General features: G+C 57.8%; 49 protein-coding genes and 1 riboswitch. Of the genes, 27 read left to right on the top strand and 22 right to left on the bottom strand.

The window, feature by feature from the left end:
- The first annotated feature begins 189 nt into the window (after window positions 1–189).
- Window positions 190–1,476 carry an efflux RND transporter periplasmic adaptor subunit gene (locus N434_RS21940; protein WP_110760295.1) on the top strand — a complete coding sequence of 429 codons (1,287 nt, stop codon included), beginning with the start codon at window positions 190–192 and terminating at the stop codon, window positions 1,474–1,476.
- Window positions 1,473–4,613 carry an efflux RND transporter permease subunit gene (locus tag N434_RS21935; protein ID WP_110760294.1) on the top strand — a complete coding sequence of 1,047 codons (3,141 nt, stop codon included), beginning with the start codon at window positions 1,473–1,475 and terminating at the stop codon, window positions 4,611–4,613. The genes N434_RS21940 and N434_RS21935 overlap by 4 nt, the downstream gene beginning before the upstream one ends.
- Before the next feature lie 211 nt (window positions 4,614–4,824).
- Here the strand turns inward: N434_RS21935 and smoA are convergent, their stop codons facing one another.
- From smoA to N434_RS21920, 3 genes are read right to left on the bottom strand one after another with little or no spacing between them, the layout of a single operon-like run.
- Window positions 4,825–5,349, bottom strand: coding sequence for an NADH-dependent FMN reductase SmoA (gene smoA / locus N434_RS21930; protein WP_110760293.1), 525 nt, complete (start codon window positions 5,347–5,349; stop codon window positions 4,825–4,827).
- Window positions 5,349–6,242, bottom strand: coding sequence for an aldo/keto reductase (locus N434_RS21925; protein ID WP_110760292.1), 894 nt, complete (start codon window positions 6,240–6,242; stop codon window positions 5,349–5,351). The genes smoA and N434_RS21925 overlap by 1 nt, the downstream gene beginning before the upstream one ends.
- A complete protein-coding gene (locus tag N434_RS21920) occupies window positions 6,242–7,399 on the bottom strand; it encodes an LLM class flavin-dependent oxidoreductase (RefSeq protein ID WP_110760291.1) in 1,158 nt (385 codons plus the stop codon). The genes N434_RS21925 and N434_RS21920 overlap by 1 nt, the downstream gene beginning before the upstream one ends.
- 100 nt (window positions 7,400–7,499) lie before the next feature.
- On the opposite strand from N434_RS21920, the gene N434_RS21915 reads away from it, so the two are divergent.
- The 6 genes from N434_RS21915 (at window position 7,500) to N434_RS21890 (ending at window position 14,856) form a co-directional block, all read left to right on the top strand.
- A complete protein-coding gene (locus N434_RS21915; protein WP_110760290.1) occupies window positions 7,500–8,204 on the top strand; it encodes a GntR family transcriptional regulator in 705 nt (234 codons plus the stop codon).
- Window positions 8,205–8,539: 335 nt separating this feature from the next.
- Window positions 8,540–9,616 carry an ABC transporter ATP-binding protein gene (locus tag N434_RS21910; RefSeq protein ID WP_110760289.1) on the top strand — a complete coding sequence of 359 codons (1,077 nt, stop codon included), beginning with the start codon at window positions 8,540–8,542 and terminating at the stop codon, window positions 9,614–9,616.
- Window positions 9,617–9,668: 52 nt separating this feature from the next.
- Complete coding sequence (locus N434_RS21905) at window positions 9,669–10,904, top strand: ABC transporter substrate-binding protein (RefSeq protein ID WP_065117631.1); 1,236 nt, start codon at window positions 9,669–9,671, stop codon at window positions 10,902–10,904.
- 174 nt (window positions 10,905–11,078) lie between these two features.
- Window positions 11,079–11,990, top strand: coding sequence for a carbohydrate ABC transporter permease (locus N434_RS21900; protein ID WP_003519885.1), 912 nt, complete (start codon window positions 11,079–11,081; stop codon window positions 11,988–11,990).
- A 4-nt stretch (window positions 11,991–11,994) separates the two neighbouring features.
- Window positions 11,995–12,849: a carbohydrate ABC transporter permease gene (locus N434_RS21895; protein WP_035220846.1), complete on the top strand. Its 855-nt coding sequence runs from the start codon at window positions 11,995–11,997 to the stop codon at window positions 12,847–12,849.
- 12 nt (window positions 12,850–12,861) lie between these two features.
- Window positions 12,862–14,856, top strand: coding sequence for an alpha-glucosidase (locus N434_RS21890; RefSeq protein ID WP_110760288.1), 1,995 nt, complete (start codon window positions 12,862–12,864; stop codon window positions 14,854–14,856).
- Window positions 14,857–14,889: 33 nt separating this feature from the next.
- Here N434_RS21890 and N434_RS21885 read toward each other — a convergent pair whose 3' ends face one another.
- Window positions 14,890–16,179 carry a pilus assembly protein TadG-related protein gene (locus N434_RS21885; protein ID WP_110760287.1) on the bottom strand — a complete coding sequence of 430 codons (1,290 nt, stop codon included), beginning with the start codon at window positions 16,177–16,179 and terminating at the stop codon, window positions 14,890–14,892.
- Window positions 16,180–16,609: 430 nt separating this feature from the next.
- On the opposite strand from N434_RS21885, the gene N434_RS21880 reads away from it, so the two are divergent.
- Complete coding sequence (locus N434_RS21880; RefSeq protein ID WP_110760286.1) at window positions 16,610–17,035, top strand: hypothetical protein; 426 nt, start codon at window positions 16,610–16,612, stop codon at window positions 17,033–17,035.
- 222 nt (window positions 17,036–17,257) lie between these two features.
- The gene (locus N434_RS21875; RefSeq protein ID WP_110760285.1) at window positions 17,258–18,079 is read left to right on the top strand and encodes an RES family NAD+ phosphorylase; all 822 of its coding nucleotides are present in this window, start codon (window positions 17,258–17,260) and stop codon (window positions 18,077–18,079) included.
- A 115-nt stretch (window positions 18,080–18,194) separates the two neighbouring features.
- Here the strand turns inward: N434_RS21875 and N434_RS21870 are convergent, their stop codons facing one another.
- On the bottom strand, window positions 18,195–18,443 hold the full coding sequence (locus tag N434_RS21870) for a helix-turn-helix domain-containing protein (RefSeq protein ID WP_110760284.1): 249 nt from the start codon (window positions 18,441–18,443) through the stop codon (window positions 18,195–18,197).
- A gap of 149 nt (window positions 18,444–18,592) precedes the next feature.
- On the opposite strand from N434_RS21870, the gene N434_RS21865 reads away from it, so the two are divergent.
- From N434_RS21865 to N434_RS21850, 3 genes are all read left to right on the top strand, one after another.
- Window positions 18,593–19,306, top strand: a complete 714-nt coding sequence (locus tag N434_RS21865) for an FmdB family zinc ribbon protein (RefSeq protein ID WP_146227688.1) — start codon at window positions 18,593–18,595, stop codon at window positions 19,304–19,306.
- 11 nt (window positions 19,307–19,317) lie between these two features.
- Window positions 19,318–19,650 (top strand): zinc ribbon domain-containing protein, encoded by a 333-nt coding sequence (locus tag N434_RS21860; protein WP_110760282.1) that lies wholly within the window; start codon window positions 19,318–19,320, stop codon window positions 19,648–19,650.
- 345 nt (window positions 19,651–19,995) lie between these two features.
- Window positions 19,996–20,520: a hypothetical protein gene (locus tag N434_RS21850; protein ID WP_146227686.1), complete on the top strand. Its 525-nt coding sequence runs from the start codon at window positions 19,996–19,998 to the stop codon at window positions 20,518–20,520.
- Window positions 20,521–20,854: 334 nt separating this feature from the next.
- On the opposite strand, the gene N434_RS25510 is transcribed toward N434_RS21850, so the two are convergent.
- On the bottom strand, window positions 20,855–21,592 hold the full coding sequence (locus N434_RS25510; protein WP_146227684.1) for a hypothetical protein: 738 nt from the start codon (window positions 21,590–21,592) through the stop codon (window positions 20,855–20,857).
- Window positions 21,593–22,163: 571 nt separating this feature from the next.
- Between N434_RS25510 and N434_RS21845 the strand changes: the two genes are divergently transcribed.
- Complete coding sequence (locus tag N434_RS21845) at window positions 22,164–22,715, top strand: recombinase family protein (RefSeq protein WP_110760345.1); 552 nt, start codon at window positions 22,164–22,166, stop codon at window positions 22,713–22,715.
- Window positions 22,716–22,811: 96 nt separating this feature from the next.
- Here N434_RS21845 and N434_RS21840 read toward each other — a convergent pair whose 3' ends face one another.
- The 6 genes from N434_RS21840 to N434_RS21815 form a co-directional block, all read right to left on the bottom strand.
- Entirely contained in the window at window positions 22,812–23,597 is a 786-nt protein-coding gene (locus N434_RS21840; RefSeq protein WP_110760279.1) for an RNA helicase, read from the bottom strand.
- A 26-nt stretch (window positions 23,598–23,623) separates the two neighbouring features.
- Complete coding sequence (locus N434_RS21835; protein WP_146227682.1) at window positions 23,624–24,403, bottom strand: hypothetical protein; 780 nt, start codon at window positions 24,401–24,403, stop codon at window positions 23,624–23,626.
- Window positions 24,358–25,314 carry an SIR2 family protein gene (locus N434_RS21830; RefSeq protein WP_146227680.1) on the bottom strand — a complete coding sequence of 319 codons (957 nt, stop codon included), beginning with the start codon at window positions 25,312–25,314 and terminating at the stop codon, window positions 24,358–24,360. The genes N434_RS21835 and N434_RS21830 overlap by 46 nt, the downstream gene beginning before the upstream one ends.
- 245 nt (window positions 25,315–25,559) lie before the next feature.
- Window positions 25,560–26,582, bottom strand: a complete 1,023-nt coding sequence (locus N434_RS25850) for an AbiJ-NTD4 domain-containing protein (protein ID WP_181424044.1) — start codon at window positions 26,580–26,582, stop codon at window positions 25,560–25,562.
- Window positions 26,583–26,927: 345 nt separating this feature from the next.
- Window positions 26,928–27,107 carry a hypothetical protein gene (locus N434_RS21820; RefSeq protein ID WP_110760276.1) on the bottom strand — a complete coding sequence of 60 codons (180 nt, stop codon included), beginning with the start codon at window positions 27,105–27,107 and terminating at the stop codon, window positions 26,928–26,930.
- Window positions 27,108–27,193: 86 nt separating this feature from the next.
- Window positions 27,194–28,519 carry a DUF6538 domain-containing protein gene (locus N434_RS21815; RefSeq protein WP_110760275.1) on the bottom strand — a complete coding sequence of 442 codons (1,326 nt, stop codon included), beginning with the start codon at window positions 28,517–28,519 and terminating at the stop codon, window positions 27,194–27,196.
- 313 nt (window positions 28,520–28,832) lie between these two features.
- Window positions 28,833–28,935, top strand: a riboswitch (TPP riboswitch).
- A gap of 126 nt (window positions 28,936–29,061) precedes the next feature.
- Between N434_RS21815 and N434_RS21810 the strand changes: the two genes are divergently transcribed.
- From N434_RS21810 to thiD, 5 genes are read left to right on the top strand one after another with little or no spacing between them, the layout of a single operon-like run.
- Window positions 29,062–29,847, top strand: coding sequence for an ABC transporter permease (locus N434_RS21810; RefSeq protein ID WP_110760274.1), 786 nt, complete (start codon window positions 29,062–29,064; stop codon window positions 29,845–29,847).
- Window positions 29,844–30,794, top strand: a complete 951-nt coding sequence (locus N434_RS21805) for an ABC transporter substrate-binding protein (protein ID WP_181424043.1) — start codon at window positions 29,844–29,846, stop codon at window positions 30,792–30,794. Before N434_RS21810 ends, N434_RS21805 begins: the two co-directional genes overlap by 4 nt.
- Complete coding sequence (locus N434_RS21800; RefSeq protein ID WP_110760273.1) at window positions 30,791–31,531, top strand: hydroxyethylthiazole kinase; 741 nt, start codon at window positions 30,791–30,793, stop codon at window positions 31,529–31,531. The genes N434_RS21805 and N434_RS21800 overlap by 4 nt, the downstream gene beginning before the upstream one ends.
- On the top strand, window positions 31,518–32,180 hold the full coding sequence (gene thiE, locus N434_RS21795) for a thiamine phosphate synthase (protein WP_110760272.1): 663 nt from the start codon (window positions 31,518–31,520) through the stop codon (window positions 32,178–32,180). The genes N434_RS21800 and thiE overlap by 14 nt, the downstream gene beginning before the upstream one ends.
- A complete protein-coding gene (gene thiD, locus N434_RS21790; RefSeq protein WP_110760271.1) occupies window positions 32,177–32,971 on the top strand; it encodes a bifunctional hydroxymethylpyrimidine kinase/phosphomethylpyrimidine kinase in 795 nt (264 codons plus the stop codon). Before thiE ends, thiD begins: the two co-directional genes overlap by 4 nt.
- Before the next feature lie 228 nt (window positions 32,972–33,199).
- Here the strand turns inward: thiD and N434_RS21780 are convergent, their stop codons facing one another.
- The gene (locus tag N434_RS21780; protein WP_003500727.1) at window positions 33,200–33,658 is read right to left on the bottom strand and encodes an Lrp/AsnC family transcriptional regulator; all 459 of its coding nucleotides are present in this window, start codon (window positions 33,656–33,658) and stop codon (window positions 33,200–33,202) included.
- A gap of 127 nt (window positions 33,659–33,785) precedes the next feature.
- On the opposite strand from N434_RS21780, the gene alr reads away from it, so the two are divergent.
- From alr to N434_RS21765, 3 genes are all read left to right on the top strand, one after another.
- On the top strand, window positions 33,786–34,952 hold the full coding sequence (alr, locus tag N434_RS21775) for an alanine racemase (RefSeq protein WP_110760270.1): 1,167 nt from the start codon (window positions 33,786–33,788) through the stop codon (window positions 34,950–34,952).
- Window positions 34,942–36,216 (top strand): D-amino acid dehydrogenase, encoded by a 1,275-nt coding sequence (locus tag N434_RS21770; RefSeq protein WP_286172376.1) that lies wholly within the window; start codon window positions 34,942–34,944, stop codon window positions 36,214–36,216. Before alr ends, N434_RS21770 begins: the two co-directional genes overlap by 11 nt.
- A 179-nt stretch (window positions 36,217–36,395) precedes the next feature.
- Window positions 36,396–36,905, top strand: coding sequence for a BA14K family protein (locus tag N434_RS21765; protein WP_110760268.1), 510 nt, complete (start codon window positions 36,396–36,398; stop codon window positions 36,903–36,905).
- A gap of 189 nt (window positions 36,906–37,094) precedes the next feature.
- Here N434_RS21765 and N434_RS21755 read toward each other — a convergent pair whose 3' ends face one another.
- Entirely contained in the window at window positions 37,095–38,459 is a 1,365-nt protein-coding gene (locus N434_RS21755) for a sigma-54-dependent transcriptional regulator (protein WP_110760266.1), read from the bottom strand.
- Window position 38,460: 1 nt separating this feature from the next.
- Window positions 38,461–40,302, bottom strand: coding sequence for a sensor histidine kinase (locus N434_RS21750; protein WP_110760265.1), 1,842 nt, complete (start codon window positions 40,300–40,302; stop codon window positions 38,461–38,463).
- Between the two features lie 236 nt (window positions 40,303–40,538).
- Between N434_RS21750 and N434_RS21745 the strand changes: the two genes are divergently transcribed.
- Window positions 40,539–41,888 (top strand): dicarboxylate/amino acid:cation symporter, encoded by a 1,350-nt coding sequence (locus N434_RS21745; protein WP_110760264.1) that lies wholly within the window; start codon window positions 40,539–40,541, stop codon window positions 41,886–41,888.
- Between the two features lie 183 nt (window positions 41,889–42,071).
- Window positions 42,072–42,509 carry an EamA family transporter gene (locus N434_RS21740; RefSeq protein WP_110760263.1) on the top strand — a complete coding sequence of 146 codons (438 nt, stop codon included), beginning with the start codon at window positions 42,072–42,074 and terminating at the stop codon, window positions 42,507–42,509.
- A 44-nt stretch (window positions 42,510–42,553) separates the two neighbouring features.
- Here the strand turns inward: N434_RS21740 and N434_RS21735 are convergent, their stop codons facing one another.
- A complete protein-coding gene (locus N434_RS21735; protein ID WP_110760262.1) occupies window positions 42,554–43,906 on the bottom strand; it encodes an aspartate aminotransferase family protein in 1,353 nt (450 codons plus the stop codon).
- 37 nt (window positions 43,907–43,943) lie between these two features.
- Window positions 43,944–44,678, bottom strand: coding sequence for an SDR family NAD(P)-dependent oxidoreductase (locus tag N434_RS21730; RefSeq protein WP_065117615.1), 735 nt, complete (start codon window positions 44,676–44,678; stop codon window positions 43,944–43,946).
- A 232-nt stretch (window positions 44,679–44,910) separates the two neighbouring features.
- On the opposite strand from N434_RS21730, the gene N434_RS21725 reads away from it, so the two are divergent.
- Both N434_RS21725 and N434_RS21720 read left to right on the top strand, forming a co-directional pair.
- Complete coding sequence (locus N434_RS21725) at window positions 44,911–46,557, top strand: GNAT family N-acetyltransferase (protein ID WP_110760261.1); 1,647 nt, start codon at window positions 44,911–44,913, stop codon at window positions 46,555–46,557.
- A 60-nt stretch (window positions 46,558–46,617) separates the two neighbouring features.
- Window positions 46,618–47,772 (top strand): amidohydrolase, encoded by a 1,155-nt coding sequence (locus tag N434_RS21720; protein ID WP_110760260.1) that lies wholly within the window; start codon window positions 46,618–46,620, stop codon window positions 47,770–47,772.
- Window positions 47,773–47,799: 27 nt separating this feature from the next.
- On the opposite strand, the gene N434_RS21715 is transcribed toward N434_RS21720, so the two are convergent.
- The 5 genes from N434_RS21715 to bcsN all read right to left on the bottom strand — a co-directional run bounded on the left by N434_RS21715 (window position 47,800) and on the right by bcsN (window position 56,824).
- Entirely contained in the window at window positions 47,800–50,142 is a 2,343-nt protein-coding gene (locus tag N434_RS21715; RefSeq protein ID WP_181424042.1) for a cellulose synthase, read from the bottom strand.
- Window positions 50,133–51,188 (bottom strand): family 8 glycosyl hydrolase, encoded by a 1,056-nt coding sequence (locus N434_RS21710; protein WP_110760259.1) that lies wholly within the window; start codon window positions 51,186–51,188, stop codon window positions 50,133–50,135. The genes N434_RS21715 and N434_RS21710 overlap by 10 nt, the downstream gene beginning before the upstream one ends.
- Window positions 51,185–53,671, bottom strand: coding sequence for a cellulose biosynthesis cyclic di-GMP-binding regulatory protein BcsB (locus tag N434_RS21705; protein WP_110760258.1), 2,487 nt, complete (start codon window positions 53,669–53,671; stop codon window positions 51,185–51,187). The genes N434_RS21710 and N434_RS21705 overlap by 4 nt, the downstream gene beginning before the upstream one ends.
- A complete protein-coding gene (bcsA, locus tag N434_RS21700; RefSeq protein ID WP_110760341.1) occupies window positions 53,668–55,857 on the bottom strand; it encodes a UDP-forming cellulose synthase catalytic subunit in 2,190 nt (729 codons plus the stop codon). The genes N434_RS21705 and bcsA overlap by 4 nt, the downstream gene beginning before the upstream one ends.
- Window positions 55,858–55,924: 67 nt before the next feature.
- Window positions 55,925–56,824 carry a cellulose biosynthesis protein BcsN gene (bcsN, locus tag N434_RS21695; RefSeq protein WP_110760340.1) on the bottom strand — a complete coding sequence of 300 codons (900 nt, stop codon included), beginning with the start codon at window positions 56,822–56,824 and terminating at the stop codon, window positions 55,925–55,927.
- 431 nt (window positions 56,825–57,255) lie between these two features.
- Between bcsN and N434_RS21690 the strand changes: the two genes are divergently transcribed.
- The coding region (locus N434_RS21690; RefSeq protein WP_181424040.1) for an AGE family epimerase/isomerase at window positions 57,256–57,671 on the top strand (416 nt) is incomplete at its 3' end.

Below are 57,671 nucleotides of genomic sequence, written 5' to 3'. Positions count from 1 at the left end.
CCTACACCGGCAAAAAACGCCGAATCCCTTGTGGCGCAAGGCGACACCGCCGCAAACATTGTCACCGCCATTACAAAAGTTTAAGGTGATTTCGCAGCGCATTGGGTGTCTTGTGGGGGAAAGCTGCTCCCACGGCTTGCCGCACATGTTCGGGAAACATGTATCGCTCTCATTATGCGGAACCGTCAGATGAAACGTTTCTGGACCGCCCTCAGCGTTCTTGCCATCGCAGCCGTCGGCGCATGGTATTTCAAGGATCGCCTGCCGCTCGATCAAATTCCCTATCTCAAGCAATTCGCCAGCGTTTCCCCCAAGGCGGAAACCGGCACGGCGGACACCAGAACACAGCATGCGCAAAACGGCCAGTCGACCCCGCAACAGGGCCAGAGACAGGGCAGCGGACGGCGCAATGGCGGACCGCCGACCGTCAGCACCATAGCGGTAGACAAGGCGACCCTGCCGATGGACGCAACGGCGACGGGCTGGGCGGTTGCAGCCGATATCACCAACATAGCTCCGCTTCAGGCCGGCCTCGTCACCGAAATCGCGGCAAAGGACGGTCAGCATGTCAAGGCCGGCGACCTGATACTGAAAATGGATGACCGCATCGCCCGCGCGGCCGTTGACAAGGACAACGCCAATATTGCCGCCGATCAGGCGACGCTGGATCAGGCCGAGGCTGCCCTTCAGCGTGCCGCCAATCTGGTCAAGCAAAATGCCGAGGCCCAACAGGTGCTGGATCAGGCCAAGGCAGCCCGGGATTCCGCGAGCGCCAAAATCGACGCGGACCGCGCGACACTGGCCTCCGATCAGGTGACGCTTGAGAACATGGAAATCCGCGCACCCTTCGATGGGCGGCTGGGTGATATCAGCGTCAGCCCCGGCGCTTATCTCAGCGCCGGCGTCAATATCGTGACGATCACGAAATACGACCCCATCGACGTCAGTTTCCGCCTGTCGCAGCGTTACCTGCCGCAATTGCGCGAAGGTCTTGAGAACGACACGATGGTGGATGTCGATCCGGCGGCGACGGGTGGCGAGGCCATGCAGGGCGTGCTGCGGTTTTACGACAATACGGTGGACCAGACCTCCGGCACCGTGCTGGTCAAAGCGGAATTCAAGAATGATCGCGGCCTTTTGTGGCCCGGCCAGTCCGTCAATGTCACGACCCATTTCGTCTCGGACAAGGAGATGATCGTCGTGCCGACAGTCGCGGTTCGGCCGGGACCGAAGGGCAGTTTCGTCTATACCGTCGACGAGAATCATCGGGTCCATATGACAAGCGTGGACGTCGCCCGCTCGAACGGCGATCTCACCGCCATCGCAAGCGGCCTGTCCGGCGGAGAACATGTGATCATCGAGGGTCAGTCGGAACTCGCCGATGGCCAGCAGGTCGTCGAGCAGTTTTCCGACAAAGGTAGCGCGGCCAGCAATCTCGCCGCCAATGTGCCACAGGAACAGGGTGCCGGCCAATGATCCCGAATTTCTGCATCAACCGGCCCGTCGCAACCACACTTCTCGCCATCGGCCTTGTGCTGGCCGGCTTGGCCGGTTTCCGGCTGCTGCCCGTCGCTGCACTGCCGAAGGTCGATTTTCCGACAATCAGCGTCTCCTCGTCGCTATCAGGCGCTTCGCCGCAAACCATGGCCACATCAGTCACCACACCATTGGTCAAGCAGTTCGAGACCATACCGGGCGTCAGTGAAATCAGCGCCACAAATACGCTCGGCAACAGTTCGATCGTGCTGCAATTCGACCTCAACCGCGATATCGATGCGGCGGCCGCCGATGTGCAGGCTGCGATTTCGCGGGCGCAGCGGCAATTGCCGAGCAACATGACGACGACGCCGAGCTACCGCAAGACCAACCCGGCCGATGCCCCCATATTGCTGCTGGCCGTCAACAGCAAGGAATTGCCGACCAGCAAGGTGGACGAGATCGCCGAGGATATCATCTCGCCGCTCCTCTCCACCATTTCGGGTGTCGCCCAGGTCAGCGTCTACGGTGCGCAGACCTATGCCGTCCGCATCGGCCTTGACCCCGCGCAGCTTCAGGCACGCGGGCTCGGCGTCGATACCGTCACCAATGCTATCGCCCAGGCCAATAATCAGGTGCCCGTTGGCGCCCTGCAGAATGACAACCAGCGCCTGACGATCGAGGCCGACACCCAGCGCACCGATGCTGCGGCCTTCCGCTCACTGGTCGTGGCGACGAATAATGGCGCACCCATTCATCTCGGCGACATAGCCAATGTCACCGACAGTATCGACAACACCAATGCCGGCAGCTGGTTTGATGGTGAACAGGCCATCATCCTCGCCGTGCAGCGTCAGCCGGACGCCAACACCGTCGACGTGGTGGATGCCATCAAGGCCAAGCTGCCGGCGCTTCGCCAGCAATTGCCGCCCTCGGTCAACATCAACGTCATGAACGACGCCTCGACCGCCATCACGGACGCGATTTCGGATGTGCAGTTCACGCTGTTTCTCACCATCGGGCTGGTGGTCGCGGTCATCTATCTTTTCACCGGCCACCTGACGGCGACCATCATTCCGGGTCTTGCCGTGCCGCTGTCGCTGATCACCGCCTTTGGCGCGATGTATGTGCTGGGCTACAGTATCGACAATATCTCGCTGCTCGGACTCACATTGTCCGTCGGGCTTGTGGTGGACGACGCCATCGTCATGCTGGAAAACATATTGCGCCTGCATGAAAAGGGCCTGACCATGCGCGAGGCCGCGCTTCAGGGGGCGGCGGAAGTCAGCAACACCATCCTGTCGATGTCCATTTCGCTCGTTGCCGTTTTCATTCCCATCCTGCTGATGGGCGGGGTGGTCGGCCGGCTCTTCAACGAATTCGGCATGGTCGTCACACTGGCGATCATGGCGTCAGCGCTGGTCTCGCTGACGGTGACGCCGATGCTCGCCTCCCGTCTTTCCGGCCATTCCTCCCGCCCGCCCGCCATCATCCGCTGGTTCGATGCGGGTTTCGAGCGTACGCTCCGTGCTTATGGCCGTGCGGTGAGCTGGTGTCTTTCCCATCGCCGCGTGGTTCTTGCGTCGTTTCTGGCATCGATTGCCGCCTCGCTCTACCTGTTCGAAACCCTGCCCTCCAGCTTCTTTCCCCAGGAGGATATTGGCCGTCTTTCCGTGTCGACGCAGGCACGCGAAGACATTTCCTATACTGCGATGCGTGACCTTCAGGCCCAGGTTGCCGACCAGATCCGCAAGAACCCCGCCGTTGTGCACGTGACCTCCATCGTCGGTGGCAATTCCCGCAATCCGCTCAACAACGGTTCGATGTTCGTTGAACTGAAACCCAAGGAAGAGCGCGCACCGCTCAGCCAGGTGCTGGCGGAACTGGGGCAGGCCACATCGAAAGTGGCCGGCATCCGCACCTATATCAACCCGCAGCAGAGCCTGCGTTTTGGCGGACGCAGCTCCGCCAGCCAGTACCAGCTCGTCGTTCAGGGCCTGAATGCCGACACGACAAATGACTGGTCGAACAAGCTGATGGAGGCGATGCGCCGCGACCATACCTTCACTGCCGTCACCTCCGACGCCCAGAACGGCGCCATTGCTGCAACGATCTCCGTCGACCCGGAAAAGGCGGCGGCCTTCGGCATCACCAATGACCAATTGCGCAAGACGCTGGAAATGTCATTCGGCGGTTATACGGCCGCGCAAATCCAGTCGACCGGCGACAGCTATGATGTGATTGTGGAATTCGACAGCTCCAAACAGTGGAATGACGATTTCCTGAGCGATATCAATATTCTATCGGCGAAATCGGGTGTTCTTGTTCCGCTTTCCAACTTCGCCACCCTCACCCGCACGCAGGCACCCGTCACCATCAACCAGACGGGCCAGCTCGTCTCCACCACCATCTCCTTCAACCTGCCCGACGGCGTGGCGCTTTCCGATGCCACAAGCCGGATCAACGAGATCAAGAGCGCGATCGGCCTGCCGCAGGACGTGTTCACCAGCTATGGCGGCACGGCGGCGATTTTCCAGCAGAGCCAGGGCAATACCGGCATCCTTATTCTGGCGGCAGTGCTGACCATCTATGTGGTCCTCGGCGTGCTCTACGAAAGCTTCATCCACCCGTTGACCATTCTTTCCGGCCTGCCGGCGGCAGCTTTCGGCGCATTGGTGGCGCTGAAGGTAATGGGCATGGATTTCTCGATCATCGCGCTGATCGGTCTGCTGATGCTGATCGGCATCGTCAAGAAAAACGCGATCATGATGATCGATGTTGCGGTGGAACTGATGCGCGAAAAAGCCGAGCCACCCACAACGGCCATTCACGAAGCCTGCGTACGCCGGTTCCGGCCGATCATGATGACGACCTTCTGCGCGCTGCTGGGCGCGCTGCCCATCGCACTCGGCTCAGGCGCCAGTTCGGAACTGCGCCAGCCGCTCGGCATTGCCGTGGTCGGCGGGCTCATCGTCTCGCAATTGCTGACATTGTTCATCACCCCGGTGATCTTCGTGGAGATGGACCGGTTCGGCAACTTCCTCACCGGTTTGTTTTCCCGCAGGAAATCAGCCGATAAACACGCCGAACCGCAAAAGCCGGAAGGCAAAGGCCAACCCGATTCCGTTGCCGCCTAGGGCATTTCCGGTAAAGATGCGTAACGGTTTTACGACCGGAAGATACCGGAAAACAAAAGGATAGAGCGGGTCCGATGATTCCGTTTAGGCCGAACATTCTCCAGTGCAGGCTTTCGAGGCGCTTCGGCGCCTCGAAGAAATTCGCCGGGGCGCTACGGCTGGAATAACAGGGCCCTTGTCAGCGAATGGAAAAAACCCGGCCCGGGTCCTTTTACTGCCGGGCAAACCGGCCGAAGGTCCCACCCGAAAAGCACAACGGGTCGCCATCGCGGTGAGCGGCGCGCAACACTTCGCCGACGATGATGGTGTGGTCGCCCGCATCATGGGCGGCCGCCTGCCGGCATTCGAAACGGGCCAGCGTGCCGGGAATGACCGGAACACCTTCGTCGTTCATTTCCCAGTCCAGATCATCAAAGGCGCGGCCATTGCGGGTGAAGCGCGCGCTCAGCACATCCTGATCGGCGCTCAGCACATGGATGGCGAAATGCGTGGCACCGCTGAAGGCCTGATAACGCGACGAGCTTTTGGCCGGCGACCACAGCACCAGCGGCGGATCGAGCGACACGGACGCGAAGCTGTTGACCGTCATGCCGATCGGGCCTTCCGGCGTCGTGGCGGTCACCACCGTTACGCCTGTCGTGAAAGCGCCGAGCGCATTGCGGAAGCTGCGGCTGTTTTCGCCGCCGGGAACGAATACATGTTCGTTAGGCATCTTGATCGCCTCTGCCACTGTCATCACGGCACCTCTTTTCCAATCGCAAGGGTGTAGAGTTCGAACCAGGTCTGGCGGTCCATCGTCACGCTGAGGGCATCGGCCGCCGTTTTGATGCGCTCGATATTGTTGGTGCCGAGCACGGGCACGATCTTCGCCGGATGACGCAGCAACCAGGCGATCGCCACGGCCGTGGCATCAACACCCTGCTCCTTGCCGATGCGCTGCAGCGCCGCCATGGTTCCACCATGAGCGCCGGAAAACAGCGAGCCACCGCCAAGCGGCGACCATGCCATCGGAGAAACGCGCTTTTCCTGCAGAAAGGCCAGATCGCCATTGGTGAAACAATCCGTCGCAAGAAGGCTCATTTCGATCTGGTTCGTCACCAGCCGGTTTTTCATGGCCGATTGCAGCAGCGAGAAATCCCATGGCCGGAAGTTGGAGACACCAACGGCCTTTACCTTGCCCGACGCCACCAGTGCGTCGAGCGCCTTGCCGGTTTCCTCCGCATCAACAAGCGGATCAGGGCGATGAATGAGCAGGAGATCGACATAATCGGTTCCCATGTCGCGCAGCGACGCCTCGACCGAGGCATTGATATGGCCAGCCGTCGTATCATAGTGCTTGACGCGGGCGGCGGAGTGGCGTCCGGCCGGTGCGACGATGCCGCATTTGGTGACGATCTCTATTTTGTCGCGCAGTCCCGGAGCAGCCTTGAGGCCGTTACCCAGAATGGCTTCCGCCGTGTATCCGCCGTAAATATCGGCCTGATCCATGGTGGTGATGCCCTGCGCCAGGCAGGCTTCGATCTTGGCCTGCACATGGGCGGGCGAGGTGTCCTTATCGTCACCGATGCGCCACATGCCATAAACGATGCGGCTGAGTTCGAGTTTGTCGGAAAGAGCGATGCGTTCCATCAGTGGCGTTCCCCGTTGCCGAGCGGCGTGGCAGGTGTTTCAGAAGGTACCCGGCCGTAGGCATGCGGCAGGGAGCAGGTTTTCATCTGCGGCAGAACCTTGGTACCGAAGTGTTCAGCCTCATCAATATGCGGATAGCCGGAAAGAATGAAGGCGCGAATGCCCATCTTCTGGTATTCCTCCAGCGTCGACAGAACCTGATCCGTCGAACCGACGAGAGCCGCACCGCAGCCGGAGCGCGCCCGGCCGATGCCGGTCCACAGATTGGGTTCGACATAACCGAACTTGTCAGCCAGTTCGCGGGCACGCGCCTGATGCGACACGCCGAGCGAGCCGCTGTCATGGGCGCGGTTGCGGATCAGCTGGCCATATTCGTCATCGAGCTTGGAGACGAGATGCTCCGCATATTCGCGGGCTTCCTGTTCGGTATCGCGCACCACCATGTGGACACGCAGGCCGTAATCCAGCGTGCGACCATGGGCGGCTGCACGTTCATTGGCGGCGCGCATACGGTCCGCCAGCTGGTCCTTCGTCTCAGGCCACATCAGATAGACGTCACACTGCGCGCCACAGAGTTCGAGCGCATCCGGCGAATAACCGCCGAAATAAAGCAGCGGCCCGCCATTCTGCTGGTAAGGCCGTGCCGGCTCGGTGGAGACGCCCTTGAACTGGTAGATTTCACCGTCATGGTCGATGGTGTCGCGCGTCCATGCCTGACGCAGGATCTGCACGACCTCATGGCTGCGCTTGTAACGAAACGCACTATCGGCCACCTCTCCGGGAAAATCGGAGCTGATGACGTTGAGCGTCAGGCGGCCCTTCAACATGTGGTCGAGCGTCGCCACGGTGCGCGCCAGCATGATCGGCTGCATCTCGCCGCAGCGGATCGCCGCAAGGAAATTGATGCGGTCACTGATCGGCGCACAGCCTGCAACGAAGCTCAGCGTATCCTGCCCGACCTGATAGGAAGAGGGGCAGAGGATGTTGCGGAAACCGAGTTCCTCGGCCTTTTTGACGATATCGGAGCAATGGTCGAAGCTGGAACGCAGGCTGCCGTCAGGCACGCCCAGATAGGCGTAATCATCGGAGCACAAAGCGGAAAACCAGGAGACCTCGGCAGCATCGAGATCAGCGGATGTAACGGGTACGACGGTCATGCAATTCCTCCTCAGGGCCGCTCTTGTTTTTCTTGCATAACATCAAGAAATATGTAAATCAATGATGTATCAATTTTTGTTTCGGGGAGGAAACGGCATCATGAAACACACTGGCGGCAGCCTGCCCATGTATCTGCAGATCGCCGAAATGCTGGTACGCGAGGTGGCGGCGGGCCGGCTGATCGACGGCGAAAAGCTGGCGCCGGAACGGGACATGGCGGCCGATCTCGGTATTGCCGTCGGCACACTTCGCAAGTCACTCGCCGAATTGCAGGAACGCGGCCTGCTGGAGCGCGTGCAGGGTTCGGGCAATTACATCCGCGCCGTCAGCGATCCACAAAGCGTTTATGCCTTCTTCCGCCTCGAGATGATCGAGGGTGGCGGCCTGCCGACGGCGGAGGTTCTGGATGTGGCGCGGCTTGCCAAACCCGCCGCCCTGCCCACCTTCGGCACCTCGACGGAAGGACATCGCATCCGCCGCCTCCGGCGCATTGCCGGAAAGCCGGCGGCCATCGAGGAAATCTGGCTTGACGGTTCTTATGTCGACACGATCGCCATCGAGAACATGTCGGAATCCCTCTATCTCTATTACCGCACCCGTCTCAATCTCTGGATATCGAAGGCGGAGGACCGCATCGATCTGGGCGATGTGCCCGAATGGGCGCCCGAGGCCTTCGGTCAGAAGCCGGGCGCGCCGGTGCCGCGCGTGCTGCGTCTCAGCCAGGCGCAGGATGGCGCGGTGGCCGAAGTCTCATGGACATGGTTCGACCATACGGTCGCCCGTTATGTTTCTCGCATACGTTGAGATCGAGCAAAATTCGCGTGATCCACACGGGCTAAGGAATTTGACGGGAGGCAAGGAAGCAGCGACCTGCCCAGCTGGCGATTTCGCGGTTATATTTCTTTAAATCAACGACTTAATAGTTTTTGATTTCTGTCAGAAATAAAATTGATACACTATTGATTTCCTTTTTGTGAGAGGTAATATCACGGAATTAGGGAGACAGGCGTTTCGCCATCCCACGCTATCGCCGGATAATCGGGACAGATTTTCGACAGAGCGATACGTGGAACTTGAAGGTTGATACCGGCTTTTGCGTCCATCCGGATTTTGGACGAGCCGGTCGTGAGGAGGAAAATATGGCTTCGGTCAGCCTGCGCAAGCTGGACAAAAGTTACGGTGCCCTGCGTATCGTCAAGGGCATAGACCTTGAAATCAACGATGGCGAATTCGTGGTTTTCGTTGGCCCTTCCGGCTGCGGCAAATCCACGACGCTGCGCATGGTCGCGGGTCTGGAAAGCATCAGCGGCGGCGAGGTCATGATCGGTGACCGCGTCGTCAACCGGCTGCCGCCGCGCGAACGCGACATCGCCATGGTGTTTCAGGACTATGCGCTTTATCCGCACAAGACCGTGCGCGAAAACATGGGTTTCAGCCTCAAAGTACGCGGCGTGAGCGCGTCGCAGGCCAGCGCCAGCATCAATGAGGCGGCAAAGATGCTCGGCATCGAGCATCTGCTCGACCGCCGGCCCGGCCAGCTTTCCGGCGGCCAGCGCCAGCGTGTGGCCATGGGCCGCGCCATCGTGCGCCGGCCGCAGGTGTTTCTGTTCGACGAGCCGCTTTCCAACCTCGACGCCAAACTTCGCGGACAGGTGCGCACGGAAATCAAGCGGCTGCACCAGCAGCTCGGCACGACAATCATCTATGTCACCCATGACCAGGTGGAGGCCATGACACTGGCCGACCGTATCGTCATTCTGCGTGGCGGCGATATCGAGCAGGTCGGCACGCCGGACGAGGTCTATAACCGTCCGGAAAGCGTCTTTGTCGGCGGTTTCGTCGGTGCACCCGCCATGAATTTCGCCCGCGCTAGGGTAAATGGCGACCGGCTGACATTTTCCGACGGCAATTCCCTGCCGATGGCGGCCATCCGGCCAGCCCGCGAAACGGGCCTCGAAGGGCGCGACGTCATTGTCGGCATTCGCCCGGAACATTTCGGCCACGCCGAGGGCTTCGATACGCAGCTTGCGGTCAAGGTGCAGGTGGTGGAACCGCTGGGTTCCGATACGCTCGTCCATTTCAGCCTCGGCGATGCGGCGCTGACCGCCAGAATGCCGCCGCAGCTTCGCCCGGCGCCGAACGAGGAGCTTAGGATCGGGCTCGATCCGTCCAAGGTTCATCTTTTCGACGCCGCGACGGAGCGCTCCATCCACTGATTGCCGGGCGTGGAAACGCTGCGGCCAACGGATTTAATAACGGGAGGAACACATGAAATTCAAAGCTATAACCAGGGCAGCGCTCTGCGCAACCATGCTCACTTTCTCGGGACAGGCCTTTGCCGATGCCGAACTGAAAATCTTCGTTTCCAGCCAGCATCAGCCGGATGTCTGGCGCAAGGCGCTCGATCAATATGAGGCGAAGACGCCGGGCGTGAAGGTTGTCATCGAGACAGGCGGCAACACCTCGGAAATGCAGGCGCAATATCTCAACACCGTGATGTCGGCGAAGGATTCCAGCCTCGATGTGCTGATGCTCGACGTCATCCGTCCGGCGCAATTCGCCACCGCCGGCTGGACCAGCGATTTCTCCGGCAAGGACATGTCCGCCTATCTGCCGACCTATGCCGAAGCCAACACCGTGGACGGCAAAATCGTGGCATTGCCCGCCTTCGCCGACTCCATGTTCCTTTATTACCGCAAGGACCTGCTGGACAAATACGGCATTCAGCCACCAACCACCTGGGACGAGCTGAAGGAAGCATCCAAGAAGGTGATGGAGGGTGAAAAGAACCCCGAGCTTCAGGGCCTGTCCTTCCAGGGCAAGGCGATCGAAGGCGCGGTCTGCACCTTCCTCCTGCCCTATTGGAGCGAAGGCAAGTCGCTGGTCGAAAACGGCAAGCTGAATTTCGATAATCAGGCGGCCGTGGATTCGCTGAAGCTCTGGAAGAGCTTCGTCGATGAAGGCATTTCCAAAAAGAACATTTCCGAAGTCGCGACCGACGACACCCGCAAGGAATTCCAGGCCGGCAAGGTTCTCTTCGCCGTCAACTGGTCCTACGCCTGGACGCATTTCCAGGGCAAGGAATCGCAGGTGAACGACAAGGTTGGCGTCGCCCGCCTGCCGGCCGTCAAGGGCGGCGAGCAGACAACCTGCCTCGGCGGCTGGGAATTCGGCGTTTCCGCCTATTCCAAACAGCAGGATGAAGCCAAGAAGCTGGTGGAATATCTCTCCGGTCAGGATGTCTCGAAGTTCATGGCCATCAACGCCACGCTGCTGCCGACCTATGCCGCGCTTTACAAGGATGCCGACGTGACCAAGGCCATCCCGTGGTTTGCCGATGCCCTGCCCGTGGTTGAAACCGCCAAGGCCCGTCCCGTGACGCCGCGTTACAACGAGGTCAGCGAGACGATCCGCACCACCGTCAACGGCGTACTTGCCGGCGTCATGACGCCGGAAGACGGCGCAAAGCAGATGGAAAGCCGTCTGCGGCGCGTTCTGCGCTAAGTTTCCAAGCCGGAAAGCGGCATGGTTTCATGCCCTTTCCGGCTGCTTCGACGGACAGGAATAAACGCGCCCGGGCGGTGCGATAAACGGGCCGGATATGAACCGGTCCGATCGGGAGACGATGACGTGAATCCAGTTGCGGGAGTGGCAGGTGTGACAATGCCGGAAAGAACCATGGTCCGGGTGGACGAAAAGCAGCTGCCGCGCTGGACGCGGTGGCTCGATCTCGGCGACCGGTCGCTTGCCGTGCTTCTGCTGGCGCCTGCTGCCATTCTTCTGTCGCTGATCATCGTCTATCCGGTGGCGCGGCTCGTTTATACCTCATTTTTCAGCCTGTCGCTGACATCCGGCCTGCCGGCGGAATTCATCGGCTTTGAAAACTACACGGCGATGTTCGACGATCCGATCTTCTGGGAAACGACCTGGAATACGGTTCTGATAACGCTGATTACCGTGCCTGGCGCGCTGTTCATGGGCCTCGGCCTCGCGCTGCTCGCCAACCTGCCCTTTTCCATGCAATGGCCGATGCGCCTGTCGCTGCTCATCCCGTGGGCGCTGCCGCTCTCCTTTGCCGGCCTGATCTTTGCGTGGTTCTTCCATTACGAGTATGGTGTGGTCAATGATGTGCTGAACCGGCTGGGCTTTGAAGGCGTCATCTGGTTCAACTCTCCCAACTGGGCGTTTGCGGCCATCTGCCTGACGATCATCTGGAAGACATCCTCTTTCATGGCGCTGATGATCCTTGCCGGATTGCAGACCATTCCCCGCTCACTCTATGAGGCGGCGGATGTGGATGGCGCCGGTAAAATCCGGCAGTTCTTCGAAATCACCCTGCCGCTTCTCAAGCCCTCGATCGTCGTCGCCCTCATCTTCCGCACGATCACGGCGCTGCAGACCTTTGATATTCCTTACATGATGACCGGCGGCGGTCCCGGCACATCCACCACGACGCTTGCCATGTACATTCACCAGAACACCGTTTCCTTCCTCGATCTCGGCTACGGTTCGGCGCTCGCTGTCATGATGTTTGCGCTCTCCATGTGCGTCACCGCCGTTTATCTCCGCATCATCAGGACGAAGGACTGATCCCATGAGCACCGTTGCAAATTCCGGTCTGTCCTCGTTCTTCTCCGGCAAGCCTCTGCGCTTCATTGCGGCCTCCATCCTTCTGGTGAACGGCCTGTTTCCGGCAATCTGGATCCTCTTCACCTCGCTGAAGACGGAAGCGGAACTGACGGCGAAGCCGATCACCTGGTTTCCGCACGCGCCGACGCTGGCCAACTACATGCAGGCCTTTTCCGATCAGCCGCTGCATCTCTTCCTGTTCAACAGCTTCATGGTGGCGCTGCTTTCGACCGCACTCACCATCCTGATTTCAGTGCTGGCGGCTTACGCGCTGGCGCGGCTCAACCTCAAATACCGGGCACTGATCCTCTCGCTCATCATCGCCGTTTCCACCTTTCCGCTGGTGACGCTGCTGGTGCCGCTGTTCGAAATCATGCGGGCGCTGAACCTGCTCAACAGCTGGACGGCGCTTATCCTGCCCTACACCGTGCTTTCGCTGCCGGTCTGCACGCTTATGCTGGTCTCCTTCTTCGAAAGCATTCCGCGCGATCTCGAAAACGCCGCCATGATCGATGGCTGCACCCGCATCGGCGCGCTGTTCAAGGTGGTCGTGCCGCTCTGCGCACCGGGCGTCTTCACCGCCGGTATTCTCGCCTTCGTTAATGCCTGGGACGAATTCCTGCTGGCGCTTTCCTTCAATTCCAATCCGGCCCTCCGCACCCTGCCCGTCGGCATCCAGCTTTATCAGGGCGAGTTCGCTTTCCCATGGCCGGTCATTTCGGCGGCGCTGGTGGTTGGCATCGTGCCGGTCGCCATCCTGATCGTCATCTTTCAGGAACGGGTTGTCTCCGGCCTCACAGCCGGTGGTCTCAAGGGCTAAACAGGTACAGTCATGCATTTCGAAAAGACCAAAGACGGCTTCACACTCGCAATCGGCGGCCGCACCATCCTGTCCCATTCGCCAGACAACCCCGCCTTCTTCACCGGTTATGGCCGCGAGCGGATGGATATGTATCGCGGCAATTTCGACATCGAGGACTATGTCATCGAGCGGACCGCCCTGCGCCACGCCGAGTTGAATGGCGACAGCGTCACGCTTTCCTCCGCGCCCGGACAGGCCCCACGCCTGCGCCTGACGCTGGACGGCAACGCTATCAGACTGACGGCGCTGGATGAAACCATCAACCGCCTGTGGCTGCGGATTGCCGCGGAAACGGACGAGCACGTCTGGGGCGGCGGCGAGCAGATGTCCTATTTCGACATGCGCGGCCGGCGTTTCCCGCTCTGGACTTCTGAACCCGGCGTCGGCCGCGACAAGACCTCGGAGATCACCTTCAAGGCCGATGTGAGCGGCAAAGCGGGTGGCGATTATTACAACACCAACTACCCACAGCCGACCTACCTCTCGTCGCGCAAATACGCCCTGCATGTGGAAACGAGCGCCTATTCGGTGTTCGATTTCCGCAACGGCGATTTCCACGAAATCGAAATATGGGCGATCCCGGAAAAGATCGAATTCTTCGCCGGCGATGCCTTCACCGATATCGTCTCCGCCCTGTCGCTGCGGTTCGGACGCCAGCCGGAACTGCCGGAATGGGTCTATAACGGCGCGATCATCGGATTAAAGGACGGCGTCAACTCCTTTGCCCGATTGGAGAAAATTCGCGCAGCCGGAACGAAGGTCTCCGGCCTCTGGTGCGAGGACTGGGTGGGCCTGCGCCAGACATCTTTCGGTGCGCGCCTCTTCTGGGACTGGCAGGCCAATGACACCCGCTACCCGCATCTGCGCCAGAAAATCGCCGAGCTGGCCGATCACGACATTCGTTTCCTGGGCTATGTGAACCCCTATCTCTGCGTTGACGGCCCGCTATTCCCGGTCGCCGAAGAAGCCGGTTATTTCGCAACTGGCGCGGACGGCAAGACGGCGCTGGTGGATTTCGGCGAATTCGACTGCGGCGTCGTCGATTTCACCAATCCGGCCGCCGCCGACTGGTTTGCCGAAGAGATCATCGGCAAAAACATGCTGGATTTCGGCCTTTCCGGCTGGATGGCCGATTTTGGCGAATATCTGCCGATCGACATCAACCTTTTCAACGGCGTCGATGCCAAGCTGATGCACAATGCCTGGCCCACCCTCTGGGCCGAGGTTAACGCGAAAGCCGTCGAAAGCCGGGGCAAGACGGGTGAAGCGCTGTTCTTCATGCGCGCAGGCTTCACCGGCGTGCAGGCCCATTGCCCGCTGATCTGGGGTGGCGACCAGTCCGTCGATTTCTCCCGCCACGACGGGCTTGTCACCGTCATCTGCGGCGCGCTCTCTTCCGGCCTGATGGGCAACGCCTATCACCATTCCGATATTGGCGGATACACCAGCCTGTTCGGCAATGTCCGGACAGCGGAGCTCATCATGCGATGGACGGAGATGGCCGCCTTCACGCCTGTCATGCGCACCCATGAGGGCAACCGCCCGCGCGACAATCTCCAGATCGATCAGGACGAAACGGTTCTCGCCCATTTCGCCCGCATGACGGCAATTTACGTCGCGCTCGCCCCCTATCTGAAATCGCTTTCCGCAGAGGCGGCTGAGACAGGTCTGCCGGTGCAACGCCCGCTTTTCCTGCATTTCGAGGATGACCGGCAGACCTATGCCATTCAGGACTGCTATCTCTACGGGGCGGACATGCTTGTCGCGCCGGTCTGGAAAGCAGGTGAAACGCAACGCTCGCTCTATCTTCCAGGCGACGGTGAATGGGTGCACCTGTGGAGCGGCACGCATTATCCCGGCGGGCAGGACGTCACCGTCAAAGCGCCGCTCGGCGAGCCGGCTGTGTTCTATCGTGCAGATAGCAGCCATCGTCCGCTGTTTGAACAGCTTCGCACCATTGGCTGACAAAGGGCTAAACGAGTGGGTTCGTCCCTGCCATCACCCCGTCAGGCGGGGTGATGTGATGGCCTTTTTGAAAAGGGCGGTCATCGCATCACTGATGCCCTGCGACGGGCTGACTTCGAAGAACAGGCCCGGCGAAGCGCATTGCTGCATGCGTGCGCCGATTTCCGGCTGAAAGGGTTTGATCCAGCTATTGTACCAGTCGTTGGTCGGCAGCGGCAGATAGGTGGTATAAAGCACGGCGATCCGAAAACCCTTCTCCTTCAGCTTCGTGCAATATTTGATATCGATCGGCTCCTGACAGCGGCCGCTGGTGGTTTTTTTGGTGCAGGCGGATGGCTTGTAGCTGTCGCCGACGCCGTCTGAAACGAAGAAGATAATCTTTTCGGGGCTGGCCGAACTTGCACCGGTGCCCGAACTGCCGATCCTGTCGCCAATCTGGGTCAGTGCCCGGTCGAAATCGGTCTGCTGGTCGTTGTTGAACCCCTGCTTGGGGATCGACATCAGGTCGACTTCAGCGGCTTTTTTCTTCGCGATCGCCAGATCAGATGTCAACGACACGACTTCGAGCAGCTTCGTATCTTCCGCTTTCTCTCCGAAGGAGTAAACCGCCATGCGATATTGATTGCTGCTTTTGCGCATGGACTTTGCCGTATCCATCAGGCTTGCCGTGGCCTGCGCCACCACATTGATGCGCGTTGTGACCCCGAGGCTTTTGGCTTTGTAGTAATAGCTGTTCTTATCCACCACCCCGTCTTTCACGATGTGACAGGCGAAAGCACATTTGTCGCTCGTATTCGCAACCATGGTGGCAACGTCGGTTGGCGTCGCGCCAACGCCCATCGAGGGGGTGTTATCCAGAAGGACATAGAAGTCGCTGAATGTTTCCGTCTCGTATTTGGCGGTCGCCTTGCCCGAAACGGTGATGAGATCCTCTCCGAGTATCCGTGAAAGCGTCGTGCCGACGGATGCCGTGAAATTGACCGAGGATTCGATGGCATTACCTTGCTTGATCACCGACACGTCAAGAGACAGGAGCTTGTAGTCGGGATTGGCCCGCTCATTGCTTTCAAAGAATGCGGAGGCTTCATCAGTGCCAAGCGAAATGACACCGTCGCCCGACATTTCCTTTGCCTTGTGAACGCTCGACGACGTATCGGCGACCACCGCAAGCGCCGCGGCATCCGCCGCCATCTGGAGGTCCGATTTGACGGCGATGCCACGCGTTATATCAAGAGCCACGCCGGCCGCCCCAATCAACGGCACCATCAACAGGGCGCTGAGAATGCCGAAATTTCCCGATTTATCCTGCCAGATGTTCTTCAAATTCGCCCCCGGAAACTTTCCCCGGAGCGAAAGTTAGTCGAATAATATTGAAAGGCAGTTTCAAGAGATAACTAATTTTCGATAAATCTAATTTCCTCAATAACTAATACGCCAATGGGAGGTACCCACCGGCGCGAGGCCGTTCGGGCATTCAAGATCACGCCTGACGACGGATCGCTGGTGGGACGTTGACATTTATGAAACTTGACCTACAAAACAAACTCTTCCGAGGGGAGCACCGAACGGTGCTGAGATGGCGATGAGCCGGACCCTTGAACCTGATCCGGGTGAGGCTCGCTACTGTTTTTGTTGATTTTTCAGCGTTTTTTTAGAGCTGCTTATTAGCAATTCCATTAGCAATTCGTCGCTAGCAGACGCGATGCTCCACGGGAGCTAAACTTGCATTCCCGAAGATGATCACAGGGCCCCGATGCTGAATTTCTCTGCGCTTAAATCGATCATTTTTGTCATGATGATATCTGTCGTTGGCAATACGGCTTACGCTCAATCTTTCGACGATTTGCATGGCTTCGAGTTGGATCAACGCTTTGCTGATGCGAGAAAGAGCGCTACCGCAAGAGGATGGGAGTTAAAGAAGTCTCCCGTCTTTCCCAGTGAATGGGTGGTCAGCGAGACGGACTTCAGCCTCTATATATGCGATGATAAGATTGCTGCGGTGAGAATACATAGGGTCGGGACACTCGACAATTTCGCCTTGATAGTGGATGAACTCCAAGCAAAGCATGGTCTGCCAACGACGAGCGTGTCTACGTTCATGGCTGGAGCTATTCGAATCTCCACAATTGCAGCGAATTTCATTTCAAATCTGCGTTACTCAAATGAAGTTTCCCGATAGCCAGCGAAGCTCCTAACGCTACAAGAATGGCGCACCCGACAGGATTGTTGGGGATAAAATTATACATACAATTCAACGCTTTGTAGGTAAATTTGCCAACAAGTTCGCAGCAAATTTCGTAGCGATATTTAGCGAGATAATAGCGCGTTTTTAAGTGGGAAACCTATTGCAGTAGGCTTTTTTCTTTAAGACTATTGGCGATTGCAACTATCGGGATCACGCATGTTTCAATCCGACCTAGACGACAGCGCTATCAGAAACCGAATAACAAGTTTTCGAGAGCGCGCGGTGAAAGGGATATCGAAAAAAGAGTGCATCGAAACGCTTTCCTCAATATTTGGGAATGTCTATTCGTTTCCGACGGAAATGCGGCATTACCCTCCTAATACTCTTTTTTACCGAGTGAGGATTATTCCTGAAGATGACACGATATTACCGTTGCGAACGATATCTAACTTAAATGATGCTTGGGAACCGCCGCCGTCTTTTGTTAAGTCGCAGGGCCGCCTAAATTCGGTAAATCAGAGTATTCTTTATTGTTGTCCCGGAGATTTTGACCTCGCCATCGACGAAGCGAGAGCTAGATCAAGCAAGTCTATCGCGGTCATGGTGTACAAATGTAAGAAGCAGGTGAACGTTTCTGTAATAGGCGATTACACTGCTGCAAGTTTTCCTAAAAGTGACCAAACAAAATTTTTCTACTCATTTCTTGAGGAGGAATTTGCAAGGATCGCTGATGAGGGGAAGGAAGGCGTCTATTCGATCACGCGGGCTATTGCAGATACTTTTTATAACCTTCCTGAGCAAGATGCGTGGTGTTACCGTTCGGTGCAATCGCCTGCTAAGTTCAATGTTGCTTTTTTGCCGGGAAAGCCGCGAACTTGCCTTACTCTTTCTGGGGTAATGATCTGCAATCAAAAAAAATCGAGCAGCGGGGCGCTAAATGTCGATTACGTGTGCGATTTCGATGCCTCAACTGGAAAAGCGCGTTATCACCGGATAGGATCGGCTGAACAAAGGAGGATTTTCCCTGAGATCAGGTAATTTCACCCAGTTATGCGATGAAGATGCAAAATTCATCTCTCTGATTCCTAATTTGCGGACCTGTGTTCCATTACACCTGTTTTGGGACGGTGGCGCATCTGAAAGAAATCAATCGTTAGCCCTTTAAGATGACCGGGATCAGTTTTTGCAGTTCTGCTGATGCGTCGAAGCCGACAATTTCAGCAATCCTCACATACTCAATCACATCAACGCGCCGTTCATAGCCTTCGAGGTGCGCTACCCAAGGCTGTGTCTGCCCGAGTGCTTTAGCTACGTCTTCTTGCTTTAGCCCTGCCGCTTTCCGCTTATCGATAATAAGGTCGATGAGCGCACGATGACCTTTAGACCAGATCGTTTTTTGCAAGAAAAAGCCCTCTTTGGTTGAAAGGGCTCTTTAAGTATATTGAAAAATCCGATATGGAAAAATTCCATATTCAAGAATGATCGCGTGGTGGGGAAATGCGGGCGGATGCGCCTACGATTGGTTGAATTTAAGGAACTAAAGAGGGTTAAGTGAAATCAGACAGTCTATGGAAAACATGCGAAGACTGCGGAAAGCAGTTTTCGGTGAAGGCGAAGTCGTGTCCGCAGTGCGGTAAGGGCGGCGGGCGTTTCTCGAAATTGAAGTGGTTTGGCGGTGGTTTCGCCGTGCTGGTGATTGCCAGCGCAATTTTTGGTTCAGGTGAAGCAAAGAAAGGCACTGTTGCTGGCAACAGTACCACCGCTGCTCCTACGTCAGCCGTCAAATCCACCGCCTCGCCTTTGCCAGAACGGCAGGCAAGCTTCATCGCAGCAATCAGCGAATACAAAACCCGTTTTGACGCTGCTGGAAATGAACTTCAGCAAAGTGTTCTGCGAGACGAACGCCGTGTGGCGATCTTGAAAGCGGTTGGTGGACAGCTTCGCGCCGATGGATGGTCAGGTACACTTCGCAAGCTGGAAACCAACGGCGATGGCAATGCGGTCGTAGTCGTTCGCGTCGCTTCAAACATTAACCTTACGACATGGAACAATGCCATCTCGGATGTTCTTCATTCGACCCTGATCGAAAAGGGAACTCCGCTTTACGCTACCCTCATGAACATGTCGGCTGGCGACAGGGTAAAGGTTTCCGGCGACTTCATCCGTGCTGAAGCGGACGGCTTATTCGAGCAAAGCATCACCATTCGAGGCGCAATGACCGCTCCAGAATTCCTTTTCAAATTTACCGATATTTCCAAACAATAGGAGAATTGACTATGGCGCTTATTAGCTGCCCGGAATGTAATAACAACGTCAGCGACGCGGCATTCAAATGCCCATCTTGCGGTACACAGCTTCGCAAGCCAAAGCGCGGTTTCTTTGGGAAGCTGTTTAAATGGTCGTTTGTGCTTTTCAATTTTCTGATGGCGATTTGGGTGGTCGGCGGATTCAGTGCAGCCACAAAAGACTACGATGCTTTGTCTGGCGCAGAGCAAGCCGGTGCAGCAATCGGCACAGGTTTGGGCGTTGCAATGCTCCTCGTACTCTGGGTTATCGGAGCCGTGATCCTAGGGCTGTTTGTTGTATTCACTCGCCCGAAAGCCGCATAATGCCCAAATTATTCATCGCAATTCTGCTTCTTGTAAGCTCTACGGCAGTCGCATTTTCGCAAGAAAAATGCGTGACAGAAAAGGACGTGCTGGAGTACGTCAAACAGAAAAAAATGGTCAAAGCCCGTTGTTATTGGAATACCAACACTGCGGAATCAGAGGAGGAATTTCAGTGTGTGAGAACGTGGTTGCTCCCTGACCAAAGTTACTTCTCTATCGAGAACCAATTGGATTGTTTCGTAAAGCCAAGGCATATCGGTAAAGCCGAGATGCAAAAGCTTTATAAGGTTAAAAAGCCTGTTCCGCCTTGTGATGACTGTGGCTAACCCTTTTACGGAGACCGTTTTGAAAACTCTTTCTTTAATAGCGGTTTCTATAATCGCAGGCGTGATTGGCTCTGATTTTGCGAGAGCTTCCGATTTGGAATTTTCAGCTTTCCCGGCACAAGATGTTTTTATAGGGAAAGCGCGTATGCCCGATTTCAATGGGCAGGCAAGAGATTTTGCGCCCTTCCAGACGCGAGTAACGGATGCGATAAAGTCTGGCGTAACATTTGCCGGAGAGTTATCTGTTGCGCAATTTGGCTGCGGCACTGGTTGTACAACGGTGATAGTGGCGAACAATAGAACCGGACAGCTTTACGATTTTCCGAGAGGTGGGGAGTTTAATCAGGCGCTGACCCTGGAATTTAAACCAAATAGCATACTTATGCTTGCTCGATGGTATACAGATAGCTTCTGGGAAACATGCGTTCTCGAAGCATTTCTGTTCGAGGATGGTAAGTGGATTGCCAAGGAAGCCGTTGCAGGGAACGGTGACGATGCTTGCACAGGAAATGTTTCTAAAGGGCTGGCAAAGTCCAAAGAGTGAGGGATCTTACCTTGGGTTTCTGCCGCAGATGCGGCGGCGTACAGACCTCAATAATGAGATCGCTTCCAGTCGATGTACCAAGCGTCTTCTGGAAGGTCTTTGAGTAAGACTAACAAATGCGAAACGATCCCCTCATCATCGCCTTTTCGGGTTGAAAGCCTCGAACACACGAAAGTATGATGAGCATCATACTTCCCTGTGTTCCTGCCACCATTTTGGCTTTCAACCAGTGATACATATTGTTGATCGACGTGAACAATGACCCTTTGTTCGAACCGTCCAAAGCCGTTTGATTTCATTTATTCTCCGAATATTGAGAGAGACGCCAACGAATTCAGATTGCTAATTCTAGCCCTTCTTTTCCGGGTGATTGTGGTAGCGAAATCGGTGGTCGAATTGACGACTGACCTTCCTGACCAGCAAAAACGTCTTTGTGAGGGAAGCGATTCCAAAATGGGAAATAGATCGACGAAGCCGGAAAAAAATTGAACGGAGCGTAATTCGTTTGATTGCTCCTAAGATGGCTTTCCAGTTTCAGCGAATAGCCCAAAAATTGATCAAGGTCACGAAGGCTGTTCACCGGCTTAAAGTCTACGAGTGAAATATCTGCCGTTGGATTGAGAACCTTATAGCCGCCGTCCGGTGTAAGAAATCTGCGATGGCTGGCTTGGAAGTTTGCGAGTGTTTTTTCATGAAACAAAACCGCGCCATGACCATGCGGATAAAATGTAGTTGTATGAAAGCTATTTTGACGACTGCCCTCCATGTCGAAAGCTATGAAGGCTAGTGGCTGAAGCTTTTTATTCCATCGCGTCACTTTGCCATTATTAAAGCATTGAGGTCTCAGAATTGAAGCGTGATAGCAACCAAATGCTTTATCAACTCTCCGCTGTGCGTCTATAATGTTTTGGAGATCACCATAGCTCCTGAGTTGAACAGTAACAATAAATGCATTGTTTTTTATATATCTTCTTATTCTGCGTGTATCTGGATCATCTGATCTTTTTACGTCGAACCATGCTTTTTCAATAATTGTGTTGAAAATCCATTCTTTTATTTGGTTTGATGTCATGTTTACTCTATAAATAGGCAATATAAATCTAATTGCGCCAATCATAGACAGGCGCATATGAAAATTAAAATAAAGAAAATCAAAGTCGCTCTAATGAGCGGACCCTTGATCGCCGCAACCGGCTATCTCTTATTTAGTCTATGAAGTTGCTTTATGCGGATTATAGTCTCCGCAGTTGGGATCACTACTGATCCAGCTTTATAAAAATATTATCAAATTTACGCGTTTATTTCAAGCAAAATATTGAATTTATTGTCTTTTTATAGTTCACCTCCATTCCTTGGCATCGATCCGAATCCGCTAACTCGCCCAGAGATATTTTGTACGGGGTCGTCCACCATCCCCCTCTAAAGCCACAGAAGAGCTTATGGACTGGTGGATATTCAGGTGTTGGCGCCCCTATGAGGGTGGCAGCGATGCGCATCGTCGGTTCTACAAATTGTGCCATTTGAGTAAACCGTAGCGAGACATTCGCGTGAGACACTTTTAGCGTCTCATTAGGGTTGATTTCCGCATTCCGAGACGTTACGACTCGAACATCTAGAGTCAAATGAGACAAAAGGGTCATCAGATGTCAGTCATATACGGATATGCCAGAGTGTCGTCGGTCGATCAGGATTTGACCTTGCAAGAAGACGCCCTCCGATCAGCCGGGGCAACGCTTATTCTGAAAGAGAAGAAAAGCGGCACCACGACACAAGGCAGAGAAGAGCTTTCCAGACTGCTCGATTTCGCTCGGGAGGGTGACACCATCATCATTACCCGCATTGACCGTCTAGCCCGCTCTATAGCCGATCTATCCGCTATCGTTGACCGCCTAATATCCAAAGGGGTTTCATTGAAGGCTACTGAACAGCCAATCGACACGAGTACGCCAGCCGGAAAAGCCTTTCTCCAGATGCTTGGCGTTTTCGCTGAATTCGAAACAGCCATTAGGAAAGAACGTCAACTGGAGGGAATTGCCAAGGCGAAGAAGGAAGGCGTCTACAAGGGCAGGAAAGCCACTGTGGACGGTGCGAAGATCAACGAGCTAGTGGCGGTTGGCAAAAGTCCAACCGAGATCGCCAAGACACTTGGGATCGGCAGGGCAACTGTCTACCGATATCTCGAACCAAAAACATGATTGCTCGAAAAAATTGAACAATAAATCAATATTGTTCAACAATTTTGGAATATGACGAAAAGGTTGGGCTGGAGGCGGCGCGGGCGGGATTTGTGGTCACTTGACCTTGGGTCCTAAAATGTCAACGAAGGGATTGTTGTCGTCCGTTTTCCCTAAAAGCAGGTTCGATATTCGGGCACCTAGTTCATCTCTCCTCGAATTAGAATTGTTGATCAGATACTCGCCAACCACGTCCCTGTTTATATCTCTACCTGCTATGTCAATTCTATTCGCGAGCCGAGCAACTTCCTTCTGCAAAGCCTGCATTTGATCCAGCATGAATTGTTGAGACCCCACTTCAGTCGTCTCCAAGGCTGTAACCTTCACACGATGGAAATGCCCTAGGAATGGAGAGTAATTTTCGTCCTTTCCTTTTCTTGCCACGCATGCCGCAATTGCTGTCACGAGCTTTTTCTTAAAATCGCGAACATCGTCAAAACGCAAATCTGCTCGGTAGTTGATATGCTCAATGGGCGACGTGTCGAAACTGTAGTCGGTCAGGTCGTCTTTGATGACGATGGTGGGCTTGTCGAATGCCAGACGCAAACCGAGTTCAAACATAACGTTCGCATTCTTGCCACTGACATCGCAAACAACAATTGGATCGTCGTATAGGTTCTGGACGATCCTTGCGTGAATTACACCGATGTCTTCACTCTCACTGACGAGCCGGGGCGTGTAGCCAGCATCCTTTATAGCTTCATCAAGAATAATCCTTACTCGGTCCCAATGAGACTTTTCGTACTGTCCCATGGCGGCGATAGGCATAATGATTCCGCAAAAGGGCAAGGCTTTCTGTTGGGCAGTTTCTTCAGTATTCGGCTTTTGCGGCTTCGAATTCATTCATTTCCCCCATCTTATATTCATAATCAGTTGTCACTCACCCGCATAGACGAACGCATCAGGTATTGGAGAGATATTGGGTGAAGACTGTCGAGGATCGTATCCCGATGATTGTTTTGCGCCGTCTTAATCGCTGCTGATTTTTTATCTTGTGGCTCGTAGATTTGATTGAAAGCGTCTCTCGACCAAGTGCTTTCCCATTCCTCTTGATTATCCAAGAGTTCCATTAGCGAGTTTTCTATGTCCTCAATATTCTTTTCGATTTCCAGACTAAAGACGAAGCCGCACCTCGCTTTAATGTATTGAAGTTGCCTCAAATCGCTTCTTTCAAATACCTGCTTTTTTGAAATTCCTGTATGGAAAGCGACAAGTTTGCTGTAGATGTCAAAGCGTTCATCGAACAGGCTCAATCGATACGTCTTCTTAGCCGTCTCTTCTGCCAATGTGTGTTGTTGCTGAAGCAGTTCAGATTGTTCGTTGATGGTTTTCAACTGCGCATCGACAACCTTCTGGTTCTCCGCGAATTGATCACGGGTTTCAGTCAATTCCTGTCTTTGCGTGAGGACTGCCGCCACAAGCCAAATAAAGGCTAGCGGTGAGAACACGCCAGCAAGAAAGTCACCGATTTCGTTGAGTCTCGATTCGGATAGAAAATCCCATATCTTCCAGAACTCAACCTTCCAGACGATGAATGTAATGTATGCAATCGTGGCTGCGAACGCGATAACAAGCCAATTTATTTGGTTCCAAATCTTTTTCATTACACGACCAATGCCATGCTGTGCGCCTTCAGAAATTCGGCGCATTTCATATCATACTGAATGTGAACCCGATCTTCGGTGATGATTGGAAATTCCGGAGAAAACAGATCAATAATCTTTTTCCGTAGTCGCTCGTTTATGACGGAATTGTATCCGTAAGCGGTAGCAAATGTCTCAACTTCTCGCCACGTGTCATCGAATCCACCCTGAACTTCTAAAAGCTTCATATTTTGCGGAGCAAAAGCGAAGCCAAGAAAGACGACAGTGGTGGCGTTTGTCATTGCGTCATGAATTCTTGGAGAAATGTCGCTGCCCATGGATTCGGACCAAGTGACGATATTTTCACTCATTGCCCAAATGCGCTCTGGCTTGGCTTCGCTCCCAAAAGGATGGTCACGCATATCACCAAGGCTTCCATAGGGGTGGATGATGTTGATGTTCTTAACTATCTGTCGTGCTACGTCTGGCGAAACGTCTCGAAACGTCTTCACGATGGCATATTCTAAGTAAGTTTCAATGCAGCGATCATAATTGAAGCATATGATCGTTATGTTGTTCCCAAGGGTTTCAACATCACTGTTCCGAACGCCATCGAATAGCATTCGCGTAAAAGGCTTTATCCAAGTGTCAGAAAAATCTGGCTCTGAAGAACGGTATGATTGTTGCGTGATCTGAGCCATCTTGCTTAACCGCTCTGCTTTCGAGATTGCGTAGGCGATTTGTAGCTTTCCTGCCTCTGCGATTATCTCGTCGCCGTTATGGCGGTTTATAAACTCGTCTATTGAGCCAGCATGATCAATCGCCCGATGTATTTCAGCCATTGCCAAAAAACGGGCATTAATTGCTTCGTTGTTTTTCGTATATCTATTGACCAAGCATCGAAAAATTGGCTCCACGCCTTCTTTCATCGTGCCAAAGTCAAAATGAAAGCTTGAGTTGGTCTGTATCTGTTTCATGAGCGCTTCGCCAACAGGCAGACCGAACTCGTGGCTTGCACCAGCACCAACTACGAACACAGTATTATTTCGAAACATTCTCAGCCAAACCCAATACCTAACTTTACCCACCGCGAACTAAATCATGCGTTGAGTTTGGCTTGCAATGCTATTTTTGCGCGGAAGGTCGCGATTTTCGAGATATGCCCATAATACTGCCAAGGCAGTCGGGCGATGACCGACGCAAGGACAACGGACAAAACCCGTCAAAGACGACTTATAAGCGATTTTATCCATGACATGCAGGTTTCTATTGCCCAATCATCTTGTTCTTTGGACAAGACTGTTGCTTCAATTGGACCCGCGCCATGCCCAAGCTTGTTTCGAACCTCACCGAAGAAGTTCTTCAAAACATTTGCTTCCCACGTCGCGATCAGGTTTCCGCCCCTGTCCACAGCTAAAGCTTCGATGAAATTAACTGCACCGCGCTCTTTACCAGTTGTCGCGTTTCGATCATGAGCAATGATCTTGATCGCGCTTTCCAAAGCCTTAGCAGCAGATAAGGCAGCTTCTGGTCGTCGGTTGTCACGCCGATCAATGGCTTCCAAGATGTCTGTTTCGACATTTTCCCACTTTGGATCGGCTATTGCTTGCCAGAATGGTTGTTTCACCTGTTCGTTGATGAAAGCGTCGTCAGAAAATTGAACGAAACCGTTGTGGTATGTCAAAGGGAACGCGGCTTGGCGAAACCGCTCGTTAATTTCATAAACATTTTCCCGCAGGCTCTCATTTTGCTGTTTGTTGGCAGCAATAAAATATTCGTCGCTGAGACCGGGTACTCGCAAGGACCGCCCCAAGCTATTGACGTTCCCATTCCTCTGCGCTTCTAGTCGCTTCGGCAAATGGGCATTAGCCACTTCAACCTGAGCTTCGGCTTCTCTGAAAGCTAGCTCTACAAAGCTTATTCGTTGTTTTATGAATTCGTCAGCGTCGGCATAATCTACAGGTACGGCTTGCATAAACGCCCTGATAATTTGCAAAGGCGAGTTTCTGTGGGTCAACGTGTAGAGCGGCGACAGATAATCGGTTCCGAGTTCCATCGATAATTTGTTGGAGATCGCCTCCAGCAACTCCCTCGCATGCTTGCTCTCGTCGCCACTTATATAATACGGGAATAATTGCTCGGTGATTATCCTGCAAGACTGCACCATGAACCGCCGTTTGCGTTCGTCATACAATTTGCTGAGCGGTGTGTTGTAATAGCGTTCTGCGAAGATGTCTGTGAGCATTTCTATTCCAGCCGTCTGACTTTACCCATCCCGCAACAATGCATCACTTGCGATAAGCAGCAAGACCCATAGCCATGATTGCAAGCAGAAAGATGAGGACAACCGCAACGAGACCAGATGCACTGGCTTCGAAGAAGAGAAATTTGACCGTTAGTTGCTGATCCATCGGCAGGCGCACCTTTCCATTTAAAATCAAAATGAAGGTGCTGCTTGCAGCTTCGCAGTATCATCTGCGCGATGTTTCCAGTCAACATAAGAGGCGAACAAACCATGATTTCCGAGGGTCTAATTACACTTGGGCCACCTGATCCACAGGTTGGCTCAATCAAAGCGCGTCATTTGCCGTCAGATGTCGATGATTAGATTGAGTTCGTCTTGAACCCGCTTTTTCGCCTTGGCATGCGCAAGTGCCGCGTCGATGAAGCCTTTTTCTTTCGCGATACGGATCAGCCAATCATAATGATCGAAGAATTCGTTTCGTAATTTCTCGCTCTTAACGAGCTTTTCAAATGTGTATTTCTGCAATTTCCATATTCCATGATAGGAATATGCCGGTATTCATAATATAAATTCATTTCACGTCTCAGCATATTGAGTTGATATTCAAGTTTTTAGATTGGTAGCTTTGCGTATTGAAGAGCTTTTTCCAGTGCCTCCTTTTTGTTCTCAATGTCGTATCCATCGCCGTAGTGCATCGAATGGGATTTGGTGTTGGTGTGCCCGAGAATTGAATCCTTGAGGGTGTCATTCGCCCCGCTCCTGCGAAGCCAATCAGCCATGTTGTGGCGGAAGCTGCCGAAGCCCTTCCCCTTTCCCGGCGTCATCTTTCTGAAATAGTCGGACATCGCACAGTTGACCTGAGTTGGTCCTTCATTCGTATGGAAAATGGTAAAGCCGTTGGGGAATTCACGCATGGCGGCAAGCGCATCACCAATTAGCGGGACATCTCTATGACGCGCCCCTCCCCGCTTGACCTTGCCGCGAAGTTCATTGGGGCGAATGGAAATGTATGGATCAGACGCATCCAGATGGATATCGGCGGGGGTTAGAAGCGCGAGTTCCTTCGCGTTCGCACCTGTGCACATCCCAATGCGGATAAGAGCTTTGATTTCAGGTCGTGCCCCTGATGTCTTCAAGCCTTCCGTAACTGCTGCTATCTCCGCAGCGGTGAGCGGCGCTCGTTTGCCATCGTCTTCGTAGCCAGAAATTCTGATGCCCGCGAAAGGATTCTCCTTCCCTTCGTATTCCTCATCAAAGACGGTCTCTAAGATCACACCGAGCCAGCTAATCTTCTTATTAGCTTCGTTGCTTAAAAACTCGCCGGTATCGATCTTTTCCTTCAGAATTTTGCGGTACTTTTTCACATCGTTCTTGGTGATCTTCAACACGTCAGTGTCCCCCATCGCCGCGATGTAATCTTCGGTCTTAACTTCGTAACGCCGCCAAAAACGCTTCGTCTGAAGCTCGTTCTTGCCCTTAACTTTCTCAGACGAAAGAGCTTTGAACTTCTCGAAAGCATCTGCCCAAGAGAGCGGCGGCATCTCCATCGCGCCGACTAAAGCAGCAGTCTGCACAACATTTGGAGTCGGCATAACAGCACGGACATCCACGATTTCGCTGATACGCTCTATCAACTGATCAACAGTTTGTTCGGAGACTGCCGTATGCGGTTCGTACTTTGCGGTGAGCTTCTCAGCGGTTGCTTTGACACGCTTGTAGTCAACGTGAGCCTCATCAGGCAGGCGCTCATCATCGAAGAGCGGCAAGATTTCCGCGATGTGACCGGCGACACGCTTCTTCGCCGTCCCTAAATCTCGTGTCCTCAATGAGCGCCAAATTTGGCGTTTCGTCGTGGACTTCCGCAATCGCGTAGGGATGTTGACGCAGAAATAGTAATAGCCGTTCTGCCGTCTGTGTAAGTAATTTTGCGCGATCATATATTGAAACCCGATCAACGAAACTAAAAGAAACCTCCTTTTGGTTGACTCTCTTATAGCGCCTTCCGTGAATATTCGTCAACTATAAATTTCGAATTGACGAAAATTATGCTTTCAACTTGCTTTAAAAACAAAACAACTATTGCAAAATATTTTGGAAACATCTTATCTTTTTGATTATGTTTTGATTTTGAATTAGGCGATTTGCCGGGATTATTAGCAATTCTATTGGCAATTTTTCGCTGCGGCGATTCAGAGGCAGGCATTTGAAGAAGAACATTTGACATGAGTTTTGAATTCTCCTATGAAATCAATCTCTTCCGAGGGGTGTGCTACGGCACTGAGACGGCATTGCGCCGAACCCTTATATACCTGATCCGGGTCATGCCGGCGTAGGAACGGAAACTGTCGCACCCTTCAGGCGCTGCCCTTTCTCTTCTCCGCTTTGCCTGATCTCCGAGATTGTCACATCTGGAGACGAATGATGATGCTGAAACCTTCCGCCCTTCGCACACGGTGCGTCTGCGTCTGAGGTCCGGCTCATGCGTGCTACCCATGCGCTGAACGGTGTCGGTCTTCTGCTGGTTTTCTGGCAGGCGGGAACGTGGCTGTTTTCGCCGCCCCGCTATATCCTGCCGTCGCCCACCGATGTTGCCGGCGCTTTCTGGCGTCAGCCCGGCTTCCTGTTCGGGCAGGCACTGGTAACGCTCGGTGAAATGGCGCTCGGGCTCGCGGCGGGCATCGCCGCCGGTATTCTCGTTGCCTTCACGATTGCCGCCGTCCCGCGCCTCGGCCGCCTCGTCTGGCCCATGGTTCTGGTGCTGCAGGCCTTTCCGGTCTTCGTGCTCGCCCCCATCCTCGTCCTCTGGTTCGGTTTCGGCATGGCCTCGAAAGTGGTGATGACGGCGATCATCATCTTCTTTCCCGTCGCCTCCTCCTTCACCGATGGCCTTAACCGCACGGATCGCGCCATTCTCGACGCCGCCTCGCTGACGGAGGCGAGCCACTGGCAGATCCTAATCCGGCTGCGCGTACCGCTGGCGTTGCCATCGTTCATTTCCGGGCTGAGGGTGGCCGCCCCGCTCGCCCCGCTGGGCGCCGTCATTGGCGAATGGGTGGGTGCTTCGGCGGGGCTCGGTTTCGTCATGATCCAGTCCAATGCCCGCATGCAGACTGACACGATGTTTGCCGCCATGGCCATTCTTGCCGTCATGGCGGTGCTGCTGCGGCTCATCGTCGACCGGGCGACCGCCAATCTGGCCCCCTGGGCCAAGGAAACAGAACATACCATTCCTCTCAGATATTTACGGAGACTTTCGGCACCATGAAACGAACGCTTCTTTCCCTCGTCGTCGCGGCAGCAGGCGCATTTGCTCCCATGCAATCACAGGCCGCCGACAAGCTTACCGTATTGCTCGAATGGTTCGTGAACCCCGATCATGCGCCGATGGTGATCGCGAAAGAACGCGGCCTGTTTGCCGATGCCGGGCTGGAGGTGGAACTGGTGCCGCCAGCCGACCCTTCCGCCGTGCCGCGACTCGTCTCGGCAAAACAGGCCGACATCGGCGTGCATTACCAGCCGAACCTCTATCTCGATCACGATGCCGGCCTGCCGCTCGTGCGTTTCGGCACGCTGGTGGAAACCCCACTCAACACTGTCACGGTTCTCGCCGATGGGCCAATCAAAAGCCTGAAGGACCTGAAGGGCAAGAAGGTCGGTTTTTCCGTTTCCGGTTTTGAAGATGCGATGCTGAAGCGCATGCTGGAAAAGGACGGCCTGGCGAAGGATGATGTCGAACTCATCAACGTCAATTTCTCGCTCTCGCCGTCGCTGATCGCCGGCAAGGTGGATGCGACACTCGGCGGTTTCCGCAATTTCGAACTGACGCAGATGAAGCTTGAAGGCCATGAGGGCCGCTCGTTCTTCCCGGAAGAACATGGCGTGCCGGCCTATGACGAGCTGATCTTCGTCACGCACCGCGATCTCGTAAAAGACAACCGCCTGCTGCGTTTCCTCTCCGCCGTGGAGCAGGCCGCGATCTTCATCACCAACCACCCGCAGGAATCCTGGCAGCTTTTCATCAAGGCCTATCCGAACCTTGACGATGCGCTGAACAAGCAGGCCTTTTTCGACACGTTGCCGCGCTTCGCCAAGCGTCCCGCCGCACTCGACCGCGCGCGCTACGACCGCTTCGGTGCCTTCATGCAGGAGATGCAACTGATCAAGCAGGCACCGAAGGCGGACGATATCGCCGTGGAGCTGCAGCAGCCATGACGACGAATTTCCCGACAGCGGCAAAAGCCGCCGAGATTCTGGAGCGGGTGCGCAAGACGCGCCCGCGCGTGCATTGCCTGATGAACACAGTGGTGCAGAAATTCACCGCCGACGGCATCACCGTCGTCGGTGGCATTCCCTCGATGACCACCTCGCTCGAGGAAATCGAGAGTTTCGTCACCAAGGCGGATGCATTGACCGTCAATCTCGGCACGCTGGATGCCGAGCGGCGCAAGGTCATCCGGCTGGCGATCGAGATCGCCAATGCATCCGGCAAGCCGTGGATCGTCGACCCCGTCCATTGCGATTATTCGCCATCCCGTCTGGAGTTTGCCCGCGAACTCATCGCACTTTCCCCGACCATTGTGCGCGGTAACCGCGCCGAGATGAGCCTGATCGGCAATGTGCCCGACGCGGTGCGGATCGAAACCGGACCGGTCGATCATCTCCGCGACACGACCCGTGGCGTCAGGATCGTCAACGGTCATCCATGGATGGCGAAGGTCACCGGCACCGGTTGCCTCTCGGGCGGCATCATCGCCGCTTTCATGGCGGTGGAGAAAGATGCGCTGCCGGCTGCGGCCGCAGCCCTTGCCGTCACATGCGTTTCCGCCGAGCTGGCCGCGAAACAGGCCAGAGGCCCCGGCACATTCGAACCGGCATTTCTGGATGCGCTTTCCGAAATTTCAGGGGAAGACATCATCAATCACGCGAGGATAGAGCATGAACAAGGTTGATTACCGCCTCAACGCATTGGTCGATGCCAGTCTTGCCGATGTCGCGCCCTTACCCGAGCTTGCTTTGGCGGCCGCACTCAACGGTGCGACCATCCTGCAATATCGCGACAAGCACGGCTCGACGCGCGAAATGATCGACAACGCCCGCGCCATTCATGAGGCAATCGCCGGCACCGGTGTACCGCTTGTTATCAACGACCGCGTGGATGTGGCACTCGCCTCTGGCGCTGATGGTGTGCATCTCGGTGCCGATGACATGGATGCGAAGACCGCACGGCGCATTCTCGGCGAAAAGGCGATCATCGGCCTCACCGTCAAGAACCGCGCCGATGCTGAACGGGCGGCCTCCATGCCTGCCGATTACGCCTGCATTGGCGGCGTGTTCGAAACGGTTTCCAAGGTGAACCCGGACAAGCCGGTCGGTATCGATGGTTTTGCGACGCTTCGCGCCCTGCTGCGCGAATGGCGGCCGGATATGCCTGTCGGCGCCATCGCCGGTATCGACCTTGCCCGCGTGCCTTCAGTCATCGCCGCCGGCGCGGATGGTGTCGCGGTCATTTCCGCCATCTTCCGGGCAGGCGATATTGCCAGCGCAACCAAGGGCTTCCGCTCTGCAATTGACGCGGCGCTGAAAGCGAGACAGCCATGACATCCATTGCATTGACCATTGCCGGCTCCGACAGCGGCGGCGGCGCCGGCATTCAGGCCGACATCAAGACCTTCTCCGCTCTCGGCGTCTATGCCGCCAGCGTCATCACCGCCATCACCGCCCAGAACACCAGGGGCGTGACGGCGGTGGAGGATATTTCAGTGGCCACCATCGTTGCCCAGATGGATGCCGTTTTTTCCGATCTCGCCGTCAATGCGGTGAAGATCGGCATGGTCTCGCGGATCGAAACCATCGCCGCCATCGCGGAACGGCTGCGGCGGCAATCGCAACCGGTGGTGCTCGACCCCGTCATGGTGGCGACATCAGGCGACCGGCTGCTGCACGAGGACGCCATCGAGACATTGCGGCGCGAGCTTTTGCCGCTCGCGGCCATCGTCACGCCAAACCTGCCCGAAGCGGCGCTGCTGACCGGCACGCCGATTGCACAGACGCAGACGGACATCAACCGCCAGGCCGAGACGATCCTCAAGGCCGGTGCAAAAGCCGTGCTCATCAAGGGTGGGCATAGCGATGGGCCTGAGAGCACGGATTATCTGTTTGCTGATGGCACCATGCTGGCGCTTGCCGCGCCGCGGGTGGACACGAAGAACGACCACGGCACCGGCTGCACGCTGGCGGCGGCGATTACGGCCCACCTTGCCAAGGGTTGTGAACTGCGGGAGGCTGTTGGGCTTTCGAAGGAATATTTGAACGGAGCGCTTGAGGCTGGGCGCGGGCTCGCCGTTGGGAGTGGGCGGGGGCCGGTGCATCATTTTTATCGGTGGTGGTGACGGGATGCAGTAGGAGCGTGGGGCTTACCCCCCTCTGTCCTGCCGGACATCTCCCCCTCAAGGGGGGAGATCGACAAGCGGCTTGCTCACCATTCAATGAGCGAAGTTTCTCACATTGAGAGGATTGCGTGGGACTGAGGCAGAAACCTCACCCGATCTCCCCCCTTGAGGGGGAGATGTCCGGCAGGACAGAGGGGGGTAAGCCGCACGCTCTGCACACTCAATCCCTCACCGAGCCTTCGGCGTCGCCAACACATTCCGGATCGCAAAACTCGAATGAATCCGCGAAACCCCCGGCAGTTTCGACAGAATCTCCTTGTGAATCCGCTCGAAATCCCCAGCACTTTCCGCCTCGCAACGCAGGAAATAATCCGAGCCGCCGGTCATCAGGTAACATTCACGGATTTCCGGATACCGCCGCACCGCATTTTCGAAACGGTTGAGAAAATCCTCCGTCTGGCGGTCGAGCGTGATCTGCACGATGACCGAGATGACCTCGCCGCCCGCAAGGCCGCTGGTCAGCGCCGTATATCCGCGGATAATGCCCTCCCGTTCGAGAATATCGACCCGGCGCAGACAGGCCGAGGCCGAAAGCCCGACTTCCGCGGCCAGCTTCGCATTGCTGATACGGGCGTTGAGCCGAAGCAGGCGGATGATGTGGCGGTCGGTCGCATCAAGTGACGACATAGAAAATTCCAATCAGACAAAGAAAATTGCGCCACTTTGAATTCTATCGCATTTCCTTCGAACAATCGCCAAGAAATTCGATAATCGTTGCAATACTCTCATGAGATAAAAATGAGGGTGAACGACCATGGACATGCAGATCAGCCGCCAGCAGGCAGCCGGTGGTGCAAGCGGCCATCTGAGCATCGATCTCGGCGCATTGCGCGACAATTACCTGACCCTTGCCGCCATGGCCCCGGCCTCTCAGACGGCAGCGGTCGTCAAGGCGGACGCTTATGGCCTCGGCGCTGATATCGTCTCGCAAACCCTGTTCGACGCAGGCTGTCGCAATTTCTTTGTCGCCCATATCGATGAGGCGCTGGCGCTCCGGCTTCGCCTGTCGGCGCAGGCGCGGATTTTCGTGCTCAACGGTCTTCAGCCCGGCAATGAGACCTCCTGCGCCGCCATGGCCGTCACCCCGGTTCTGAACTCGCTGGAGCAGATTGCGCAATGGTCGGCCCATGCGAAAAAGCTTGGCAGGACGCTACCGGCGGCGGTGCAGATCGATACCGGCATGTGCCGTCTTGGCCTCTCACCCGCAGAGCTGGAAACCCTCACGTCCCAGCCGCAATTGCTCGATGGTATCGACATCGCCTTCGTGATGAGCCACCTCGCTTGCGCCGACGAGCCGGAACACCTCTCCAATGCCGCGCAGCTTGCGGTGATGCGAAAGGCCGCCACCGCTTTTCCTGATGTACCCGTCTGCTTTTCCAACTCCGGCGGCATCTTTCTGGGCAGTGATTATCACAATTACCTGTTGCGCCCCGGCATCGCACTTTATGGCGGCGCGCCGTCCGTTGCCCGTCCGAACCCGATGAAGCCGGTCGTCCTTCTCGATCTCGCCGTCATCCAGACACGCACCGTGTCCGCCGGCTCGCTGGTCGGTTATGGCGGCTCCTTCGAAGCCGCAGGCCCCACACGTCTTGCAACAATCGCCGCCGGTTATGCCGATGGCCTGCCGCGCTCGCTCAGCAATCGCGGGGCGGCGTGGTATAATGGTGTTCGCTTACCCATTGCGGGCCGCGTTTCGATGGACAGCATCATTCTCGACATATCGGCCCTGCCCGAGGGAACATTAACCCAGGGCAGCCTCGTTCAGATGATAGGGCCTGACCAGACTTTGGAAGACATCGCCGAGGATGCGGGCACGATCGCCTATGAAATCCTGACCGGCCTCGGACGCCGTTACCGCCGCAGCTATATTCAGCCGGGAGAAACCCCGGCAGCCGCTTCAACATCAGTCAATCACAAGTGAGACGATCATGAACGTCACTATCCTCGGAGCCGGCGTCGTCGGCGTGACATCCGCCTGGTATCTGGCCAAAGCCGGACACAAGGTGACGGTGATCGATCGCCAGCCGGCCGCAGCGCTCGAAACCAGCTTCGCCAATGCCGGTGAGGTCTCCCCCGGCTACTCCTCGCCATGGGCAGCGCCCGGCATTCCGATGAAGGCGATGAAGTGGCTGTTCATGAAACATGCCCCTCTCATCATCCGCCCGACGGCCGATCCGGCGGCGTGGCGCTGGATGAGCCAGATGCTGCGCAACTGCACCTCGGCGCGTTATGCCATCAACAAAAGCCGCATGGTGCGCGTTGCCGAATATAGCCGCGATTGCCTGATGGCGCTGCGCGACGAGACCGGTATTCAATATGACCAGCGCATGCAGGGCACACTGGAGGTTTTCCGTACCCAGAAGCAGTTCGATGCTATCGGCAAGGATGTCGACGTGCTGACCGCCGGCGGTGTACCCTTCGAAATTCTCGACCGTGACGGCTGCGCCGCCATCGAGCCTGGTCTCGCGCCGGCCAAGGAAAAGATCGTTGGCGGCCTGCGCCTGCCCGGCGATGAGACCGGCGACTGCTTCATGTTCACCACCGAGCTTGCCCGCATGGCGGAAGAGGCCGGTGTTACCTTCATCTATGATACCGGCATCATGCGTCCCATCGTTGAAGCCGGCCGCATCAAGGCCGTGGAAACCACAAAGGGTCTGGTGGAAGCCGATGTTTTCGTCGCTGCACTGGGCAGCTATTCCCCGCAGTTTGTGCGCCAGCTCGGCCTTAACCTGCCGGTGTACCCGGTCAAGGGTTATTCCATTACCGTTCCGGTCGTGAAGGAAGAGCGCGCGCCTGTCTCGACGGTGATGGACGAGGCCTACAAGGTGGCCATCACCCGGCTCGGCTCGCGTATCCGCGTCGGCGGCATGGCCGAGATCGCCGGTTTCAGCAAGGATTTGCCGGCCACACGACAGGCAACGCTGACCCATTCGGTGGAGGACCTGTTCGGCGGCGCGGGGGACCAAACCCAGGCGAAATTCTGGTGCGGCCTGCGCCCGATGACGCCGGATGGCACGCCCGTCATCGGCGCTACCCGCTACAGCAATCTTTATCTCAACACCGGCCACGGCACGCTCGGCTGGACCATGTCCTGCGGTTCCGCCCGGGTGCTTGCCGATCTCATCAGCGGGAACAAGCCCGAGATCGATACGCACGATCTGGCCATCAGCCGTTACGCCGCCTGAAACGGTCCCGCCGCGCCGCCGCCCGGCGTCGCGGCCTGTAAAACCGGGAGAAACCCGTTCCAATTCCGGCCGTCAGCGCGCCACAATTCATTCAGCGCCCGTTCAGCAGCGCCGCTATATTTCTTTAACCATCGAATTTGCAACTGGCAGCGCCCCTGCCATCTGGATGGAAGAAGACCATGTCGTCCTTTGCAGCTAAAACCGTTCTGGCCGTCGCCGTTGCCGCAGCGACCATCGTTCCTTTCAACACCGCCTCTGCCGATGACTGGGGCCGCCGTGACCGCCGCGATGCCGCCCTTCTGGGTGGCGTGCTCGGCCTTGCTGCCGGCGTTGCCGTCGGCTCCGCCCTTTCCCGCCCGGCGCCTGTTGACGATGAGCGCGTCTACATCGACCCGCCGCGCCGTTACGAGCCGAGCTACGTTTATGAGGAGCCGGACTACCGCTATTATCAGCCGCAGCCTCAGCCGGTCTACCGCCCGGCCCCTGTGTATCGCCCGGCACCGGTCTATCGTCCGCAGCCTGTTTATGACAGCCGCCCGGTCTATGGCCAGCGCGCCACTTACCGCACCATCGAGCCGTGGACCAACGCCTGGTACGACTATTGCTCGCAGCGTTACCGCAGCTTCAACACCCGCACCGGCACCTATACGGATTATGACGGCCAGCGTCATTTCTGCGTCGCGGGCTGAGTGGGAATAAACGCAGCCTCCAGCTTGTTTGCGAGTATAACCTCAAACTCTCCGTCATCCTCGGCCTTGTGCCGAGGATCCATCCACGTATCGCAACTTGATAGGTAGCAGATGCTCGGGACAGGCCCGAGCATGACGGAGGAGAGGTTTTCGGACCTCGCCATAGGCTCTGATGCCTAATGGCTTTTTTTATACCGCGCCGTTCTTCACATAATCCGCCCTGTTGATGCCGTGGCGTTGCAGCTTGTCGTAAAAAGTCTTGCGGGCAATGCCGAGCGCCGCAATTGTCTCCGCCACGTCACCATTCGACTGTTCCAGCGTCTCACGGATGATGCGGCCTTCGATCTCGTCCAGACGCTCCGGCAGTGTACCGGAAGCAGGGATTGCCGTCTGTGAAACGGGCCCAGCCGGGGCTTCCGTTTCCAGCCCCAGAACCACCCTTTCGGCGAAATGACCGAGTTCACGCACATTGCCCGGCCAGTCGTGATCCTGAAGCCGGCGCGAAACCCCGGCGCTGATTTGCGGCACGGCCATGTTGAAGCGATTGGCGGCCTTGGTGACGAAGTGGGAAAACAGCAGCGGAATATCCGCCTTGCGTTCCCGCAGCGGCGGTATCGACAGCGTCACCACATTCAGCCGGTAATAAAGATCCTCGCGAAAGGTGCCGCGCTCGGCGGGATCGCCAAGATCGACCTTGGCCGCCGCCACCACGCGGATGTCGACCGGCCGCTCCTCATTCGAACCAAGCGGCGACACCTCGCGCATTTCCAGCACGCGCAGCATCTTCACCTGCACGGCAAGCGGCATGCTTTCAATCTCGTCCAGAAACAGCGTGCCGCCGCTGGAATGTTCGATGCGGCCGACACGCTTCTTCTGGGCGCCGGTAAAAGCGCCGGGCTCATGGCCGAAAAGCTCGCTTTCGATCACCGTTTCCGGCAGTGCACCGCAATTCAGCGCCACGAAATTTCCCCGCGAGCGCTTCTTGCTCCAGCGGTGCAGCGCCGTCGCCACCACTTCCTTGCCGCTGCCTGTCTCACCCGCCACCAGCACATCCACATCCGTATCGGCAATGTGCCTGAGCGTGGTGCGCAGCCGCTCCATGGCCGGCGTCTGGCCAATCAGCGGCAAATCGTCTTCCGCCTGCCCGGCAGCGCGGCGAAGCGCGCGGTTTTCCAGCACGAGGCGGCGCTTTTCCAGCGCCCGGCGGGCACTCTCCACCATGCGTTCGGCCGGAAAGGGCTTGGCAATGAAATCATAGGCGCCGTTATGAAGCGCATCGACCGCCATCGGCACGTCGCCATGGCCGGTGATGAGGATGACAGGCAGATCGGCATCGATCTTGCGAACATGGTCGAAAAATTCGAGGCCGGTCATGCCCGGCATGCGCACATCAGTGATGACGATGCCGTCGAAATCCTCGTTCAGCGCCGCAAGCGCCTGTTCGGCGCGGGAAAAGGAGGTGACCGGCAATCCGTCGAGTTCCAGCGTCTGCACCATCGCCTTGCGCAGCTGCGAGTCGTCATCCACCAGGAATATGGTTCCATCCGCCGTCATGTCATGCTCGCTTCAGATATACGGAAAAAGCCGTGCCCGCCCCGCTGCTCGTCACCTCGATACGTCCGCCATAATCCGAGGCAATATCGTTGGAGATGATGAGGCCTAGACCGAGGCCGCTTTCCTTTGAGGTGTTGAAGGGCGAAAACAGCTGGGCGCGGATGGCCTCGGGAATACCCCCGCCATTGTCGCTGACCGAAAGCACGACCATATCGCTCTCCTCGCGCACGCGCACTTCCACGCGGGCAGCGCCAATCTCTTCGGTGGCTTCCAGCGCGTTTTGCAGAAGGTTGATGAGGATCTGCTCCAGCCGGATGCGGCTGCCGAGCACCTTCAAATCCTGATCCGGAAGCGCGATATCCAGCGCATCCATCTGCCCGGAAAAACGGCTGCGCAACAGCATGACGGCGCCTTCGATGACCAGTTTGAGGCTGACCGGCTCGGCGGCGGTGCGGCCCTTGCGGGCCAATATCTTCAGGTCACCGGTAATCGTGCCGATGCGTTCGGTCAGCGCCGCAATGTTTTCGAGATTTTCAGTCGCCTCGGACAAACGGTCGCGTTTCAGCAGGGTGCGGGCATTGTCGGCAAAGGCGCGGATCGTCGCCACCGGCTGGTTGATTTCATGCGCCACACCCGCCGCCACTTGGCCCAGAATGGAAAGGCGGTTGGCCTGCACCAGCTCATGCTGCACATTGCGCAACTCGCTCGTTGTCTTTTCATGCAAAGCGATTTCCGCCTGCAGATGGTCACGGGTCTTCGTCAGGTCGCGGGTTCGCTCCTGCACCTTCATTTCCAGCTCCGCGCGGGCGCGCTGCTCCTCTTCCTTTTCCTTGAGCGTCTTGTGCCGGCGCCACAGCCACAGGGCCGAAAGACCCATCAGCGGCATCAGCGTCGCCAGCGCCACCACCCGGCCCTCGCGGATGGCGGCGTTCAGCGCCGGCGCTACGGGCTGCAGGTAATGCAGGGTCCATGTGGTCGTCGGCACCGGCGTTTCCAGCCGCAGATAATCGCCGCGCTCCCGCCCCGGCTCATCGACATGGATGAGCGGAACATCATCGTCCGATGAGCGGGCCGGTCGGAAAGGCAGGGTCGCCAGCGTCTCATTGCCGAATTGCAGGCTTTCGGAAATCACCTTTCGCCGCGCCTCGTCAATCGGCGCAACGGTCTTGAAGCGCCATTCCGGCACGCTCGTCATCAGCACGACGCCGTTTCTGTCGACCACATAAACCGGCTTGCCGCCAATGTTCCAGTCCGATTCCAGACGGTTGAACTCCACCTTGGCGATGACAACACCAAGCGGCCGCCCGTCCGGGGCATCGATGCGGCGGGAAATATAAAGACCCGGCCGGCGGCTGACATTGCCGAGCGCGTAATGTTCGGACATGCCGGTCTTCATCGCCGCCTGAAAATATTCGCGGAACGCATAGTTGGAGCCGACGAAGCTGTCATCCTCCCGCCAGTTGCTGGAAGCGATGGTGAGACCGGTTGGCCCGGTCACATAGATGACCGACGACTGCGTGCCTTCGATCAGCCCCTCCAGCTTACGGTTCAGCCGATCGACCGCGACGGCGTCGCCGCCATCCAGCGCGGTGGCAAGATCGGGATCACCTGACAGAACCAGTGGAATGGCGCGCGGCCGCTCCAGCGCGACGTTCAGCAAAGCAATCTTCAGTTCGGCATCGGTTGACGCCTCGAAACCCGCCGTTCGCATCGCCTGATGACGGGCGAATTCATCAGCCACCAGCAGCACACCAAGACTGACGAGCAGCCACAGGCCAGCCAGCGCCAGCCATTGCGCGCGACGTTTCGCCTGAGAATGAGGTGCCTGATCCTGATAGGTCATACGTCAATTGTGCGGATTTACACACAGACCGCAAGAGGCATTGTCCGGAATCCCGCACAAATACCTGTAAGCCGGCAAAGCGTCAATAAAAAGTACTTTTTAAATCAGCCAGTTACGGCAAATGAGCAAGTCTGGCATGCGTATTGCACATGACTCCGCAATCGGCGCGAAGCCGTCAACGTCACGGCGAACCCGGGAGGCCAATAAAGGCAGGGTGAGGCCGAGGAGGAAAAAACATGATCGATACGACAGCCGTGGCCGCAGGCCACGCCAAGCAGCCATTTTACAAGCACCTGTATTTCCAGGTTCTGGTCGCCATCATCGCCGGTATCGCGCTTGGCCATTTCTATCCGGCCTTCGGCGAACAGCTGAAGCCGCTCGGCGACGGCTTCATCCGCCTCGTCAAGATGATCATCGCTCCCGTCATCTTCCTCACCGTCGCAACCGGCATCGCCGGCATGAACGACATGAAGAAGGTCGGGCGCGTGGCCGGCAAGGCCATGATCTACTTCCTGATCTTCTCCACGCTCGCGCTCATCGTCGGCCTCATCGTCGCCAATACCGTACAGCCGGGCGCTGGCATGAACATCGATCCGGCCACACTGGATGCCAAGGCCGTCGCGACCTACGCCGACAAGGCCCATGAGCAGACCATCACCGGCTTCCTGATGAACATCATCCCGACCACCATTGTCGGCGCATTCGCCAGCGGTGACATTCTCCAGGTGCTGTTCTTCTCGGTTCTGTTCGGCATCGCGCTCGGCATCGTCGGCGAAAAGGGCAAGCCCGTCACCGATTTCATGCATGCCCTGATGTATCCGATCTTCAAGCTGGTCGCGATCCTCATGAAGGCCGCGCCCATCGGTGCTTTTGGCGCCATGGCCTTCACCATCGGCAAATACGGCATCTCGTCCGTCACCAACCTCGCCATGCTGATCGGCACCTTCTACATCACGTCCTTCCTGTTCGTGTTCGTGGTTCTCGGCGCCGTCTGCCGCTACAACGGCTTCTCCATCGTCGCACTCATCCGCTACATCAAGGAAGAACTGCTGCTGGTTCTCGGCACCTCGTCTTCCGAAGCCGCTTTGCCGGGCCTGATGAGCAAGATGGAAAAGGCCGGTTGCAAGCGCTCCGTCGTCGGCCTCGTCATTCCCACCGGTTACTCCTTCAACCTTGACGGCACCAACATCTACATGACGCTGGCGGCCCTCTTCATTGCTCAGGCAACCGGTATCCACCTGTCCTTCGGTGAACAGATCCTGCTGCTGCTCGTTGCCATGCTCTCCTCCAAGGGTGCGGCCGGCATCACCGGCGCGGGCTTCATCACGCTCGCTGCAACGCTCTCCGTCGTGCCTTCCGTTCCGGTTGCCGGCATGGCGTTGATCCTCGGTATCGACCGCTTCATGTCGGAATGCCGCGCGCTCACCAACTTCGTCGGCAACGCCGTCGCCACCATCGTCGTCGCCCGCTGGGAAGGCGAACTGGATCAGGACCAGCTTGCCCGCGTGCTCAGCGGCCAGGAAGAAATCTCCGGCATTGCCGATGTGGATGCGGCACTGCCGGCATCGGTTCAGCCCGCCGAATAATACGACCTCCCAAGGTCCGGCCTGTCGCGGCTCCGTCCGGACAGGCTCTTACATGAAGGCTGGCGCATCATGATCGATGCGCCGGCCTTCCAGGTTCAGATATAGTCGTGAAAACAGTTCTTATCGCCGGGCAGATGCTGTAGAGCCAGACGGGAACGAATGGATGAACGGAGTCGGCATCACATGAAGAGCCTGTTTCTCGCCTGGCAATTCTGGGCACTGCTGTCAGCGGCTTTTGCGGCGCTCACCGCCATTTTTGCGAAGATCGGCATCGAAAACGTCAATTCCGATTTCGCCACCTTCATCCGCACCATCGTCATTCTCGCCGCCGCCGGCCTGATGGTTTACATCACCGGCAACTGGCAGCAGCCCTCCACCATTTCGGGGCGGACCTGGTTGTTCCTCGTGCTCTCGGGCCTGGCGACCGGCGCATCGTGGATATGTTATTTCCGGGCGCTGAAAATCGGCGATGCCGCCCGCGTCGCCCCCATCGACAAGCTGAGCGTCGTCTTCGTCGCCGTCTTTGCGGTGCTGTTTCTGGGGGAAAGGCTGTCGTTGCCGAATTGGCTCGGCGTGGTCCTGATCGCCTGCGGCGCAGTGCTCGTGGCCTACAGGGGATAAGCCAGCCGAGCAGGAACGCTCGGCTAGCGCAATCGATAAAATCGTCAGCCGCGTGCGGCCGCGACCTTGTCCAGTCCGCGTTTCACGCCAGCGAATAGCTCATCCAGTTGCTCCGCCGTGATGATCAGCGGCGGGCAAAAGCAGATGGATTCGCCGATCGGCCGGGTGATGACGCCCTCCTCCTCGATGGCGGCGGCAATGGCGAGCGTCGTATCCCCGGCCTTCAGGCCTTCCCATGGCTTCACTTCCAGCGCGCCAAGGAGACCGACGCCACGCGAGGAATGAATGAGCGGGTGATCGGCAAGCGCCTTCAGGTGATCGAGAAATTTGCCCTCCAGCCGGGCGACATTACCGACCAGATCACGCTCCTGAATGATCTTCAGGTTTTCCAGCCCCACCGCCGTCGCGACCGGATGACCGGAAGCGGTGTAACCATGGCCGAAGGAGCCGATACGGTCGGACTCATCGGCAATCGGCTGGTAAAAACTGTCATTCATGATGATCGCCGAAAGCGGCATGTAGGACGACGAAATCTGCTTGGAAACGACAAGCACATCCGGCTTGATGCCATAGGTCTCACAGGCAAACATCTTGCCGGTGCGGCCAAAACCGCAGATAACCTCATCCACGACAAGCAGAATGTCGTATTTCTTCAGGATCGCCTGCACGCCTTCCCAATATCCTTCCGGCGGCAGGAGAACCCCGCCGGCGCCCATCACCGGCTCGCCCCAGAAGGCGGCGACGGTTTCGGGGCCTTCGCGAAGGATCAGGTCTTCCAGCTCCCTCAGGATACGCGCGGTGAAATCCGCTTCGCTTTCCCCATCCTTGCCGAAATGCACATAGGAGGGGCAAGCGGTATGCAGCATACGGTCCAGCGGCAGATCGAAGCTCTCATGGTTGCGCGGCAGGCCGGTGATCGAGGCTGATGCGATCGTCACGCCATGGTAACCCTTGATGCGGCCGATGATTTTTTTCTTGTCCTTCTTGCCCAGCGCATTGGAACGATACCACACCATCTTGGCGGCAAGATCATTCGCCTCGGAACCGGACGAGGTGAAGTGCACCTTCGACATCGGCACCGGCGAAAGCTCGATCAGCAATTCGGCGAGATCAACGGATGGGCCATGCGTCTTGTAGGAGAAGGTGTGGTAATAGGGCAGCTTCTGCATCTGCTTCGTTGCGGCATCCACCAGCCGCTGTTCGCCAAAACCGAGCGCCACCGACCACAGCCCCGCCATCGCCTCGATGTAACGCTTGCCGCTGCTGTCGGTGACATAGATGCCCTCGCCGCTTTCGATCACCAGACCGCCGGTCTTTTCGAATTTGCGCAGGTTGACGTTCGGGTGCATCTGATAGGCGATATCGCGTGCCTCGACGGAATTCGGCAGGATGGTCATCGGTAAAGGCTCCGTTCGTTTGGATGAGCTTGAAGCGTCAGACGTGCTGGCCGCCATTGATGTGAATTTCCGCGCCGTTAATGTAGCTCGACTGTTCCGAGCAGAGGAAATAGATGGTCTGCGCCACCTCGGCGGTGGTGCCGAGCCGGCCGAGCGGCACCTGCGCCTCCACCAGTTCCGCGGTTCCGGGAGAGAGGATGGCGGTGTTGATCTCGCCCGGAGCAATGGCATTGGCGCGCACGCCGCGCGGGCCGAATTCATGCGCCAGTTCCCGCGTCAGCGCCGCGAGCGCTGCCTTCGAGGTGGCATAGGCCACGCCGGCAAAAGGATGCACGCGCGAGCCGACAATCGAGGTGACATTGACGATGGAGCCTTTCGCGGCCTCCAGTTCCGGCAAAAGCGCGCGGGCGAGCAGCGCCGTGGAAACGAGGTTGACATTGAGCACCCGCGTCCAGATATCCGCCGTCGTATCCATGACGCCGAGACGGCTTCCGCCGTCACCCTTGGGCGAAATTCCGGCATTGTTGACGAGCGCGGCAAGCTTGCCTTCCGGCAGGCGCGAACGAACCTCGTCGGCAAGCTCCTCAATGCGTGACAGGTCCTCCAGATCGGCCTGGATATGGCTCTCCCGCGCCGAGGGCCAGCGGCACTCCTCCGAAAAAGGTTGCCGCGATACGGTAAGGATTCTCCAGCCTTTTTCCTGAAACAGCTTGACGGTGGCATGCCCTATTCCCCGGCTCGCACCGGTGAGAAGCATATAAGGAACAGCCATAAGAGAACTCCTGTGCCATGCGGATCGTTGAGCCGGCCGCGCATTCAGCCCGCATGTTAGAGAGTTACAATCGACGGACAAGGGGTTTTTTGTCGCGGCGCGTCGATGCCGAACCCGCCGCGGGCTAATCCCATTTGATGTGCGCCTTTCACCCGAACGGAATATTTGAAGGCGGCCATTTGCCCATAGAATGAAGCCTCCCGATTTTGTGATCCGTATTGGGAGGGGACACATGCGCATCGACATCATCGACACCGACGCCGGCTTCGAAGCGATCCGGCAAAACTGGGAATCGGTATTCATGGCCGACCCGCATGCGCGGCACTTCCTCTCCTGGGGCTGGCTTCGCGATTATATGCCGCGCCGCAGGCGCTGGTTCATCCTGGCGCTCAGGGAGCGTCCGGAAGGCTCGCCCTATGTGGCGTTTTTCCCGCTGCGCATCGTCACCGAACCGGACAAGAAAAACGGCCGGTTTCACGACAGCATTGTCATGGCCGGCAATGCGGCGGCCGATTACACCGGCTTCATCACCCTGCCGGACTATGAAAATCATGCCATTGCCGGTTTCTGCTCTTATATTCGCCAGCAGAACTGGACCGAACTGAAGCTCGATTACCTTTCCGGGCCGCCGGAACGGCGCGACGCGATGATCCGCGCGCTTCAGGGACCACTCGTGATGTTCCGGGACAACATGCCAACCAACCCCTACAACATCAATAATTGCATCTGTCCGGTCGTCACCCTGCCGGACACGTTCGACGGTTATCTCGAAAGCCATATGAGCAGCCAGACGCGACAGAAGCTCAGGCGATTTCTCAGAAAGGTGGAGGGTGGCGACGAATACCGCATCACCTTCGCGACGGAGGAAACCATCAAACGGGACATGGACATCCTGTTCGATTTCTGGCGCATCCGCTGGGCGCCGCACAAGGGCAAGGAGCGCACGGAACTGCTGATCGGCGCAACGCGCCAGATGCTGATGGACTGTCAAAGGCGTGGCGATCTGGAGGTGCCGGTCCTGTGGTACGGCGATCAGCCGCTCGGCGCGCTCGCCAACATCATCGACCGGCGGAAGATGTCGATACTGTTTTACATTACCGGCCGCGACGAGAACTGGAAAACCCCCTCACCCGGGCTGGTGCTGCATGGCCACTGCATCCGCAGGGCCATCGAGCAGGGTTTCAAGACCTATGATTTCCTGCGCGGCAACGAGCCTTACAAATATTTCTTCGGACCGGAGGAGCAGAAGCTCAGCTGCACGCTGTTTCGCACCCGCTCGGGCGACAATCTCGGCGGCACGCTGCATCCGCGCAGCATCCGCTTTGTCTATGAACAGGGCCTCAAATTCTACAAGACCGGCAAGAAGGCCGCAGCCAATATCGCCTTCGGTCAGGTATTGGCCGCCGCGCCGGAACATTCCGGGGCACAATTCGGGCTGGCCAATCTGTCCTTTGACCGTGGCGAGTTCCGGGACGCGGAAATAGCCTATCTGGCGCTTCTCGCCGGCGGTCAGGACCCGCTTCTGCTCTGGCTGCGCATCGGCGAGGCGCGGCTGGCGCAACAGCATTATCACGAGGCATCCGAGGCCTTCCGTCAGGTGACCAACCGCGCGCCCTTCCACCGCGAGGCACTTTATAAATGTGCCGTCGCCCTCATCGCCGCCGAAAGGGCGATGGAAGGCGCCGAGATCCTCGACAGGCTGCAGCATTACCATTCGGACGATGCCGCGCATCTGGAATATGCGGAAAAAGCCCGCGCTGCCCTTGCCCGGCTGGAACTCGCAAAGACCAAGGTGCTGCTGCCGGCGGATGCCATCACACTTGCCGCCAAACCAAAGGCGGCGGGCAAGCGCTGGGACCCGCCAAAGGTTTTGCATTGAAGGCAATGATCTGTAAGTTGCGGCAGGAAAAACCGGCCGGCCGACTTGCAAGGATTTTTGATGTTTCTGACCAACAAGGACATGCTCGATCTCGTCGAGCTTCGCCATGATCTGCACCGTCATCCGGAGATTTCCGGCGAAGAGAAGGAAACGGCCCGGCGCATCCGCACCTTTCTTGACGGGGCAAGACCCGACCGGCTGCTCGCCGATCTTGGCGGCCATGGCGTTGCCGCTATCTATGACAGCGGGAAAAGCGGCCCGTCGATCCTGATCCGCTCGGAACTCGATGCGCTGCCGATCCATGAAAAAAGCGGGGCCGAACACCGCTCCGGCACCGACGGCAAGGGCCATCTTTGCGGTCATGATGGCCATTCCACCATTCTGACGGCGCTTGCGCTCGGCCTTTCCCGGCAGCGACCCGGCAGCGGTCGCATCATCCTTTTATACCAGCCCGCAGAGGAAACCGGCGCAGGCGCCGCCGCCGTCCTCGCCGATCCGCGCTTTGCGGAGATAAAACCCGATTACTCCTTTTCGCTTCACAACCTGCCCGGTCTTCCGTTCGGCCATGTCAGCGTGGTGGAGGGGCCGGTCAATTGCGCATCGCGCGGCATCAAGATCCGCCTCGCCGGCAAGACGGCGCATGCTTCCTCCCCCGAACACGGCGTCTCCCCCATGCGGGCGATATCCCGGCTGATGCCGGCCCTGACGGATCTTGGTTCCGGCTTCCCGCCCGAGCCTGATTTCTCGATGGTGACAATCACCCATGCCGTCATGGGCGAGGCCGCCTTCGGTATTTCCCCGGCTGACGCAGAAATCTGGGCGACACTCAGGACGCTGACGGACGACCGGATGGAAAGGCTCTGCGCGGCCGCGGAAACGCTCGCGAAGAAGGTGGCGGACGAACAGCAGCTGTCGCTCGACATCGCCTATGACGATATCTTCCTGCATTGCGAAAACACGCCGGAGGCGGTGGCGCATATCCGGCGGGCGCTGGATGAGGAGAAAATCTCCCACGGTTCGGGAGGGTTGCCGATGCGCGCCTCGGAGGATTTCGGCCGTTTCCGCGCCGTTTCGTCATCCGCCATGTTCTTTCTCGGCGCAGGCGAAGACTATCCCAACCTGCACAATCCCGATTATGACTTCCCCGATGATCTAATCGAAATCGGCGCGCGCATCTTCATGCGTATCATCCGCAACCTGACGGACGCGGGATAGCAGCGGCCAGGCTCTGGCCGCCGCCCGTCAGCCGCCGCCCTGCGGGCCGTTGCTCGGCCGGGCGGCACGCACCGCCGCCAGTCCCTTGATGCCATCCTGATGGCCGGTGGAAGCAAGGCTTTCGAAAATCTGGGCGGCATCGGCGTAACGGCGCATGGCAAGATAGGAATAACCGCGCAGCACCATCAGGTCCGTTCGCTCGTCGGCGAGCCGCGAACGCTGATCGAGGAGGAGAAGCGTTTCCGCATAACGCTTCGACTGGAAGGCGGAAACCGCCCTGTCCGCCAGAATGGAGACCTGCAACTCCGTGGCGCGCGGACGGTCCATGCGCGATTTCGTCGCCGAGACGGCGGCATGGTCCGTCAGCCCCATGCGCAGATAGGCAAGGCTCTGACCATAGGCCGCATCGCTTTTGACGGTCGACTGGCCGCCGGCAATGGCGGATTCGAAGGCCTTCAGCGCTTCTGCCGGCCGGTTCGTCTCCATCAGGCACCAGCCAAGATCAAGCGCCTGTTGCGGCGGCAGGCGCTGCGGATCGGGATAGGCGGCGCAGGAACGTGGGCGTGATGCGGTCCTGTTGGTCTTCTGGGTCTGCGCCGGCAGGCGCGCCTGCTTGCGCGATGGTTCCGCGGCAGGCTGCTGGATAACCGGCTGGCCATAGCTGACCGGCGCTCCAGCCTGCGGCGCGGAAGACGTTGACGCCATCGGCTGCGGCGTTGCGGCAACAGGCGGCGCGGTTACGGGCACAGGCGGCTGGCCGGACTGGTCGACCATGCGGGCCGTCCCCACATCCGCGATACGCTGCGAACGGCTTGCCCATTGCTGCTGAATGCCGCGCAGGCCTGCAAGATTGCGCAGGTCATGATAGCTGACCGCCATGCCATAGGCCGACGGTTCGTCATCCGCTTTCCAGCCAAGCGCGGTGCCGAACCATTGCAGGGCAAGCTGCGTCTGCCGGAAGGCGAGCGAATACCAGCCGAATTGCTGTGCAGTCGCCGCATCCTTGCGCGCCACCGTCTCGGCGGCAATGCGCTGCAGCACATCCGGCGGCAGCACGATGGGCGGCTCCAGCGCCAGGAGATTGGCTGTCGCGGCAAGATAGGTCGCCAGCGCATCATCGGATGCCGTACGCCATTTATACATGACGTCCTCGGCCTCGCGAGGCTCGTTGCGGTCGATCAGAGCCAGCGCCAGCCCTTGCGAGGCCGAAGCGCTGTCCTCCTCTTCCCGCGCCTTGCGGAACCATTTTTCCGCCTCCGTCATGTTCTTCTGGCGGATATTGTACCAGCCGAGCAGCAGCGCATCACTCGCAAGCCTGTCGGTCTCGGCAAGCCTTTCAAGCCGCATCAGATAGGCCGAGGGAACGGAAACGCCCTCTTTTTCTCCCGCCTTCGCCACGAACTGGCGGGCGAGATCGTTCTTTACCGGCTCGAACTCCAGCTGGCCGTCGGCTCCGGGCTTTTCCTTGGCAAGCAGTTCGCCGATCATTTCCGCCGGCAGAAGTGCAGATGCCTTCTGCACGGTGGCGAGCCTGTCGCTTGCAACCGTGCAATTGTTGAGAATGTAGAGATAGGCGTCCCGCGCCCGTCCCATCCGGTCGGTATTGGCGAAGGCATCGGCAACCCGCCACAGGACATCGACCTCGCTGCAGGTCAGCAATCCCGGATTGTTGGCAGCCGTATCCACCACCGTCGCATATTGCTTGAGATCTGACGCATTGACGAGCCGCTGGCGCGCCTCGGCAAGAGAAAGCATGCCCGTCAGATTGTCCGGCGGCTGCCAGCCGGGTTCGGCCTGCTGCCGGTCGGCAATCGCCTTTCTTACCTCGGCATAGCGGCCATTGGTATAAAGCTGCCACATGGCATCCAGCCGGGGATCGCCATTTTCCGGAATGGCGAGAGGATCGGCGGGCGGCGTCCAGTTGGGGTAGAGCGTGCGCAGCCGGGCTATTTCGGCCTGCAGGCGCTGGGTATCGCCCCTCGCCGCAAAATAGCGCAGCGCGCTGAGATCGACATCGGGCATATTGGCCGACGCCGGCTGGCCGGCGCGGGACGCAGGTGCCTGCGCCGTCAGCATTTGCGGTGTTTGCCCGCCGGTCGTCGTCACCGGCTGCGGGTCGGTCGCGGGCACCGTCACCGGTGGCGTCGCAGGCTGCGTCACCTGCGCCACCTCGCGGTTCTTGAGAAATGCATTGATCTGCGCCGGATTGGCTGCCGCCGGAGAAACCCGCTGCGCCGCACGGTTCTCCCCCACCGCCGATGTATGCACGTCCGACACCCGTCCAAGAATGCTGTCACGCCAGTGGAAGGCGGCAAGCCCGATCAGAAGCAGGATGAGAGCCGAGGTCGACAGAGGTTTGTTCATCGGCATTCCCCGTTATTCCTTGCCAGAAACGACAATGCCAGAAGATGCAATGTGGAAGGATAATAAAGTGTTGGCTGGAAGTTTTTAAGCTCGGAGGGAATGGTCGAGCCGCCGGCAACGCAGTCCGCCAGTGCCGGAATGACCCGATAGCCGGGGTCGGACAGCACATCCTTGACCGCCCCGCTTTTCAGGTCGAAAGTGCCGGCAGCACCATCGTCCAGCGTCATACCGCTTTTCAGCCGCGCAAGCAGTTCGGGCGATCCCGTTTTCGCCCGTGCGAGATAGAGCGGTATGCGCACCGCATTGTAACCGAATTCCGGCGGGAAACCCGCCGCCGGCTGCGGCTTCGTTTTCACAGACACCCAGTCCGCCGGCAGTTTCCTGTCACTGAAGGCGAAGGCGCCGACCTGTGCCGCGCCATCATCGGCAATCGCTTTCCAGAGCGGCGACGGGGCGACCAGGTTGAGGACCGGAAAGGCTTCGAAAATCAGATAGGACGGATTGACCACCGGACCATCCTTACGGTCATCCTCACCAAAACCGCTGGCGGCCGGCAAAAGCAGCGTTCGCCCGCCGCGCTGCACCACGGTCTTCTTCAGGATGGCGGATGCGATGGCTGCGGACGCCTCGGCGTAATCCTGCCGGTTCCATTGGCCGGCGGCGAGCGCCAGCGCATAGGCAATCAGGATATCGCCATCGGTCGCATTGTTGATATCAGTGACATGCGGCCGGGTGCGCGGATCCCATTTCCACGCGGAAAGCCCGTCATCACGAACCAGCAGCTCGGTGCGCGTAAAACTCCAGATCAGTTCGAAATCGGCGATGTTGTCGGAAAGCACGGCGAGCCACATGCCGTAACCCTGCCCTTCGCTGTGGCTTATATTGCCGTTGCCGGTATCGATGATGCGCCCACCGGGATCGAGGAAGGCGTCCTTATAGGCAGACCACGCTTGCGGCGATACGGATGCGGCGCGGCCGGCGGAAATGCCCACAATCAGCACCATCGCGGACAGGCAGACAATGCCGGCAAGTTTCGAAATCCAGCCCGTCATCGGTGTCGCCCCATCAGGCGCAGCATCACGAAGGTAGCGAAGCCCAGAAGCGACACGAACCCTATGAATGCCAGCGAATAGGAAAGCACGTTGGATGATAACCAGTTGGCGGCGATCAGTCTCCAGTTGGAGAGTGAAAACGCCCCCGTTATATAAAAATACGGCCGTTCCACCTCAACTGTTTCGACCTTTTCCGCAGCCGCGTCGTAAGCGGCAACCCGTCCGGTGACGTCGCCCCAGCGGTTCTCGCGCGTCATCGCCGACATGCCGTCGAGCAGTTCCGCCGAGGTCGGCGCAGTGGCAAGCGTCCAGACGCCGTCGCCGGAGGGGCTGAGCCCCTGCGCCAGCATGAAGGAGACGTTGGCGGGCGGGGCATAGGGCTGCTCGGCCGCCGGCAGGAAACGAAGCGTATCCGAACTCAGGTCGAAATTGCGCTTCATCCATTCCTCGAAGGACGAGACCTGCCCTTCCCAGACACCGCCATCAACCCGCTGCCGCCAGTCATTGAACAGGGTTTCGCTGTTTTGGACCGGCGGCTGCACGCCGGTTCCCACTTTCCACGCGACCTGGCTGGAGGGAGCGAGATTGAACTGGCTGATCAACGCCTGCGGGAATTGCGAGACCGTCCCGACGAACAGCGCATCGCGATCACCGATCACCAGCGGTGAGGCAACGGTCTCGACATTGATCGGATGTCCCGCAACACTCGCAAGCCGGCTGATGAGCGTTGCCGCCGCCGACATGGTGTCGGTATCGAACCGGTCGAGAGAGAGCGCGACCGGGCTTCCGGCGGCCCTGTAGGGCTGGCCGGCGCCGGCCATCGCCGCGAGATCCGGCTTGCGGCCAATCCGGGCATAATCCGGAATATGGATTTCGGTGGTGTCGAACAGTGCAAAGCGCGGCGTCGTGCTGGCCGGCGCACCGGGCGCGCAGGCCTGATCCTGCGCCGTCATCAACACCGCTTCGATCGTCACCTTGTTCGGCCCCGGTTTCAGGTGACGCATCGTGACGTTGATGGGCAGATGCCGGAAAATACCGCCGCCATTGTTGGAGATCGGTACCGTCGAGGCAATCTGGTCGTTGACGTAGATATCGATATGGCTGCCCGGCAAAACCTGCGAGGAATAGGCCGCGTCGAGCAGCAGCGATGCCTCGCCATAGGCCGAGGCATAAAAATCGGCGGGCAGGCCGATATAAAATTCGTTGCGGAAGCGGCGCCCGCTGAACTCGGTGCTTTCGAGGCCAAGTTCGGAAAGCGCAATACGGCGATCCGACATGATGAGCGGAACGTCAGGCGCATGCCAGCTGCGGGTCGAGAACGTCGTCCTCTGGGCGCCCGGCGTCCGCGAGATCGACGAAAACAGCGTCTCTATCGCCGCCTGCACCGCCTGCGGTGTGGGGCCGCTGACAAAAAGAGGTGAGAGGCCACCCGGCGCGGCTGTGCCAAAACCGGCAAAGGCGCCCGCCGATGCCTCAGGCGGCAACACGCCAGCCAGGCCCGTGATCTCCCGGGCGGTGCCCACCAGAACCGTCAGCGTTCCCGCCTTGCGCTCAGTGGAAGGGGCCGTCACGAAGCGGATCGTCTGGTTCGGCATCTGGGTTCTAAGCGCCAGCGCCTGCGACAGCCGCAACAGCGAATCCGCAAATGCCGGATTGCCGAGAGCCGGCGCGACGATCTCGATCGACGTCGTGGCCTTGCCGTCCGGCCCGGTCGCCTGGATATCGTCTATATTGGCAAAGGTGCCGGCGACATCGGCATTGAAGCCAATATAGGTATTGGCCGGGTTGACGTCGGTCCACAAATCATAGGTGGACTGGATCGTGCAATCCGTCCGGTGCCGCTGCTGCACGCCGAGCGTGACGAGATTGGTCCCGACCTGCAAGACACCGGGCGGGATCTTCAGGGAGACGTTGCCTTCGCCGTCGGGCGCTTCGATCCGCGCCGCGTCCAGCGGAACATTGTTCAGGCTGACCTGAAAATTCGAGCTTTCGGGTGCAACCACAATGGCGTTCTGATAGCCGATATTGAGCGAGACGGCAGCCCCCACCTGCTCGGGGGTCAGATAGATGCCCCATTGCCGCCGATCCATCTCGCCGGAAAGGCTGAGCTTCTCATAAGGCAATATATAACGGCGGCGGCTGTCAGCAGCGGATGAGGACGACCGAGGCGGCGCAGGTCTTGCCCCTTCCTGAAGCGGAGGAACGGCAACAGCCGGTGCAGGCGATGCGACCGGAGGCTGCGGTACGGGTGCTGGCTGAACGGCAAATGGCGGCGGCGCAGACGGCTGGACCGGCGTCGATGCCGGAGGCTGCTGGCGAGGCACGTCGGGAGGAATGACGGGCGGCGACACTGGCGCAGGGGCGGTCTGGGCAGGCCTTTCCGGCGACATGTCGAAAGGCGAGGACTGCGCCATCGCACCGGTTGCGGCGACACCCCACATCAATGCTGTCAGGGAACCCCTGATCATACTGCTGCCGGTCATTTCACAGCTCCGGCAGGTTTGGTGCTTCGGGAGGCCGGCCGCAGCGCACGGGCCAGATAAAAGAGGCCGCGCTGCGTCTGGAACAGCGATATGGCCAGAAAGATCGCCGTGCCGCGGATGAGACCCGGGTTCTTGCGGCGCACGCGCTGGAATTCGCTCCATTGTTCGGAATTGGCGAAGATCAGGTCGGCGATCAGCCGGTGATCGACGGCGCGTTGCGGCGAGAAGGTGCAGCCGATCGAAATGAAACCTTCGCCACGCACCGTCCGGACCACGTTGATGGGCATGGTTTCCGGCACGCCTTCGCTATGCGGCTTGACCTTCACGATGGCCGTCATGTTCTTTTCGACGGTTGCGGCGCTGTCGAAAAGATTGATCAGCAGGCCATGCACGGAGACATTGTCGATGGAGGCGGGCACCCACGTGTCGCTGCCCTCAAGCTTCACCTCGCAGCGCCGCTTGACGGTGATGCGCCGCGATGCCGACTTGTCACCACGCTCGGAAACGACACCGAGCGCGCAGCCCGCGAAGATGAGATTGAGCAGGTTCCAGCCGCCAACAACGAGTGTCACATCGGCCTTGTAGGGCTCGCTGTAGATGCGCCATGCGGCAAACGCCATCGCCACCACCAGAAGCGCGAAGATGACGAAGAAGGGCCGGCTGATTTCCGAAAGCCGCGCCTCGGCAATGGATTCATCCTTCGCCGTCACCTTGAAGGTCGGCTTGCCCGGATTGAAAATCACGGACACGACCGCAGGCAGGAGATGAACCGTCTGCACATATTCGTAAAGTTCCGAGATCCATGGCCAGCGGAAGCTGCCATAGAGATAATTCTGCATCATCAGGTTCACGAGCATATAGGCGGCCGTATAAGCGAGGAACTCGCCGCCCGAGGCCACGAAAATCTGAAGATCGAAGAACAGGTAGAACAGCGGCGCGAACAGGAAGATCGTGCGTGGGAAAGGAAAGAGCCAGAACAGCGTCGATGACATGTAGCATAGGCGCTGCGTGAAGGAGAGGCCGCGCTTGAACAGGGGCTGGCGGAAGATCAGGATCTGCATCATGCCCTGCGCCCAGCGGCTGCGCTGGCCGATGAAGCTTGCGAAGGTGGCCGGCTGCAACCCGGCGATCAACGGCTTGTCGACATAGATGCTGTTCCAGCCGCGCGAATGCAGCGCCAGCGCCGTCTCGCAATCTTCGGTGATGCTAACGCCGCTGAAGCCATCCGTATCCTGCAGCGCCTCGCGCCGCAGCACGGCGGCGGAGCCGCAGAAGAAGGCACCGTTCCACTTGTCGAGGCCGCGCTGGATGATGCCATAGAACATCTCGTTTTCGCTCGGCATCGTCTCGAAGGTGCGCAGATTGCGCTCGATGGGATCGGGATTGACGAAGAAATGCGGCGTCTGCACCAGGAAGAGCCGGGGATCCTCCTCGAAATAACCGACCGTTTCCAGAAGGAAATCGCGGGCGGGCGCATGGTCGGCGTCGAAGACCGTCACCAGCTCGCCGGTCGAGTGGGCGAGACCGTTATTGAGATTTCCGGCCTTGGCGTGGACATTGCGCTCGCGCGTCAGATAACGCACGCCGAGGTCTTCGCAGAGCTTCTTCAACTCCTCATGGCGGCGCTGCGCGGCCTGTGCCTCCAGAATGTTGCTGGCATTGCGTTTCTGCACCGAGCCGCCATCATCCAAAAGCCAGACCGTGAACCTGTCGGCCGGGTAATCCATGTTCTTGGCCGCCGCCAGAGTATTGGCCAGCAGCTCCGCATCTTCGTTATAGCTCGGCACGAAGACATCGACAGTCGGCCGGTAATCCGGCGAGCCGGGTCTCGTCTTGCGCGACGGCAGCGGCATCGACACGATGACGAGGCTGAGGCCCAGCATCACGACGCTGTACATTTCCGCGAGATAAAGCAGGAAGCCCGGAATGAAATTCTCGAGCTGGTTGACGGGCGGCAGCGTGCTGGTGGTGCGCCAGTAGACATAACGCAGAACGATGGCCGTGCCGAAACCCAGCGCCACCAGACGCCAGGCCCCCTGCCCGTTGAAGCCTTTGATGGTCGCGAGAAGAACGAGCGAAATGGCGGTCGCCACCAGATGCGTCTGCAGGCTGACCGGCATCGTGATGATGGCCAGAACGCAAAGCGACACAAGCAACCAGACAATGACTGTGATGGCCTTGTTCATCCAGAAACTTTCCGTTCTCTTCCCCATCCGGAATCTCGGCCCGGAATTGCCGCACTACTTCCCCGGATCATCTGCATCCCGGCGCCGTTCCCGCTCCGGTGAGACAGGCTGGCGAGGGAATGGACACCTGCGGAACCTGCGACGACTGCAAGCCGCTCTCCGCCGGATCACCCTCGCCGCGCCGGCCCGCAACCGCTGGCCGCGCAGGCCGGGCCGGCGCGCCGGCCGATGCGGGCGACGGAATACTGACAGAAGCAACGGGCGGAAGCGGCTGTGGTTCCGGCTGCACGGGCGCGACGGCGGCGACGCGACGGACAGGCCGTGCCGGCACGCTGGCGGTCACCTCGCCACCGGGCCGCATCGGCACGTCATCCGCCCTGACGGGATAGACCGGGTGGCCCGGCCGTCCGAGATTTTTATCCACCGGCTGCGGCGTGCCGTAGGGGTTCCAGCTTTGCGAAGCATAGGTGCCGGTGATCGTGTAATTATACATCACCGCCAGAAGCCGCTCGACGCTCGCACCGGACTGGCAGAGGCGCAGTCGCACCTTGATGCGCCCGAGATTGCGGAAGTCCTGCCGCATGCTTTCCGGTGAGCGTATGTCCTGCCAGCCATAAAGGCATGTGTCATCGCCCCGGCCGTTGCCGGCGGCATAGGAGAAGGCGCCATAACCGTTCTGCAGGTAATTCGCCGACATGGCGATGTTTTCGCCCGGAAACTCCGCGCGGATTTCGCGCGCGACGGATGCGGACCTGAAACCGGTGAAAGTCAGGGCGTCACGATCCGTATCGCCGGCCTGCTGCGGGCCGAAAAATTCGGCCTTGATATAGTTCTGTCCGGGCGTGGCGGCCTCGGATCGCAATATGACCTGCTGCGCAACGGCGTTCGAATAGGTGCGGCTGACCACGGTGACGATCTCCGGGCCGCCCGGCGGCGGGAAAATCAGCGCCTCGGATGGGGACAACATCTGCGCACCCCCGAACGAACGAACGCCCGCGGGAGTATTGCAGCCCGAAAGAACCACAATGGAGAACAGCAATGAAGTATAGGCAGAAACTTTCACTGCCTTGCGCCCCTTTGTTTCCCCAACGCCGCCCAGGTTAAAAGGAGACCGAATCACTAATGACCAGACCATTGTTACGAAATACGTGAGGACTACGAATAAGCAATCTCAAATTTTCGTTGTAATTTCTGACACTTTATGAATTTCGAATCGTTTTTGATCCTGCCTTGCGGGATGAATTGCGGAACCAATCGCGCCACCAGGGGTTCGCTCCCGGTGAGGTCGATAATTTTTACGGTTGCAGCGCAATATGTCCCATGATCTACTTGCTTTCATATTTGCGTATTTTTATTGACCTATTTTTTCATTCACCTGTAAAAACAGAGAGTTGAGCTATGACAGTGCAATTTCCGAGTGCCTCCCAGGCGCTTTGCGAAGAGGTCGGGACATTACGGAAATGGCTGGATGAGGATGCGCTGCCCTTGTGGTGGGAGGTCGGCTCCGCCCGCCCGGATGGCGGCTTTTACGAACGCCTCGGTCAGGATGCGAAACCGGTTTTTTCCGATGACCGCCGTGCCCGTGTGCAGCCGCGTCAGGCCTATTGTTTTGCCGCCGCCGGCCAGCATGGCTGGCAGGGCCCGTGGAAAGACGCGCTCCTGCATGGTCTGAGTTGGTTCGAAAAGGTCTACCGTCTCGATAGCGGCCTTTACGGCAACCTCGCCGACCAGACCGGACGGCTGATCGATCCCACCTTCGATCTTTACAATCAGGCCTTTGCGCTTTTCGCCGCCGCCCAGACCGCCGCAAGCCT

The organism is Rhizobium sp. UGM030330-04 (assembly GCF_003208455.1).
In the GTDB taxonomy this organism is placed as follows: Bacteria; Pseudomonadota; Alphaproteobacteria; order Rhizobiales; family Rhizobiaceae; genus Agrobacterium; species Agrobacterium rhizogenes_A.
The sequence above is the reverse complement of the archived record's forward strand: the minus strand, read 5'-3'. Positions and strand labels throughout refer to the sequence as shown.

Bases quoted from the DNA above. Each gene is read 5' to 3' on its own strand.
- N434_RS21940 (WP_110760295.1), top strand. From the start codon at position 190: ATGAAACGTTTCTGGACCGCCCTCAGCGTTCTTGCCATCGCAGCCGTC.
- N434_RS21935 (WP_110760294.1), top strand. From the start codon at position 1,473: ATGATCCCGAATTTCTGCATCAACCGGCCCGTCGCAACCACACTTCTC.
- smoA (WP_110760293.1), bottom strand. From the start codon at position 5,349: ATGACAGTGGCAGAGGCGATCAAGATGCCTAACGAACATGTATTCGTT.
- N434_RS21925 (WP_110760292.1), bottom strand. From the start codon at position 6,242: ATGGAACGCATCGCTCTTTCCGACAAACTCGAACTCAGCCGCATCGTT.
- N434_RS21920 (WP_110760291.1), bottom strand. From the start codon at position 7,399: ATGACCGTCGTACCCGTTACATCCGCTGATCTCGATGCTGCCGAGGTC.
- N434_RS21915 (WP_110760290.1), top strand. From the start codon at position 7,500: ATGAAACACACTGGCGGCAGCCTGCCCATGTATCTGCAGATCGCCGAA.
- N434_RS21910 (WP_110760289.1), top strand. From the start codon at position 8,540: ATGGCTTCGGTCAGCCTGCGCAAGCTGGACAAAAGTTACGGTGCCCTG.
- N434_RS21905 (WP_065117631.1), top strand. From the start codon at position 9,669: ATGAAATTCAAAGCTATAACCAGGGCAGCGCTCTGCGCAACCATGCTC.
- N434_RS21900 (WP_003519885.1), top strand. From the start codon at position 11,079: ATGGTCCGGGTGGACGAAAAGCAGCTGCCGCGCTGGACGCGGTGGCTC.
- N434_RS21895 (WP_035220846.1), top strand. From the start codon at position 11,995: ATGAGCACCGTTGCAAATTCCGGTCTGTCCTCGTTCTTCTCCGGCAAG.
- N434_RS21890 (WP_110760288.1), top strand. From the start codon at position 12,862: ATGCATTTCGAAAAGACCAAAGACGGCTTCACACTCGCAATCGGCGGC.
- N434_RS21880 (WP_110760286.1), top strand. From the start codon at position 16,610: ATGCTGAATTTCTCTGCGCTTAAATCGATCATTTTTGTCATGATGATA.
- N434_RS21875 (WP_110760285.1), top strand. From the start codon at position 17,258: ATGTTTCAATCCGACCTAGACGACAGCGCTATCAGAAACCGAATAACA.
- N434_RS21860 (WP_110760282.1), top strand. From the start codon at position 19,318: ATGGCGCTTATTAGCTGCCCGGAATGTAATAACAACGTCAGCGACGCG.
- N434_RS25510 (WP_146227684.1), bottom strand. From the start codon at position 21,592: ATGACATCAAACCAAATAAAAGAATGGATTTTCAACACAATTATTGAA.
- N434_RS21845 (WP_110760345.1), top strand. From the start codon at position 22,164: ATGTCAGTCATATACGGATATGCCAGAGTGTCGTCGGTCGATCAGGAT.
- N434_RS21840 (WP_110760279.1), bottom strand. From the start codon at position 23,597: ATGAATTCGAAGCCGCAAAAGCCGAATACTGAAGAAACTGCCCAACAG.
- N434_RS21835 (WP_146227682.1), bottom strand. From the start codon at position 24,403: ATGCGCCGAATTTCTGAAGGCGCACAGCATGGCATTGGTCGTGTAATG.
- N434_RS21830 (WP_146227680.1), bottom strand. From the start codon at position 25,314: ATGAAACAGATACAGACCAACTCAAGCTTTCATTTTGACTTTGGCACG.
- N434_RS25850 (WP_181424044.1), bottom strand. From the start codon at position 26,582: ATGCTCACAGACATCTTCGCAGAACGCTATTACAACACACCGCTCAGC.
- N434_RS21815 (WP_110760275.1), bottom strand. From the start codon at position 28,519: ATGATCGCGCAAAATTACTTACACAGACGGCAGAACGGCTATTACTAT.
- N434_RS21810 (WP_110760274.1), top strand. From the start codon at position 29,062: ATGCGTGCTACCCATGCGCTGAACGGTGTCGGTCTTCTGCTGGTTTTC.
- N434_RS21805 (WP_181424043.1), top strand. From the start codon at position 29,844: ATGAAACGAACGCTTCTTTCCCTCGTCGTCGCGGCAGCAGGCGCATTT.
- N434_RS21800 (WP_110760273.1), top strand. From the start codon at position 30,791: ATGACGACGAATTTCCCGACAGCGGCAAAAGCCGCCGAGATTCTGGAG.
- thiE (WP_110760272.1), top strand. From the start codon at position 31,518: ATGAACAAGGTTGATTACCGCCTCAACGCATTGGTCGATGCCAGTCTT.
- thiD (WP_110760271.1), top strand. From the start codon at position 32,177: ATGACATCCATTGCATTGACCATTGCCGGCTCCGACAGCGGCGGCGGC.
- N434_RS21780 (WP_003500727.1), bottom strand. From the start codon at position 33,658: ATGTCGTCACTTGATGCGACCGACCGCCACATCATCCGCCTGCTTCGG.
- alr (WP_110760270.1), top strand. From the start codon at position 33,786: ATGGACATGCAGATCAGCCGCCAGCAGGCAGCCGGTGGTGCAAGCGGC.
- N434_RS21765 (WP_110760268.1), top strand. From the start codon at position 36,396: ATGTCGTCCTTTGCAGCTAAAACCGTTCTGGCCGTCGCCGTTGCCGCA.
- N434_RS21755 (WP_110760266.1), bottom strand. From the start codon at position 38,459: ATGACGGCGGATGGAACCATATTCCTGGTGGATGACGACTCGCAGCTG.
- N434_RS21750 (WP_110760265.1), bottom strand. From the start codon at position 40,302: ATGACCTATCAGGATCAGGCACCTCATTCTCAGGCGAAACGTCGCGCG.
- N434_RS21745 (WP_110760264.1), top strand. From the start codon at position 40,539: ATGATCGATACGACAGCCGTGGCCGCAGGCCACGCCAAGCAGCCATTT.
- N434_RS21740 (WP_110760263.1), top strand. From the start codon at position 42,072: ATGAAGAGCCTGTTTCTCGCCTGGCAATTCTGGGCACTGCTGTCAGCG.
- N434_RS21735 (WP_110760262.1), bottom strand. From the start codon at position 43,906: ATGACCATCCTGCCGAATTCCGTCGAGGCACGCGATATCGCCTATCAG.
- N434_RS21730 (WP_065117615.1), bottom strand. From the start codon at position 44,678: ATGGCTGTTCCTTATATGCTTCTCACCGGTGCGAGCCGGGGAATAGGG.
- N434_RS21725 (WP_110760261.1), top strand. From the start codon at position 44,911: ATGCGCATCGACATCATCGACACCGACGCCGGCTTCGAAGCGATCCGG.
- N434_RS21720 (WP_110760260.1), top strand. From the start codon at position 46,618: ATGTTTCTGACCAACAAGGACATGCTCGATCTCGTCGAGCTTCGCCAT.
- N434_RS21715 (WP_181424042.1), bottom strand. From the start codon at position 50,142: ATGCCGATGAACAAACCTCTGTCGACCTCGGCTCTCATCCTGCTTCTG.
- N434_RS21710 (WP_110760259.1), bottom strand. From the start codon at position 51,188: ATGACGGGCTGGATTTCGAAACTTGCCGGCATTGTCTGCCTGTCCGCG.
- N434_RS21705 (WP_110760258.1), bottom strand. From the start codon at position 53,671: ATGACCGGCAGCAGTATGATCAGGGGTTCCCTGACAGCATTGATGTGG.
- bcsA (WP_110760341.1), bottom strand. From the start codon at position 55,857: ATGAACAAGGCCATCACAGTCATTGTCTGGTTGCTTGTGTCGCTTTGC.
- bcsN (WP_110760340.1), bottom strand. From the start codon at position 56,824: ATGTTGTCCCCATCCGAGGCGCTGATTTTCCCGCCGCCGGGCGGCCCG.